This window comes from Mesonia algae (assembly GCF_003253545.1).
GTDB classification, from domain to species: Bacteria; Bacteroidota; Bacteroidia; order Flavobacteriales; family Flavobacteriaceae; genus Mesonia; species Mesonia algae.
This window is the reverse complement of sequence record NZ_QKYV01000006.1, coordinates 1-57671: the sequence shown is the minus strand read 5'-3', so window position 1 is coordinate 57671 and position 57671 is coordinate 1. Positions and strand designations below refer to the sequence as shown.

Sequence of the window (57671 nt, the reverse complement as noted above, 5' to 3'; positions counted from 1 at the left end):
ATCCCGAAAAAGATTGAATTCTCCCAAAGAGGTGTTTGGAGGTATGGTTTGTATATCTGGATGTTGCTTCAAAGTAGTACCTACAAAATTGGTCCCACTTCTTACTCGCAATCCTAATAGAATAATTACTTTCATCACTACTTATTATTTTTATAGTATTATGCAAAAAATAGGATCTAACTTTTATAAAACGCAACAAATTGTTGTTGCTGTTTTTTAATATTAAACTTTTCTATTACCCGGTTTTTCGCAAAACTGGTAATATTCTTTTTTTGTTCAGCTGGCATTTCTATAATCTCTATAATTTTTTGGGCTAATTTTTCACTGTTAAAATTTTCAACTAACCATCCTGTTTTTTGATCTATAATATTTTCGGGCAATCCTCCTGTATTAAAAGCTACACATAATTTGCCTAAAGCTTGTGCTTCTAATACCGCATTACAAAAGCCTTCATTTAAACTTGTTTGTATATACATATCGGCATCATAAAGAATTTCCAAGGTTTCTTGATGGCTTCTTTTTCCTAATAACTTTACGTTATTCGTTAGTCCTTTTTCATAAATATGGTATAGATAACGTTCCTCTTCTTCTGTGCTGCCCCCTCCAATCACTAACCATTCAAAATCAACTTGGGAAGCCTGCAAAAAACTGGCTGTTTCGATTAAGTTATCTATTCCCTTCATCCAATGTAGGCGTGCTATAGTAACAATTTTAAGAGGTTTAGAGTCCTTTTCTCTTTTTTTATGTTTGGGTAAATGATTTAATTTTACGGCAGGAGTGATGATGGAATACGGAGTAGTTTCTTGCAGACCTAAGCATCTTGCTTCTTCTAATAAATAATTTGAAATCGAGTGGACTTTACTCACATGCTTCCAGACTAGATGATAACAATCTGGATTTTTTTTTGGATACACATTAATATCAAAGCCTCTAAAACTTACCGCCATTTTTGCCCCTATCGCTTTGGCGATACATTCTCGCTCTAAAGCTAAGGTTCCAAATCCAAAATGTAACCAATCCAAATCTGCTTTTAAAATTGGCGCATTGATATAAGCTTTTTTAAGGAAACTCCATTTACTGACTCCATGTTTGTTTTCTAAAGAGTACCAATTCATCACTTTTTTAAAATACGGTAGTAACTCCATATATACCCTAAAAAACCAGAACAATTGAAGAATAGGATTAGAAGTGGTTTTAGAAAATCGCTCCACTTTGCAAGTGTTAAATCCAACATTATTATTCTGACAGAATAGAGTCACCTCAAATCCATTTTTCTGTAATCCTTCTATTTTTGAATTAAAAAAGATTTCTGAATAACCTGGTGGCTGGGATAAAACAATTCCTATCTTCATAAGTTTAACCTCTTCGTTCGTACAGTTCTACTTCAAAAGTATCTAAAATAGCATTGACTTTTTGCAATTCCTCTTTTTCTAGCTTTTTTATGCTTTGATTGGCGTCCCTTACCTCACTTTTGGGGTGAGCTTTACTTGAAGGTCTTTTATATTCACTTTCTATATGATGCACCGGTTCTAAATCAAAATTTTTACAAAGCTCTAAAAATACATTGATATCACTTCTTAAATCTTCGTGCTTTACGAGTTGTGATTTATATTGTCGGGGTCCTTGTATATTTAAAGGAATCATATTCTCTAAACACCACCGTATGGTCAATTGTTCCACCTCATCATATTTTCTATTTTCAACTAAGTTAAAACCAAATTTTTCTTGAACTAAGCCAACTAAGGCATGTTGAGATTTAAAATGATTTAAATCGTACAACCAGGGAAATTTGACGCGTTGTTGCGATTTTATGACATCATAAGGATTTCTGATAATATGAATAAGTGGTATTTCAAAGTGTTCATTGATATATTTAGCAGATAAATTGCAACGGACAAATTTAATGATATATTTTTTAGGAATAAATGGCCATAGGTGACGTTTATATTTACGATTACTGCTTTGGGCTATCCAATCACAATCTACTCTGTTAGCAAAAACCTGTTTTAAATAATGATTGGCTTCCTTATTATTATTTTCTTCCGTAAAGTATTGATCACAGAGTAATTTTCCTTTTTTAGTACGGGTTTCTTGTTCTGGTTCAAACAATAAACGGTAACGGTGCTGTTGGGCTATAGTTTCTGCCAACCAAGAAGTACCACTCCTGGCAGATCCCATCACAATTACATGTTTTTTATACACCATACTTATTTTGTTAACTGTAAATAAAGCTTTTCATAAGACTTTATTTCTTTATCTAAAGTAAAATTTTCTTCTATTAAAACCCTACCGCTTTCACCTAATTCTTTTCTCAGGTTAGAATCACTTAATAAAGGTCTTATTAATTGTAAGAAACCATCCATATCTAAAATATCAAAAACTTTAATACCTTCCCCTTTACTAGCAATGTAAGAAGTTCCTCCTCCCGAATCTGATGCCAATACTGGTACCTGACATGAGAGTGCTTCTAGTATAGATACCGGCAAACCCTCTTTCTTCGAAGGCAAAATAAAAACATCTATACCATTTAAAACCTTTGGCAAATTTTGATTAGAAACAAAACCTTTAAAATGAATGCGTTCTTCTAATTGATGACTACTTATAAAGTTTTTAAGCTGTTTAAAGTAATCTTGCTCTGTCTTTCCATATAAAAATAAATGAATATTTTTGGGTAAAAAGTTCATAGCTTCAAGCAAGAATAATTGATTTTTGTTTGAATTAATATTTCCAATACATCCTAATTTAATAATAGAACTGGCTTGGATTCTTTTCTTAGCATAAAATATATTTTCATTCACTCCGTGAGGTATAAAGCTAAGTTTATTATTGAATAAAAAATGATTAAAAAATTTAACCTTCATTTTGGGATGATCATAAGCTATGTGATTAGAGAGCAAAGTTTTTAAAAACCAGCGTTTAGACCAAGCATCATTTTTTTTAGTGTATAAATATGGGATAAAACTTAACCTCGCAGCCAAAGCTTCTAATGAAGTAGATTTATAATCCCACGAATGAATTATGTCAATTTTTAATTTTCTCAAGGTAGAAGACATAGAGAACACTTCTTGCCAAAAACCTTTTCCTTTTGGAAAAAATAAGAATCTGTCATCAGGAATAGCTGCTGGTTTTACATCAGGAAACTTTTCCACTGCGATATAAGGATCAAATATAGAGTAGTCAATTTCTTTATACAAGGAAAGTAAAACATATTGACTTCCTGCTGTTTTAAAGTTGGGTATCGTAAAAAGAACTTTTATTTTTTTAGCCTTCATGATTAAACTTTTTATTCCATACCGAAAGTGTTAACAACATACTTACAGGGTGAGAATAGTTGACCGAATCTTTTTCTTGAAATTTTTTATAGAAATTTTTTGTTACTTTTTCTGGAATGAAATTTTTTAAATCATTTTCAAATAAATAGGTCTGAAGCTGCTTTTCATTATCTTTTCCTAGAAATTGAAGTTCCCAATTCCGTTGTATATATTTTTTCTGCTGAATCTTATTTACCCCAGCTTTCAGCTTCCTACTTACTTTAAAAGGTAAATTATAAGGTATTTTATTATATTGGTAATTATTTAAATTGAAGGGTCGCTGATCTTCCCATGTAATTTTAGCTACTGCTGGATTCCTTTTTTGAATATAGGCAATCTGAAGTCTACGGTCCGCTAAATATTTTTCGGGTACTTTACAGATAAACTCACACATACGGTTATCATAATAAGGAACGCTAATTGGGTGCGCCTTTTCAAAAATAGAAAGATTTACCGAAGTCCAACGAGGTGCCCAAAATTGAGATTTAAAAGCGCGCATTTTTGCTCCTATGTGGTCAATATCTATTTGATTTAATAATTCTTGAATTCTACTTTCTAAATAATCTTGAAAATCACCCTCTAACCCCCAGCTGTTCCACAGCGCATTAGCAAACTCTAATCCTCCTTTCTTCACTACTTTTTTAACCACCAGTGGCACCAAATCTTCTTCAGTATAATTTTCTGAAGCCCCTTTATCAAAGAGTACATCTCCCCAATGTCCCAACGAAAACACACCTTTCATTTTATTAAATTCTGGCAAAACTGCCATTTGACGCGGATGAGTAAACTCAGAATAACAGCCGTTGATTTCAGCTAAGTCTTCAATGACATCCCATAAATAACCTTTAGGAATAAAAAACTCCTGAAACTTAAAATTACAGGCTTTGGCTATTCTCTTAGCTATACCACTTTCTGAATAGCCACCTGAAAAAGAATAACTATAAGAAGTGACTTCTTTTCCTAAATGTTTTAAAGCTACTGCTTGCGACCTGCTATCTAATCCTCCTGAAATTGGTAAAATTGCCTGTTGATTCCCAATCTGCTCTGCTATAATAGTTTCAAAGAGATGAGTAAATTTCTCTAAAACATCATTAAATTTCCGGTTGTGGTCTGGCTGGTAATGCCAATTAAAATAAGGTTCAGATGAAGTTAGCTTTCCCGTATCGTTTAGTTGATGGAAACTGGCAGGAGCTAATACATTTTGATTTTTCCAGTAATCATCTTTTTCCCAAAAAAAACCCGTAGCTGCAAATAAGCAAATTGCTTTATAGTCAATCCCTTTGGCGTTATCATTTTTCACCAAATAAGCTTGTACTGGAATAATGGGAGTAGTTATTTTTTTCACGTAGGCTAACGATATGGGTTGGGGGCTAAAACTATAAAAATTTACAGAATAACTAAAGTAATCAAACTTATATATGTAGGCTTTTGATAACTTCAGCAGGATTCCCTGCGATTACACAATTATCGGGTACATCTTTTACCACCACAGCCCCTGCTCCAATCACTACATTATTCCCTTTAGTAATTTCACATATGATGATCACATTGGCCCCTACTGTCACTTGGTCTCCAATCACCGGTACCAGCGTATTATCATTGTTTTTATTGCCTATCGTGAGTCCATTTCTAAACTGAAAATTCTCCCCTATACTTTTAGCGTTGATAACGCTAGCAAAAGGGTGATAACAATTAAGTCCTCCTCCAATTTTTGTATTTCCGAATATTTTACATAAGTAATCTTGTTTTATAAACCATGGTGCAAATGGGTGGTTTTTTTTCTTGATTCTCCAAAAAAATATAAAGGCAAATTCTGGATAATAAAGCATCAAATGCTCAAATTTTTTCTTTATCGTTTTCTTTTTTGCCTTACAACCCCTTGTTAAAAAGGTTTGTCCTATATCTTTTTGTATCATTTCATTATTTAAAACGTATTTTCTAGAGAAACTTGATAGAATTATCTTTTTTAAGCTAATTATTATTCGTGTGTAAAACCTTTTAAAACTTCTTTTGATTTTGTAATTTCAATGAAAGCTTTCTCTTTTCTACTTAAGATATTAAAAAATCTTGTTTTTTTTAAATCTTTTAATTTTTTTGAATCAAAAAATAAGTTTTCTTTATAATATTTTTTTAATTCTCGTTGGTTAAAATTAGGATCATTCACCAATTGAATGAACAATTGTTTGAAATTTTCAATAGCATTCCCGCTTAAAAAAACTGGAGGATGATCCTTAAAGTTTTTAAACTTCTTAATAAAATCTTCAAAATCATACATATGGTAATGCAACACATTTCCAGCATTTATTTTGACTACTTTTTTATTTTTTACTCCATGTTCATATCGATGAACATTTTTAGGTATCAAACCAGAATTTACACGAATAGCCGCCTTGCCCATCGTTTGTCCTAGCCAATAAGAAGTAGTTAGGTGGGTTTTAGTATAAGGGTTATAAATTTGATGATAAATTTGATCGAATTTAGATTTAAAAGATTTTTTCACCTTAAAAAGTGTTTCTTCTGCCATGACATTATCATACTTTTCTTGTCTAGCTATAATCTCTAAAGGTTCTAAATGTATTTGCTCAACTCCGTTTTCATTATAAGTTGTAAAAAACTCTTCTACAGATTGATAGCCCTTTTCATTAGTGATAAATAATTCATCTGCATCTAAGGAAATTAGCCAATCTATTCCAGCTGCTTTTGATTGTTCTAAAGCATCATAGGTATTTAAACACTGTCGTGCCGTATGGTGCTCTTGAGCATTAGAAGTGAATCTATCTAAATAATCTCTATCTTTATACTTTTCAGCTTGAACAGAGTCCTGTACTATCACTTTTGATATTTCTTTTACCTTTTCTTTCCCATGATCAGTAGTTCCGTCAAAATAAATAAAGATACAGTCTATTCCAATACCTAAATGATACTGTATGTTCTGTAGAAGTAAACGTTCCTCATTTTTTACAGTCATTACTACGGCTACCTTCATGTTGTATTTTTTGTTGTGTGATAAAGATTTATCATATTGGTAATCATTTTTGTTTCGCTATGCTGTTGTTCTACTTTTTTACGTGCCGCAATACATACATTTTTTATTTGAAATTCTTTTAAACTTATAAAAGTTTTTATTTGTGCAGCTAAAGCTTGAGGATCTCGTATAGGAACAACCCAACCTTCAATGTCATGAGCAATCAACTCTTCCATGCCTCCACAGTTGGTACTAATCACAGGTACACCTAAGGCCATGGCTTCCACCGCTACATTAGCAATTCCTTCTTCCAAACTGGGTAATAAAAATAAAGAAGCATTTTTCATTCTATTAAAAACTTCTTCCTGTTCTAATTTTGAAGTAAGCTTTACTTTATCTTGTAAGTTAAATTCCTGAATTAAATAAGTGAGTTCTTCATCTCCAAAAGCGCCTACAATGATATATTCAAAATCTAGTTGTTGTTCTGCTAAAATTCTCATCGTCTCAAGCGCATAAGTATATCCTTTTATCCAATGCGGCCTTCCTACAGAGATGATTCTAAGTTTATCTGTTTGCTTAGATGATTTTATCGCAGGAAATTTAGAAAAATCTAATCCCGTATACACTACTTCATCGATATGAGATCTAGGTATCCCTATCTTTTTACCTTTTTTAGAAATTGCTTTGGATACTGAATGGATTCCACTAAGTTTTGGATACCATTCTTGAAGGTAATTTTTATTATCAGAGTTTATAAACGGACGTACATTGGTATGAAAACCACGCTGACTTAGAATTATAGGGTAAGTTTTATGAGTTAAATAAGGTTCTAACCAAGGTAAAACAGAATTCCATTGAGCGTGAATGACATCTGGGTTTATTTTTTTTAACTGAAGTTGCAAATTTTGTTCTTGAAGCTTTTTTCTTTTCCCTGATAAAATCCGTGTCAACGTATTTAAAATAATAGGAATACTAAATGTTTGTAAAGCCAATTGGATGCTTGTATAGCTAAGCTTTAACTTAGAATTGTTATCACCTAAAGAAACATACTTGACACGAGATATGGGCTCTTTTAAATTTTCATTAAACCCCAATACATAGACCTGATGTTCTTTTTGCAACCCCAAAATCAGCCTTCTGATAAACGCAGTAGTTTGGAAGGTTCCATCAAAAATAACAATATGGAGTTTGCTTTTGCCCATTATAATTTATAATAGGTGGTATACCAAGCCACAAATTCTTTAATTCCTTTTTCTACAGAAGTGGTAGGTTGATAATTAAAGTCTTTTTGTAATTTAGTTGTATCTGCCCAAGTGGTCAATACATCACCGGGTTGCATGGGATACATTTCTTTGATCGCTTTCTTTTTTGTAGTTTTTTCTATAGCTGAAATAAAGTCTTTTAAAGCCACAGGGTTTGAGTTTCCTATATTATAAATCTCATATAAGCTAGCATGAGGTAGATCATGTTCGATCGTCTTGGTAACTCCTTCGATAATATCATCAATATAAGTAAAATCACGAGACAGGTTTCCTTTATTGAACACCTTGATAGGTCGGTTATTTATAATCGCATCGGTAAATAAAAAGATAGCCATATCAGGTCTTCCCCAAGGTCCATACACCGTAAAAAAACGTAAACCAATGCACTGAATACGATATAAATGACTATAAGTGTACGCTAATAACTCATTTGCTTTTTTACTGGCCGCATATACACTAATAGGCTCGTCTACGCTATCGGTTTCCATAAATGGAACCTTATTACTATTACCATAAACGCTAGAGCTACTAGCAAAAACCATTTTTTTTACTTGATGGTGACGCATACATTCTAACACATTTAAAAAGCCGCTAATGTTGGAGTCTGCATAAACCTCTGGATTTTCAATACTATAACGAACACCTGCCTGTGCAGCTAAATTACAGACCTGATCAAATTGATATTTTTGAAACAGCTTAGGTAAATGGACACGATCTTCTAATTTTAACTGAATAAACTCAAAGTCAGCATATTTTGTAGAAGAACAAGTTTGATTATAATACGAGGCTTCTTGTCGCTCAATGCCTAATTCTTGTAATCGATCAAACTTTAGGCTCACATCATAATAATTATTTAAGTTATCTAAACCGATTACTGCATAGCCTAAACTTAAAAGTTTTTTACAAAGGTGAAATCCGATAAAACCGGCAGCGCCTGTAACGAGAATTTTTTTCATAAAACACTAACTATTAACTTTTATTTTTTTTTAATAATTTATTTTTTTATAAAATGAATTAATATTTGTAGCTATATTTTTCCAATCATACTTTAACGCTTGTAATCTAGCCTCTTCAGACAATAGGTCACATCTGTCAGAGTCTTCCAGTAAGTTCAAAGCTAATTGTATGAATTCATCTTTATCTGACAACAAAAAACCACCTCTATTATTAAGGTAAGCTTGATTTCCTCCTACATTTGATGTTAAAACAGGTAAACCACAAGCCAAAGCCTCTAAAATAGAATTACACGCAGTACTATCTAACAAAGGCAAATATAAAAAAGTAGCCTTTTGGTAAAATGTTCTAAGTTGATTATCTACAATTCCAGAATGAATGCGAATTCGGTTTGAGTTAGGAAGTTTAATTTTTTCTTTATATTCCTTTTTTAAAATAATATCAATGGAAGCATCCTTATCTTCTGCTAATATGATCGGTAATGTAGTATTCAACATTTCAAAATCTCTCAAATGCTGTCCTACAAACAGCATATTTTTAGAATGTTTTTCCTTATTCAAAGGATGAAAGAATCTTGTATCAATCCCATGAGGTATATAGTTTACATGTTCTATGCCTAACCAATCTTTAAGAAAATCTACTTGATTTTCCCCTACACATATAGCTCCATCTAGTTTCTTGAGATAACTTGTTTCTTTTATAATCTTTCTTAAAACTTCTGGAGGCTTATGAAAAGTAGCACAAAATTTTAGTTGTTTATTTTCTTTTTTATATTTTAATAAGTACCTAATATCTCGTTCTCCATTTAGGTAGTGAACAATTGTTTTTTCTTTCCTAGAAGATTTTTTTAAATGAAAAAATAGCTCCATTTCTTTTTGAACACTTTGTGAATCATAGAGACCAGCTTTAGTAGTACTCATTTCTCCTAGCCATTTTGCAAAACGATACGGAAGTTTAGTTTCTCCCTGAACAACATCAGGATCGTCTAAAAAATCAATAAGACGAGCATAACCCGAATAATGGGCATGATGCGATGAACGGTGGTGTACTATTATTTTTTTCAAGCTTTAGAGTTTACAAATTAGAATTCATAAGTGTTAAAATACGTTTTACATTTTTTTCTGGACTAATATGAGTTTCAAAATAAGCTCGAGCATTTTCTGATAGCTTTTCACCTAATATCGAGTTAGATAATACGGACTTAATATTTGTAATGAGTTCTTCGTCTGAATGAAAATACAGAAGATGTTTTCCATGTTCTAATAACACAGGAAGTTCTGTGGTTAAAGGCTCTGCTATAATTATTTTTCCTTGAGACAAATATTCAGGCATTTTCCAAGCTGGAGAATTAGCTAGACCTCTAGTATATATAACAATTTTAGCAGATTTAAGTACATTTAAATAACTTTCTGGATCACTAGGCACATTAGAAATAGCATCTTTAAATTTATCTAAAAAAAACTCTGACTTTATAAAACCTCCTTTAAATTTATCCGGAAATTCTTTCCTAAGTAATTTAATAATATGGTAACGCTGTTGATGAATATCTATAACGTCCTGCTGGTTCTCTTTAAAACAACGAGTTTGAAATAAAATAATATCTTTATTAGCTGGTTCAAATGACTTGAATCTCGATAAATTTCGTGTTGTTTTAATAAAATTCCAATGTTTTTTTTGACTTCGATAGGTTTTCAGCCAACGCTGAAACAAAAAACGATTTAACTTAGTTTGTATTCTTAAGTTACTTCCTAAAATCCCCAACAAAAAGGGAAGCCAAGTATTTTGGTACTTAGATCGCACACCAAAACACAATCCTAATGGAAAAATCTTAGATTGTAGAGTCTTTGGTAATTTATCTACAAACTTACTATCATAACTACGTTTAAACACATAATCGCAGGTCTCTAATGCATGTTTAGAAAATTGATCTGCAAAATCATATAAATCTGTAGCAAAAAGAAGCTCTTTCTTTGATTTTAAATCCATAAACTTATAAAAAGAAGTTTTAGGGTGTGATTTACTATTAATTTGAAGAATGCCTTGCTCTACAAAATATCTCCCTAATCTTTTGTCCGTATTTAGTTCAACATGTACCTCTATAAAACCTTCTGCTTCAAGTTCATACAAACCTGTTTGAATATAGGAAGAATGGTTCAGTTCTTGAGGTGTATAAATAATAATTTTATAGTCAGCCATTTATCCTATCTACTTTATAGCGTCTTGTACAGATGATTTTAAAACTTCATAAGTTTTATCCATACTATAATTCTCAATTATTTTTTTTCTTGCAGCTTTAGAAAAGTCTTCCGCTTTAGAAATATCTTGAAAATAATTAGAAACTGTATTCGCATAATTTTTTAACGTACATAACATACCATTCTTGGCGTGATCTATAATTTCTTCTGGGCCCCCTGACCCCTCCATTGCGACTACAGGTGTACCACACGCCATCGCTTCTACCATGACCATACCAAATGACTCATGAGTACTTGGTAATAATAACAAATGAGCGCTTTGAAAATAATTAGGTAGTTCATCGTGTTCCTTATGGCCTAAAAAACTAATGTTTTTCTCTAACGAATACTTTTTCACTAACCCTTTTAATTCTTGTAAATATTCTTTTGAACTCACGGGTCCTATAATATTTAAAAAAACATTGGTTAATCCAGAAGACTTGAGTTTTTTTACTGCTTCTATAGCTAAATGTACTTGCTTTAGAGGTGTTATTCTACCTACATATAACAATTTTGGTGATGTGTAATTCTTATTTTTTTCTTTTAGTGAAAATTTTTCCGTGTTCACGCCTAGAGGGAACACACGTATATCTTTCCCTTTAAACATGTTCATCGTTTGCATTTGTTGCCTCTGTAAGTGAGTATGGACTAAAATATGATGAGCTTTTTGGTAATATTCTAAATTTGCAGGAGTATTACTATAATGCTGCCCGCCTAACATTGGGACATAAGGTTTTTGTTGCTTGCACAACTCTTTTGCTAACTTATGGCAAAATGAACTTGCGTGAGCAGACATATTAATAATAGTTACATCTGGAGCCGAACCTTTATAACTTTTAAAACATTTTTTGGAGCTTTGCTTTTTCCATTTTTTATGATTACCATTCCATTGAAAGCTTACAGGATAAAATTTATAATTTACATTTTCAAAAGTATACTTATACAGGCTAAATTTTGGAGTAAAGTATTCTAGATTCATTTCATATTTAAACTCCTTCGCTAATTGCTCCATAGCTTTTAGATGTGGTTGACTATGGTAGGTAGCCACACTTTTTTCTACTACTCCAGCAGCTTTAGGAGTAAACGGATGTAAAAGTGAGATCTTCAAATTATGTATTATTTAATTTTCGTTTAACTCTTTTCAATAAACTTTTAAATTTTAATTTTTGTTTTCTCCTTTTCTCTTTCATATAATACCCATAAAAAACATTTGCAAAATTACGCCACATCTTTTGTGCACTTGTATGTAATTGATAATGCATTCCATTAAACGAAATATAAAAGCGTTGTGGATCATCTTTATAACAAACTTCTGAATACCTCATTGTCCGTTTCCAATTAATAAAATGGAGATACATTACTTCTTCTTGAGTAATATTATTTATAAGTTTTCCTTCTTGCCATCTCCATTTATCTAAATAATATTCTTGATGAGAGTCAATTCCATGTTCTTGATTACATAAAATAGAATTCCAACAAATTTTTAAGGATAATAATTTAAATTCAGAGTTTTCTTTTAAACTTTTTGTAAAAACTTTTTCGTCAGTCCTCTGTAATTTAGGGTGTTCAAACAAGGCCTGATAATTAGGTATTTTACGATAAAGCGTATTGAGTTTATTTGAGTTTTTAAATAAACTAAAATGTCCTGATATAGCTTCCTTACGAGATGATATAATATCATATTTGCTTAATATATCTGTATTCATAAAATTACGAATATCCCCCCATATGATATCCATATCACAAAAACCCCAAAAATCATAACCTTCTACTTCTTTTGAAAAGATATGAGCATATGCAGGTTTTAATTCACAAAACTTTCTTGGTATTAATGGTACGTCACAGTCAACTACTCTATTGACCTTTTTGTTTAAGGTTTTCAAATCAATTTTTAAAAACTTTATATTTTCAGGATGATTTTTCGGAACAGCACAGTCGGTAGGACATAACCAATCAATAGATGGATTGTTCTTAATTGACACCATGTGAGCATCAAACCAAGGAGGCCATTCACCAAAATAAGGGATAATTAATAAAATTTTTTTCATTATTTTTTTGGTTTCATTCTATCAAACCCTCTTTTTGAGATAAGATTATAACACATCCATAAAAGCATAGACAATGTTTTCTTTTTGTAACAGAATTTAAAAAAATTAAAATTCTGTAATAGAAAAATCAATTTATTTTTTTTTACTGCTGATTTATAACTCTTCCTTCCTATATATCTTGCTCTTTCAGTTATATCCTTATCTGACAAATAATTTTCTAGAAATTTTTTTGCAATAGATAAAATTGAATTTTGAAATTTTTTTATTCCAGAAGATGTTTGTTTAGAAATAGAATCATCTGTTTCTCTATAGTATAAAAGAAAAGATGTTAGATAACAATATTTTATGGACTGTACCATTACACGAGAAAAAAATTCATACTCTTGCATTTTAAATATACTTTCATCAAAACGATGATTACCAATTATATCTCTTCGTAATAACACATCACCAGTTATAAGCATTTTATCTCCTAAAATATAATTTTTATAGAAATTTTTAGATTCAAAAATTTCTAATTCTAAAATATCTCCTGTCCAATCTTCTATATCTTTTGTGTGCTTGGAAGCAATAAATTGAACATCATGTTCTTGGGACAAATTAATTTTCTTCTCTATTGATTCGGGGTGTATTAAATCATCTGAATCAAACCACTTTACATATTCTCCCTTACTTAATTTATATCCATAATTACGTGCACCATTTCCTCCAGATAAATGTTCTTCTGGTCGGAGATGATATTGTATCCTAGCATCTTTTTCTAAATAATTCTGCATTACTACATCAGTACCATCTTTACTTCCATCATCTACCACAATACACTCCCAATTTTCATAGGTTTGTGCTATAATAGAATCTAAGGTTTCTCCTATTAAATGAGCACGGTTATAAGTAGGAATAATGATAGAAACTAAAGGTTCTTTCTGATTCATCTGCCGAAATTAACTAGATTACAATAATACGGATTTTGAAAGCAATAAAAGATTAAAGTTTACGTGTAGAAATAAAATAAAAGTTGTTTTTTGAAAATAAAGCAACACTACAAGTAATCCAATCATTGTTCTTAAAAATACTATATTATTAGTAAAGGTAAATCTGAAATTTTATTGAACCGCTCCAAAGTATAATTAAGAGCTAATGTTTATATATCCAATATAGCCAATTACTTTTCAATAAAATTTTCAATCGATATCGCGAACGAAGCACGGGGTTGTACCTCATATATAACAAATTAAATTTAATATAATATTTAAAACTACATTTACAAGATATGCTTTTCATGCAGTCACGGCTAGTTTTAATTTGTTTTTGATAAAAATGAGTATATAAATTTGCATCTTGCTTATAGTAATCCATTAAATATTTATTGAATGTCATTCTAGCATATATACGCTTACTTTGATCTATTTTACTCCAAATACCGCCTTTATGAACCCTATACGCAGCGGATTCTATTTCTTCTAAATATTTTCCTTTTCCGTGACTTCCCAATAAACTTATTAAAAAAGTATCTCCATTTAATACTTTGGGAAAGGAAGCAGGAAACTCTTTTACTACATTACGAAAAACCATACTAAGAGTTAATATAAATGCTCCTTTTTTCAATTCTACCCTCGAGTAATCCCGATCCTTTTGTAATTTGGGAAGCTTTTTCTGTTGAATTGCATTCCCTTTCTCATCAATTATTTTAGAATTATGACAACAAATTGCATATTCTGGATTTTCTTCTAAAAAATCCACCTGCTTTTGTAATTTCAATGGATCCGTCCAATAATCATCTCCTTCACAGATCGCTATATATTCACCTCTAGAATGATATAAATTATACAAAAAACTAAACCGCCCTGTGGGACGATCATCTATTTTAATATTATTCGCGCGATGATGTAAAAACAATCTTATTTGGTTAGGATATTTTTCAGCATATTCTTTACATATCTCTCGTGTGCCATCATTAGAATTATCTTCTCCCAATAAAATTTCAAATAAAAAGTTGGTTTGCTGATGTAATATTCCATCTAAACATGCTCTAATGTAATTAGCATGTTGATAGGTTTGCACGCAAATAGATACCTTTGGAGTTGATGTAACTGCATGAGGGTATGCTTGCACCTTTACCTTTTCATATTTTGATTTAAAGACTTTTAAATCCATTGAAAAATTTGATTTAAACGTTGAAAATCTTCATCTGCTTCAATTTCTTCGATAATAAAACTAGGCAGCGCCTTTTTCCATTGATCATCATTTTTCTTTTGCTTAAAAACGGAATAAGCATCTTTACCTTCTTTCTGAGAAGATATATTTAAAAAATTTAGAGTTTGTTGAGTTAATTCTAGGTTGGAAAAATTAAAAAGCTTTTCAACGGTTGCAACCTTATTTAGTAACAAATCATTGTAGTCAAGAAGATAAAAACGTTCAGGATACTTTTTTTTTAACTTAAGGTATAAAAAAGCGGCTTCTTTCCATTTATTATAACCATTAAATTCTTCAGGTTGAGCTAAATTTTTCTTAGGAGCATCTCTCCATTCTTCATCTACTTTCCAATTCAGCTCTTTTTTGAATTCTTTAGGAGCATTCAACCAAGAGTTAATCACGGCAAAAGGGTTTCGTATCAATCCAATTACCTTGATATTTTTATCTTTATATAAAAGATTTTCTAATATATGATGATATCGTACTTCTTTATAAACAATATGGGATGTTCTAGACTTTTGAAATTGTAGAATTGAGTTATTTTTTTTAGCTACTGCTTGTAACACAAATTGATCATCGGTGCATTGAATGTCTTTAAAGAAATTGTCTATTTCTTCAATATTTGAATTCTCTGTTAGTTGGTCCTTATGAGTATATGAGAACAAGGGCTGAAAACGATATACTACGTGTAAAGATGAATCAAAAATACTTCCAAGCCAACTTGAACCCGAACGCGGTACGCTATGTATAGCTATCCTTCTCATATTAAAGAAAAATTAGTAAGCATTTTAATTATATCCTCTTTACTATTAAACATTAATATATCTATCATAGATAATCCTTTCACGAACTCACTTCCAAATTGTTCATAAGCATTAAGATTAGGTTTTAAAAAATGTAATTTTATGCCTTCTCTTCTAAACTCTTCTTTGCTATACAATTCTTTACCACCCAAAGCATTAATATAAGTAGTTGCTTTTAAGTGGTGATTGATAGAAATTAACTTTTGTGTTCGTTCTTGTTCTTTTGTTTCTGAAAATGTTTCAGAAGAAATCATAAACTTTTTATTTAATTCTAAATAATTCGAAACTTCAATAATACTATGTATGGCTAAATTTGATATGTTAGATAGAGGAGCTGAAAATACATTTGAAATGAGAGGAAACACCTCTTTAAAATAAGGTGCCTTAGTATAACTCTGTTCAATTTTCCTTAAAAACTTTTTTTTCCATTGAGGATATAAAGTAACATTTATTTCTACTTGATTAATCTGTTTAAAAGAACTTGCTTTTTTTAATGGAACGGTGAATAAATTAGCTTCATGATTAACCAATATTTGATTTCGATTGATCCAACCTTGCTTAATAAAATTGACATCATCATAAAAAACAAATACATCTACAGCTTTTATCAGTTGAAAATAACCTATATAAGGAAATAGGTAAGGTTGCATAACCGCCAAAGTCATATTACAAGTGTTTGTTGATTATAGAAATTATTTTTCTTTGATCTTCTTTTTTTAAACTATCATATAGAGGTAAGCATAAAATTGTTTTGGATATTTGATCAGAAATTGGCATAGCATCACTTTTTACGTAATCCAATCGATGTAAACTCGGGTAAAAATATCTGCGAGGAAAAATCTTGTTTTCGTTTAAAGCTTTCTCTGTTTGTAATAAATCTTTTTCTGTATTAAAGATAATAGGATAATAACTATAATTCCACTCTGTATGATCTCTTAATTTTAATTTACTTATCGTTCCTAAATTTAAATGTTGATCATAGAAATCACAAATTACTTTACGTTTGGCAATTATTTTTTCTATATAAGGTAAAACACTTAAGCCCATGGCCGCTTGTAACTCATTCATTTTAGCATTAATTCCTAAGCCATGGTATTCCAAGGGACCATTATGTCCAAAATTATGACGATAAAAAAGTTGTTGAAACGTTTCTTGATTCTGTACAAAAGCAGCTCCTCCTTCTCCTGTATGAAATAATTTAGTAGCATGAAAACTACAAGTACTAACATCCCCATAGTTGAACACCGATTGCCCTTTGTATTCAACACCAAAACAATGAGCCGCATCATAAATAACCTTAAGGTGGTATCTTTTAGCTATTTTTTCAATTTCTTCTATCGCACACGGATTTCCAAAAACATGGGTAGCTAAAATCGCCGTTGTTTGAGTTGTTATTGCAGCTTCTATTTTGGTTTCATCAATACTTAAAAATTCTGGATGAATATCTACAAAGACAGGACTACATTTCTCCCATACAATACTTGATGTAGTAGCGACATAACTAAAAGGTGTAGTTATTATTTCTCCCTGTTTCCCTAATGCATTTAAGGCAATTTGGAGAGGCAAGGTTCCATTAGTCATGGGGAGAATATGTCTTACCTTAAGGTAGTCGGTAAGTCGACTAGATAATTCTTTATACAGTTCTCCATTATTAGTCAACCATTTATTTTCCCAAATACGTTCTAGGTAGCTTTTGTACTCTTTTAAAGGTGGAAAAAAAGTTTTAGTTACGTATATCATGGTTTTATTTTCTATAATCTAAATCAGCTGTTTTATTGGTCCAAGGAAAATTACTCTGAATAACTTCCTTCCCTAAAAACTTACACAATTCTTGATAAGCATTGGGTTGAGCTACATTTAAAACCAACAAATCATTTTTTCGATGTTTAAAATATTCTTTTACTTGTTGATTATAACAAAGATAATTTTTAATTAATGCTTCTTTGTTATAAGGATCATTTTCTGGACTATTATAATTGTAACGATTTACTTCCCAAGCCCAACCTTTATAGATATAGGTGGCTTCTTTTAAATCTTCCTTCGTGGGTACTCTACCATTTTTACCCCAAAGTTTAGCATGAAATTTTATTAACGAATTGTACCATTCTTCGGGCGAACTACGCACTGTTAAAATAAATTTACTATTAGGATAAGCTTGATCTAAAGCAATAAAAGTGAAAGGTTTGCTAAATGGAAAATCTTGAAAAAATTCTGCAGTTTTGCAATACTCAACAATAGGTTGGAAATCTCTTTTAGCCCAAGTATGATGCATTATTTCTGCTTGTCTTTGATTTCCTACTTTATAATTAAGAGCCTGCATTGCACTTTTTAGTGAAGTAGTTCCTGTTTTATTGTTACCTATTCCAAAAATTTTTGGTTTATTAGCTTTTTGTATCTGCCAAATACCCTCTTTTATTTTTTTTATAAAACCGACCTTATTTAGTACCATTTAAAATGTGGTTTTAAAGCTCCTGGGGTTTTCCCCATCCATCTACCTAAAGCAGTTTGTTCCTGAATAATATTAAATGAAATGGCGTCTTTTTTCCTAAAAAGTAATTTTTTGCCATTGGTTACCTGTATATCAACAAAAAATACTCCTTGGTTAAAAAAAGATTTTGGAACACACATATGTATTAATTGTGCTTCTTCCTTTAATTGAAAATCTTTTTCGGAAGTGGTAACGAATATAAAGTTACCTTGCTCATCTTTAAATCTTAAACTAAGAATCAGGTTTTTTTGTTTAGGATTTATAAAATTTATTTCAAAATATAAGTCATCGGTTCTCAACAAAGGTGCACCATAATCTTTAGTTCTAGCTCTTACTCCAAAGTTAATTAATTGAAATTTTAGTTGATTAAATTCTTTTTTATTAAAATATCGTAAATAATCTGCTCCTTTATCATTACCTAAACTTAAATAATAGCTAACACTTTCGTCTGTTGTACCTTCAAAGACCGAAGAACCGTTTTCTAAGACAATAGCCCGTGTACATAAACTCTTTACAGAAGCCATATTATGACTGACAAATAATACCGTTCTCCCTTGACCTTGAGAAATATCTTGCATTTTACCGATGGCCTTTTTTTGGAATTCAGCATCTCCTACGGCTAAGACCTCATCGATGACTAAAATTTCGGGTTCTAAATGGGCGGCGACGGCAAATGCTAAACGTACCCGCATTCCACTACTGTAGCGTTTTACAGGAGTATCAATATACATTTCACATCCTGAAAAACTAATAATTTCTTCTAGCTTTTCATTCACTTCGGCTTTGGTCATTCCTAAAATGGCGCCATTTAAGAACACATTTTCTCTACCAGTGAGTTCGGGGTGAAAGCCTGTTCCTACTTCTAGGAGAGAGGCGATACGTCCTCGGGTTTTTATAGAACCTGTCGTTGGGCCGGTGACTCTTGAGAGTATTTTTAGTAAAGTTGATTTTCCAGCTCCATTTTTCCCGATAATCCCCAAAACTTCTCCGCGTTTTACTTCAAAGCTAATGTCTTTAATCGCCCATACATAATCTTCAGTAGCTTTTTGACTACGATCGTTGACTGCTCCGACTTTCGTATAAGGATCTTCTTTTCCGCGAAGCTGATGCCACCAACGGTTAAGGTCATGGCTTAAGGTCCCCGTCCCTACCGTTCCCAGTCGGTATTGCTTACTAATATTTTCTGCTTTAAGAATTACATCACTCATAGTAATTTATCAACTAATCTTTTTTAATTCTGTTTTTTCTTAAATCTTACGTCCTAAGTCCACTGCTAACTTCTAACCTTTAACTGTTTACTGTTTACTACCAACTGCTAACCGCTAACTCCTCACTTCTTAAGTCTTTCGTCCTAAGCCCCACTGCTAACTTCTAACTGTTAACTGTTAACTGCTAACCGCTAAGAGCTAATCGCTAACTGCTAATTACTACCCTAAACCGTATCAATAAAATTCTTTTCTGTTTTATTAAATACAATTAATCCCACCAAAAATAATAAAATAGAAAAAACTAATGCGTATATAAATCCGCCCCAGGTAAACATCCCATAATCAAGCGTCATAAAACGAAAGCCTTCAATCAATTGCGTAATGGGATTGTATTGAAATGCCCAACTCAATTCGGGTACTTTCTTAATGGCTTCCGCTAAGGAAAAAGGAACTGCCGATACATACATGAGTAATGAAGTCGCAAAACCTACCAACACGGTTAAATCTCGGTATTTGGTCGTAAAAGCTGAAATACACATCCCTAAGCCTAAGCCCATTAACGCCATCATCAATACATATACAGGAAATAGCAGCAAATAGAAATTCGGACTTATATCCTTCCCGATCAACACATAATACAAATAAAAGCCTATAAAAATAGACAATTGAATTCCAAATTTCAATAAATTGGAGATGGTGACCGAAAGTGGCATAATGGCTCTTGGGAAATATACTTTTCCAAAAATAGCCGCATTCCCGCGAAAGGTATTTGAAGTCCCAGTAAGGCATTCTTTAAAGTAGTTCCAAGCGGTAATTCCCGCCAGGTTAAATAAAAAAGAAGGAATCACACCCGATTTAAGCCCTGCGATGTTACTAAACACTAAGGTAAAGATCACCGAAGTAAACAAAGGCTGAATAAAAAACCAAAGCGGACCCAAAATGGTTTGCTTATATACAGTGACAATATCTCTTTTTACAAAAAGAATAAGCAAATCCCTATACCGCCAAATTTCTTTTAGATTGAGATCAATCAGTTTGCGTTTGGGTGTAATTTCATATAACCACTCTTCCTGCTTCACACTCTATGGATTTAAAAATTAGACCAAGTCACTTGTAATCCGTTATGAACGCTATATTGAGGCTCGTAACCTAATTTGTCTTTTCCTTTTTGGATATTAGCCAAACTATCACGCACATCGCCTTGTCGTGAGGGTCCGTATTCTGCTTTTAAATCTGATCCTGCGGCTTCTTGTAAAGATTTCCACAGTTGGTTCAAACTAATGCGTTCTCCATAAGCTACATTATAGACTTCGTTGACAGCTTCTTGAGGAGCGAACAAAGCCTTAACATTGGCTTGAACCGCATTTTCTACAAAGGTAAAATCTCGGGTTTGTTCTCCGTCTCCATTAATGGTAGGGGCTTCCCCATCTTTTAAAGCTTGCATAAATAAAGGAATTACTGCTGCATAGGCTCCATTGGGACTTTGCTTAGGACCGAATACATTAAAGTAACGCAGACCTATAATTTCTATTCCGTAAGTTTTAGCAAACACATCGGCATATAATTCATTTACATATTTGGTAACGGCATACGGAGATAAAGGTTTTCCGATCTGTTCTTCTACTTTAGGTAAGGTTTTACTATCTCCATAGGTAGAACTAGAGGCTGCATAAACCAATCGCTTTACGGAATCACTTTCTTTTTGTGCAACTAACATATTTAAAAATCCGCTCACATTCACATCATTAGAGGTGATAGGATCGTTAATCGAACGAGGAACTGACCCCAAAGCAGCTTGATGACTTACGTAATCTATTCCGTTAAGGGCTTTTTTGCAAGTCTCTAAATCTCTAATGTCACCTTCCATAAATTCGAAAGCTGAGTGGTTTTCAAATTCTTCAATGTTGGCATAATAGCCATTGGATAGGTTATCTAGAACACGGACTTTTTTAGCCCCGTGTTCTAATAAATATTGTACCAAGTTAGAGCCAATAAAACCAGCTCCTCCCGTAATAAGAAATGAATAATCTTTTAAATCTTGAGTGTGGTATGCTGTAGTATACTCCATTATAATCTTCCGTCTATGATTTCTTTAGGTAAAAAGGACTTTACATCAAATACGACCGTTTCGGGTTTGCGTAGGGCTTGAAAGTCTAAGGCTAAAAATTCTTGATGAGAAACACACAATACAATGGTATCATAAGTGCTTTGTAATTCTTTACAATCGGTGATTAATTCCAAATCAAATATAGATTTCACCTCTTCTGGGTTGGCCCAAGGGTCACAAACATCGACCTCTAAATTATATTCTTTAAGTGAATCGATGACATCAATAGCCTTGGTGTTTCTAACATCGGGACAGTTTTCTTTAAATGTAATTCCTAATACTAAGGCTTTTCCACGTTTAATTGTCGCTTCTTTCTTAACCATTAATTTAATAACTTCTTGAGCGACATAGGCACCCATCCCATCATTCATACGTCTTCCTGCCAAAATAATCTCGGGGTTATAACCTGCTTCTTGGGCTCGTTGTGCTAAATAATAAGGATCTACTCCTATACAATGACCACCTACTAATCCCGGAGTAAACTTAATAAAGTTCCATTTGGTCGCCGCCGCATCTAGTACTGCGTCGGTATCAATATTTAATAGCCTAAAGATCTTACTCAACTCATTCACAAAGGCAATGTTGATATCCCGCTGTGAATTTTCAATAACTTTGGCTGCTTCTGCTACTTTGATACTCGGTGCTAAATGGGTTCCAGCAGTAATAATAGAAGCATACAACTTATCAATTTGCTGAGCCATAGCTGGAGTTGAACCAGAGGTGACTTTTAAAATTTGAGTCACCGTATGTTTCTTATCACCCGGGTTGATGCGTTCTGGGGAATAGCCCGCATAAAAGTCTTCGTTAAATTTTAATCCCGATACCGCTTCTAGAATAGGTACACATACTTCTTCGGTCACTCCAGGATAAACTGTAGATTCGTAAATAACTACGTCTCCTTTTTTAAGGTATTTACCAATGGTTTCACTTGCTTTTTCTAAGGGAGTAAGTACCGGACGGTGATTTTTATCGGTTGGTGTGGGTACCGTAACAATATAGACTTCCGCATCAGCTAAAGAATCTGGAGTGTAAGATAGCGCTAAGCCTTTGTTTTTTTCTTCCTTTAAAACTGATTGTAAATGTTCATCAGATACTTCTAAGGTATGATCGGTTCCCTGCTGAAGCTGAGAAACGCGATTTTGGTTGATATCAAAACCGATAACAGAATATTTTTCAGCGAAAGCTACAGCTAAAGGAAGTCCTACATAGCCCAAACCTATAATCGCAATATGTGGTTGATTTTTCATTTATTTTTTCCGTTTAAAGACCTTATTAAATAGAGATTGTTTTTTTTCGTCATCATGATATCCATTTCCATAATTCCCGTAATTTCCATAGCCATAACCGTAGCCATAGCCGTAACCATAGCCATAACCGTATTTGGCTTTTTGTTGGAAATAATTAAGAACAAAACTAATATTTTCTACCTCTCCTTTTTTATATTTCTCATTAATTACCCCCAGCATGGCATGTTTAGTATAGCCCTGACGGACCATATACAGGGAAGCATCGGCATATTTCACTAAATTTAAAGCATCAGAAACTAAACCTACAGGTGGTGAATCGAGAATAATGTAATCATAGGTAGCTTGCAGCTCTTTTATGATTTCATCCATTTTATCGTTCATCAATAACTCTGAAGGATTAGGAGGTACGGGACCCGCCGTTATAACATCTAGATGATCGTATTTGGTTTTTTGTATAACTTCTTCGCTGCTTTTTTGACCGATTAAATAATTGACTATTCCTACCTGATTGGTAATTTCAAAGTCATCAAAGATTTTAGGCTTTCTTAAGTCCAGTCCCAATAGAATGGTCTTCTTTCCGCTAATCGCAAATACGGAAGCCAAATTCATAGAACAAAACGTCTTTCCTTCCCCAGATACCGAAGAAGTGATCAATACGGTTTTACATCCCGTAATTTCTTGCTGCTTATAGATAAATTGCAGACTAGCGCGTAAACCTCGAAAGCTTTCAGCAATAGCCGATTTAGGTTTATTATACACCACCAAATTACTCGATTGTCTACTCTTCCCTAACATTCCCAAAATAGGTACTGGAGATAAACGTTCAACATCTTTAGCACTGTTGATTTTATTGTCTAAAAATACGATGACAAAAACAAATACCAATGGAATGACACTTCCCAGCAAAACAGCCATTACATAATTCAACTGCGTATTCGGACCTATTTTCCCGCCTCCCACATCTTTGGCTTCATCGATCACTTGTACATCACTTACATTGGCAGCTTTGACCAAACCTGCTTCATTTCGTTTCGCTAAAAATAGATTATACGTCTGTTCGCTGATATTATAGCGGCGCTCAATTTTAAGTAAATCTTGTTGTTCTTGAGGTAAGTTGGCAACTTCTCCTTCTAAGGAAGCAATTTCTTTACGGATAGTATTTAACTCAGACTTTAATAATCCTTTAGAGGAAGTGATGTTTTCTAATAAAACCGATTTGGTAGCATTAATTTTCCGATCGATATCATCAAAGGTAGGATTGTCTTCTTTTAAACTATATTGATATTTTTCTCGCTCTTCCGATAAGGTAATGATCCGAGAAACCCCACTTGTAAGGCTAGGCTCCTCTATTCCTGCTACCGAAGGCGCGGGAACACTACTATAATCACTCCGAGATTCTAAATAATCTTCGAGTGTCACCAAATAATTAAGTCTGCGTTTGAGATCTCGTTCTTGAACATCAAAATCGGTTAATTTTACACGTAAATTTTGTGCTTCCGCAGTAATATCGATAATGGCATTGCTTTTTTTAAAGCTATTCATTTCATCTTCAACTACTTTCAACTCTTTAGACCGCTCTTGCAGACTGCTATCTATAAATTGAATGGTCTTGGTAGCAAACAAATTTTTACGCCTCAGCATATTATCGCTTAGCACCTCTGCCGTTGCATTGAGGTAATCTACCAGTTTCTCTTTGTTATTACCCGTTAAAGATAAAGACAAGACCGAGCCTCCTTTTTGCTCTGCATCTACTCGAATATTTTGATAACTCTTGACAACATTATCAAAATTTAGAAATTGTATGTAATAAGTTTTTCCAGTGACTAATGGATTTTTAGACCGAGTTAGAGTAAAATTAGCAAAAGGCAAGCGAACCGATTCCCCTAATTTAAAAGTTCTTTTAAAGGTCCCGTTTTCTAAAAACAAGGAACTCTGTTCTTTATCATGATAACGCATCAAGGAAACGTGCCCTGGTTCTTCCCGAGTTAAACTCAGTTCATACTGAGAAGAATCGATAAATCGAATCCCTATAAGCGTATGCAAAGCTTGAAAACGAGAAGTATCCACCTCAATAAGGAAAGGCGTTTGTCCGTAAGCATCTACTTTTTGATATTCTCCTTGTCTTAAATATTCTAAATAATATTGTAAACGTTCTACCACCTGTTCGTTATGGGATCGAGTATTGAGTGTAGTTACTGCTGTGCTCACCTTATCGGAAGTCCCTCCCCAATTAAAAGTAAGGCTGGTATTAGACGTAAAAAAAGGATTTTGATCGTCTTTAATACTAATAAGAGAGCTTAAACGATACACCGGAAGCTTTCTGACATTGATATAATAAGCAATTCCAAGCCCTATTAGAATACTAATGATAAAAATGTACCAGTAACTAAACACTTTAAGGATAAATCCTTTTATGTCAAAATTCCCAGTCGTACTGTCATTAATTTCAAATTCTTCTTCCATCACAATCGGTTTGAAAGTAAAATAAGGGACGTGATTAAAGCGACTACAGAGGCCACGGCAGAAAAGGTTTCTAGTCCGTTTACCCCAAATCCTAAACTTTTTTGAGGTAAGGGTTTTACCATGATCAAATCATTAGGCTGTATATAATAATAAGGAGAATTAATAGCATCTAAAGCAGTTAAATCGATATGGTGTACTTTTTGACCGCCTGGATATTGTCTTAAAACCACAACATCTGTACGGTCTCCTGTAAGCTCGATATCTCCGGCATTGGCAATGGCTTCCATAATCGTGACTTGATCTTTATAAATCACCTGACTACCAGAACCTATTTCTCCAATCGTGGTATAGCGAATTCCTGCTAATTTTACGGTTACAAAGATATTGGCTTCTTCTTTAAAATAATTGGTAAGAAGTTCCTCTTCAATCTTTAATCGAATTTCTTCTAAAGTAAATCCTAAAACATTGATTTCTCCTAGGGTGGGAACCCTTATATTGCCATGATTATCTACGAGAAATCCGTCATAATACAAACGTTCTTCTCCAGTAGCACTTACATTATTATCATCGATAGGATTAAACATACCTACCAGTTCTTGGTCTAATGCTTTTACCCGAATACTTAAGAGATCATTCGTTTGAACGCGGTAAGGCTTTTGAATTTGTCTAATAGCCATGAGACTATCTACTTGCTGCTCACTTTCTTGTAAGTAGGTGAGTTTCTTTGTCCCTATACAAGAAGTAAAACTTCCGATAAGGATAAAAAGCAACATAAGCTTTATCAACTTCATTAAAAAGACATTTCTATAAGAAGCAAATATAACTTTTAAGACCTAATAATAAAACCTAAACCTAAAATACTCAGTATTTTCTTGTTAATTTGCAACAAAAATCAAAAGCCTTGAATTACGCATCTATCGAGAACATCGCCAAAGCATTTGGCGAACGCATTTTATTTAAAGATCTATCCTTCGGAATCAATCAAGGACAGAAAATTGCCCTTATCGCCAAAAATGGAACTGGAAAAACTTCCCTCCTAAATATTTTATCTCAAGCCGAACTTCCTGATGAAGGAAAAGTAGTCTATCGTAAAGATATTAAGGTAGCGTTTTTGCCGCAGGAACCCAATCTTGATCCGAAACTCACCGTAGAGCAAGTGGTATTTACATCCGACAATGAAGTGCTTCGTATTATTGAGCAATATGAAAAAGCGCTCAACAATCCTGAAGATACGGATGCTTATCAAAAAGCTTTCGATTTGATGGAAGCCAAACAAGCTTGGGATTTTGAAACAGAATATAAACAAATTTTATCTAAACTAAAATTAGAAGACCTTCACCAATCGGTGTCTAAACTTTCGGGAGGGCAAAAAAAGCGATTGGCATTAGCCACCGTTCTCCTAGACAAACCTGACTTGCTAATTCTTGATGAGCCTACCAACCACTTAGATTTAGAAATGATTGAGTGGCTCGAAGATTTCTTTAAAAAACAAAACTTCACCCTCTTTATGGTTACTCACGACCGTTATTTCTTAGAACGGGTGTGTAATGAAATTATCGAACTTGAAGACGGGCAACTCTACACTTATAAAGGAAATTACAGTTATTACCTCGATAAAAAAGAGGCCCGTGTAGAAGTTGAAAAAACCAATACTGATAAAGCTAAACAGCTCTATAAAAAAGAACTCGACTGGATGCGTCGCCAACCCAAAGCGCGAACTACCAAATCTAAATCGAGAATTGACGATTTTGCCGATATTAAAGCCAATGCCCATAAACGTCGTAATGAACACGAAGTACAGCTCGAGCTCAATATGGAACGTATGGGAAATAAGATCGTGGAGCTTCATAAGATTTCTAAAAGTTTCGACGGAAAAGTATTATTAGATCAATTCAACTATAATTTTCAACCTGGAGAACGACTGGGAATTATCGGTAAAAACGGAACGGGTAAATCAACTTTTCTTAATATCCTTACCGGAAATCTAAAAGCGGATAGCGGAAAAATCACCATTGGAGAAACTGTGAAATTTGGGTATTACACCCAAAAAGGGATTCGTATTAAAGAAGGTCAAAAAGTAATTGAGGTCATTCGTGAATTCGGAGAATATATTCCTCTAAAAAAAGGAAAGCAAATTTCTGCTGCTCAGCTACTAGAACGCTTTTTATTTGACAGAAAGAAGCAATATGATTACGTAGAAAAACTAAGCGGTGGAGAGCGCAAACGTTTATATTTATGTACCATTCTTATTCAGAATCCTAACTTTTTAATTCTCGATGAGCCAACCAACGATTTGGATATTGTAACCCTCAATGTCTTAGAAAGTTTTCTTTTAGATTATCCAGGCTGCTTGTTGGTGGTTTCTCACGACCGTTACTTTATGGATAAGATTGTAGATCACTTATTTGTTTTTAGAGGCCAAGGAGAAGTAGAAGATTTTCCTGGAAATTATAGCGACTTTAGAGCTTATGATAGCAGTACTAGTCCAGTTACTGAAAAGACAAAAGCAAATTCTAAAAGCGATTGGAAAGCTACCACAGCCGATACCCAACTCAGTTACAATGAGCAGAAAGAATTTAAGCGTATTGAAAAAGACTTACCTCAGCTAGAGCGTAAAAAAGAGAATTTGCAACAGGAGTTTTTGAAAGAATTAACCGAAGAGCAGATCAAAGAAAAATCTATAGCCTTACAAAAAATCATCGATGAGATCGATCAAAAAACCGAACGCTGGTTTGAACTTTCAGCGATTATGGAAGGAGAGGATTAACTTCTACTGTCATTTCAAAGGAAGAACAACTGAGAAATCTGTTCAATAAAAAAAATGTAACCTGTCATTTCGAAAGAGGAACGACTGAGAAATCTATTCAATAAAAATTGTAACCTGTCATTTCGAAGGAGGTACAACTGAGAAATCTGTTCAATAAAAATTGTAACCTGTCATTTCGAAGGAGGTACAACTGAGAAATCTATTTAAACAGAAGTTAGAACTTTTAAAAGATATTTCGACTCCACTACGCTGCGCTCAATATGACAGTAATTTCTAATTAATATTTTTACTTTTTCCCATTGCCGGAAAAAGTAACAAAAAAGTCTAGGCTTACGAAAATTACTCAAAATTGTATGTTTGTAAGCTAAACTTTAGGAACTTACCCGATTGCCATCGGTCTCAAACAGCCTAAAATTTTGCGCTCACTGCACTGCCAATTTCACGAGTAATTTTCGATAGGCCGAATGCTTTCTATAGATAATCTATATTTATTGATAAAGAGAAGAGTCTTAAGTCCTAAATCTTATCCTTGTATTCTTTCATCTTCCGTAAAAATTGACCTATCTAAAAATATATTGAAAATCAGGGAAGCAGAGAGGGCTAGAAAATAAAAAGCTGTTTGAAACCGACTGATAAGGAGGGTGAGTTCTTTTCATTTGTGGCTGTGGTTTCCGTAGTATTTTTTTATAGATTTTTAATCAGTCTTGATCTTTTGCTTCGTTTTATATCAAGATAAATCGATTTTAGAGATTCACGAATACTTAAGCAATAGTAAAGTGAATGAGTAAAATGAAGAAATCATTATTATAATTTCTATTTAACAAGTGAAAGTTCAACATTTATTGGTATTTATTCTTTTGTCCATTGCCGGAAAAAGAACCAAACCCGCCCAGGAAAATCTAGGCTTTCAAAGGATATTTTTTGATGTTATTAAAATAATGCAAATTTTTCTTAGAAAGCGAAGTGACCTACTTTTCATGAGCGTAGTAAAATCAAGAAAAAGCTTAGCGGAGCGGTTTGCTATCCACAGGATAAAGTTTTTTAGCTGATTTTTAAGTTTAGGAAAATCAGTCTAGACTCCTGCCCGTACCGGTGGGGCGGGTTTGTTTAGCTCACACTTAGCTATTTTATTGGAATTCGTGCATCTTCTACCGAAGAGGTCTTTTTGGGCAATGCAAAAAGTAAAATAGGTTTGATATAATCTAGAATTTAGTGAGGGAGTATGCAGTTTAAGTTCTTGTATCTAGATTGGGAAAAATCTCAAATTTGTCATTTCGAAGAAGGAACGACTGAGAAATCTGTTCAATAAAAAATTATAACTGTCATTTCGATGGAAAAAGAACTAAGAAATCTATTCAATAAAAAATTATAACCTGTCATTTCGAGGGAGAAACGACTGAGAAATCTATTTAAACAGGAGTTAGAATTTTTATAAGATATTTCGACTCCACTGCGTTGCACTCAATATGACAAGTAAGCGATTGTCATTTCGAAAGAGGAACGACTGAGAAATCTGCTTAAAATGGAGTTAGAATTTTTAAGAAAACCACCACTACTTCCTATCTATCTCAAACTATATAAAAATTACAGCTTACAAATTTTTAAAAGATAAGCTATAATCTTTATTTTTACTCCCTCATGAGATTTAAAAGCCTTGAAGCACTTACTTAAATCATATCCAAATTTTTGGTGGAAAAGCTCCAACCAGCATGGGGTACACTCTCCTTTTGTGTATCAACTCGTTACGTTATGCTTTTATGACAAGAAGGAGTACAACTCCTATCCTATTTTAAAAAAATTCCGTCAAGAGATTTTGAATGATAAGCAGTCTATCCAAGTAAAAGATTTGGGTGCAGGGTCTCAGGTATTTCTTGAGGATAAAAGAGAAGTCGCTGCCATTGCTAAAAATGCGGGTACTACCTTAAAACGGAGTAAATTTCTAAATCGGTTAACGCATTATTTTCAGATTAAAACTGCTGTAGAACTAGGAACTTCTGTAGGAATTGGCGCCGCTAGTATCGCATGTAATAATCCTGTCAAACTTTATACCATAGAAGGCTGTCCGCAGACCGCTGCAGTAGCCAAAGCATACTTTCAAAAACACCAACTTAACAATATTCAAGTAGCTATAGGTGACTTTACGGAACAAATTCCTAACATTCCTTTTCAAAAAATAGATTTAGCCTTTATAGACGGACATCATAGTAAAGAGGCGACCCTTGAATATTTTGAAGCTTTATTGCCCTTAATTCATAATGAAACCGTATTTATCTTTGACGACATCTACTGGTCTAGCGGAATGCAAGAAGTCTGGGAAGAAATAAAAAAACACCCAAAAGTTAAAGTAAGTATCGATACCTTTTATTGGGGATTGATATTTTTTAGAAAAGAACAGGAAAAAGAACATTTTAAAATCAGGTTATAAACCTAAGTTTCTTCTGTTTTTAGTTCTTGTAGGAAGGTTTTTTTGTTGGTTTACTATATCTACCTCTCCCTTTTCTACATTTAATATATCAGCTTCTCGATACACTTTTAATTTCATTATATAGCATTAAAAGCCATTGAAGTGATAATCGAACTAGTTTGTCTCTTTGAATTTCACAGAAAACCTACGATATACGACCTTAATTACACGTCATGCTGAACTTGATTCAGCATCCCATTCTATATTAATCTCCTACATTTTTATGAGTTCAAGGGAGTCTCGACTGATAAACCTTTTTAATAAAAAAATACCCTGTCATTTCGAAAGAGGAACGACTGAGAAATCTTTTCAATAAAAAATACCCTGTCATTTCGAAGGAGGGACGACTGAGAAATCTTTTTAATAGGAGTTGTAGCTTTTATTTAAAGATGTTTCATCAGAAAGGGTGTTTAGAGTTACTAAGCTAAAGATACTTCGACTCTGCTTTGTTACGCTCAGTATGATAGTAGTTTTCCGATTTATATTTTTACATTTTCTCATTGCCAGAAAAAGTAAGAAACCGGTACGGGCAGGAAAGTCTAGGCTTACGAAACTTACTCTAAATTGTAGGTTTGCAAGCTAAATTTTAGGAACTCACCCGATTCCCATCGGTCTCAGACAGTCTAAAATTTTAAGTCAACCTATTTAACAACCTGCCAGACACACCGGCTGGTTTTACGAGAAATTTTGGAAAAGCCGAATGCTTTATATTTATTGATAGAGAGGAATCTTATGTCATACGTCCAATGTCGCAGTTTCATCATTAAAACTAAGTCTTATGTCTCACCTCTATTCTCTCATATCTCACACTACATTTATTGATAAGAAGGAATTTTAATGTATTAAGTCCTATACCCTACCTCCATCATTTTTATATCCATTATTTCTTATTTCTACATTTTAATATCTTCCTTCAAAAGTCTAAAAAAACTGAGCGATTTTTTTTTACCTTGTAACAAAATTAAGCAGCTAACGTCTTACCTATAGAAATCAGATTCAGTATGAGCGACGTCATTCAAATTAAAAACATTAAAAGAGATTTTCAATTAGGTCAAGAAACGGTGAAGGTTTTAAAGGGCATTGATCTCAACATTCGAAAAGGAGACTATGTGGCCTTAATGGGACCTTCGGGATCAGGGAAGTCTACGTTGATGAATTTATTAGGTTGTTTAGACACCCCCACTTCTGGTTCTTATATCCTTAGCGGAAAGGATGTCTCCCAGTTAAGTGATGACGAACTGGCTGAAATTCGAAATAAAGAAATCGGTTTTGTTTTCCAGACCTTTAACCTTTTACCTAGAACTACGGCTTTAGACAATGTCGCTTTACCTATGATTTATGCCGGAAAATCTAAAAAGGACAGAGATGCCAGAGCTACAGAAGTTTTAAAAAATGTGGGCTTAGGAGACCGTATGGATCATAAACCCAATCAGCTTTCTGGAGGTCAGCGTCAAAGGGTAGCCGTAGGAAGAGCCTTAGTCAATAAACCTTCCATCATTTTAGCCGATGAACCTACAGGAAATTTAGATTCAAAAACTTCGGTGGAGATTATGAATCTATTTAATGAAATTCATGCCGCTGGAAACACCGTCATATTGGTGACTCACGAAGAAGAAATTGCCGAACATGCCCATAGAGTCATTAGACTTCGGGATGGAATGATTGAAAGTGACCAAAGAAACCGATAATTTATGAATTTTGACAATTTTTCTCCCCTTACTCAAATTCTCCTTGTTTTTGGAGGTCTCGCTTTACTTTTTCTTCTCGTATTAGCGAATAACAAGCGTAATAAAGAAAAAAGATCTGGTCGTAATTCTAAAAACTTTAGGCAACGAATAAAAAATCGAAAAGAAGAACAACATAAGAAGTAGTTATTCTATTTTAAAATATTCTTTTATAAAAATGCGAGTAAATTCTTCTGCTCCTTTTCCATTTAAATGATTAGGGTCAGAAAAATACAAGCGATCATCAAAAATTTCTGAAAAATCTTTATAGGGAGCAACATGCTTTGCTATTACAGCAGTATTGATAGTTCTATTATAATAAGGTGCTGTAAAAAAGTCAACCTTAACTCCTAATTCATCACACCATCTTTGTATCTCAAGTATATGAGGATTAGGTTCATCAATTAAATTATAATCCTTCGTTTTGCCTTTTCCGGCTATTCCTGACATCGCTTTAAATCCTTCAAGTTCTGAAAAATTATTCTCTTTCATATAACTTAACGCTACATTGCGAATACCTAATTTTGATTCGTATTGGGTGTAACGATAAAATGGAATGTTTTTTAAATAAAAAGATAAAGAGTCATTTTTTTTTATTTCCTCATATAGGTAAGGTTTACGGATAAAAGGAATCCAAGGAGTAATTGAAATAGGATCTCTATGCACCCTATTAAAACGATCATCTAACTGCACAAATATTCGGTCAGGTTGGTTAATTTCTAAAAACTCATGGACCATCAACTTTATTTCAAATGGATTGGAGCCTGAATATCCCAAATTAATTCCCTTAATGCCGGTTTCTCTTTCAATTTGAACAGGATTGATATGATAAATGCACCTAGAAGAACCGAAAAGAGCGTAGTCATACTCCTTGATCTTTTTTTCATTTATAGAATACATCCAAGAAACTTTATCTCGTGCATAAACAGGGTTTTTATAGCTATATGTATAAAGCCAGTCTAGGCAAAATGCAATTACTACGACGATGAGTAAAGTATACAAGGAAAGTTTTATAGCTTTTATCATCTACTTATTGTGATTTAAAATTGAAAATAAATAAATTCTTGCATTTCTGAAAAGCTTCCAAAAATTAAAATCATCAAAACTAAAAATACAGCCTTTATGTAGGCTATATTAGAATTCTTTAAAGGATGTTCTCTATTTCTAGAAAACCACTCCATACAAATAAGTAAACCTATTAATGGAAGTATCTCAAAAGGAAAACGTTCAATTACCAAACGATCTACTTTAAATTTAAAAGTAAACAGTTCTTCTATATAGAGAAAATCATGAGTAACAGAATTTGCTCTAAAAAAAATCCAAGCAAAAGCAGTCATCATAAAAGTGACGGTGATATTATAAAACTCCTTGATTGAGGGAAAAACTTTATTTTCTCCTATAATATCTATGTGATTTCTATTTTTCCCTCTTAACATTAGGGGTAAAAAATAAATAGCATTTAATGCTCCCCAAACTATAAATGTCCAATTAGCCCCATGCCAAAAACCGCTTACCAAAAATATAATAAAAGTGTTGCGTACTTTCATCCACGTCCCCCCTCTACTTCCACCTAAAGGAATATATAGATAATCACGAAACCAAGTAGAGAGCGAGATATGCCACCTACGCCAAAATTCGGCTATATCACGAGAAAAATAAGGATAAGCAAAGTTTCGCATCAAATCAAACCCAAAAAGCCTGGAGGTTCCAATAGCTATATCAGAATAACCTGAAAAATCACCATAAATTTGAAAAGCGAAATAAACAGCTCCTAAAATTAAAGTTGGTGAAGAATAATCATCATAATTCTCAAAAATATCATTAGCATATTGGGCACAGTTATCAGCTATCACTATTTTTTTAAAAAGCCCCCAAATGATGAGATATAATCCATCTCTTGCTTGACGATATTTAAACTTTCTTTTAGAATAAAATTGCGGTAATAAATGTGTAGCCCGCTCGATAGGTCCTGCCACCAATTGAGGAAAAAAACTTACAAACGCACTAAAAGCTATAAAATCTCTAGTAGGTGTAAGCTTTTTCCGGTATACATCTATGGTATAACTTAAGGTCTGAAAAGTATAAAAGCTAATTCCTACAGGAAGTACAATTTCTAATCCTCTAAATCTTACATCTTGCCCAAAGAAAGTAAATGCATCTACAAAGCTTTCTAAGAAAAAATTGGAATATTTAAAATAACCTAAAAAACCAAGGTTAATCAAAATACTAATCCATAAAAAAAACTTTCGATTTTGCTTTGATTTACTTTTGTCTATATACAGTCCCATAGTATAATCTACAACTGTGCTAAAAAGAATCAGAAAAAGAAAACGCCAATCCCACATACCATAAACACATAACTAGCTACAGCAATAAAGAAATTTTGAGCCTTTAAATGTTTTTTTAACCCCCAATAAATCGCAAAAACAATGGGTAAGAAAATAGCAAAATCTATGGAATTAAAAAGCATGTAATAGTTTAAAAGAACCACTCAAAACTAATATATTTTTTCTAAAAATATATGCTTACCAGCTTATAGTTATAAAAGAGTACCTATTCAGTAAAAATAACTATGTTTGTTCTATTCACTGATAACGGAGTAATTTGAAGTACGGCATAGTTTTATGGTGCGTCTTTTGTGTGTCTTTTTCTTTATTTGCTCAAAAGAAAGACAGTCTATCTACTATAGGTAGTAGAGATTCTATTCAGCAACAAAAGAGCGCAGTCTTTTATAAAAAACTAGAAACGACCTCCAAACGCAGTATGTTTTCGAAACTACTGTATCAATTGATGTTAGAGCCGGTAAATCCTGCTGATGAAAAAAAAGCTAACCAGCAAATTGAGCAACAACTCAAGCGTAATTTCCTCAAACATCAAGGAAAGATCATTAGAAAAATAAACATCACCACCTATGACCCCTTTGGTTATAGCGAAAAAGACACCACCGTAAAGCCCATTAAAAGGTTGGACCGCCTTGGAAATTCTCTCCACGCAAAAACTAAAAATTTTACGGTACGCGGTTTAACTCTATTAAAAGAAAATACCCCGCTAGATTCGCTTGTGGTTTTAGAATCAGAACGCTTATTGAGAAGAAGAAATTTTATAAGACGAGCGCTTATACAACCCCAGGAAATTACACCTTCCTCCGACTCCATAGATCTTTATATTTATGTGCTAGATAGTTGGAGTTTGGGAGTGGACGGAGATATTTCTGCAAATGATGGAGAAATTAGGCTTCGAGAATATAATTTTTTTGGTACGGGTCATCAATATTCCACTGCTTATAAAAAAGATTTTGAAAACAGCGAAAATATAGGGTTTACCTTAGGCTATAAAGTACGAAACATTTACAATTCTTATATCAATGCAGAAATCTCTAGAGATGTAGAAACCGATCAATCTTACCTCAACATCATTCGGTTAAACCGAAGTTTCTATTCGCCCTATACGCGATGGGCTGGAGAAGTTAGTTTACAGAAAAAGCATAGTTATGAAGATTTTTATCAAGAAAGTGGTGATAGCATAAATAGAACCCCCATTAAAACCCAAGGTCATAATATTTGGGGAGGCTATGCTATTCCTTTAGCCAACCGGACAGAAAAAGGAGATCTTCCCACAAATTTTATCCTAGCGGCAAGATATGCCCAAACCGAATTTTTAGAAAAGCCTAGTAAAAATATAGATTCTGTTGCTTTTTTTTCCAACCAAAATATAAAATTAGGCTCTGCCGGAATTCGTCAAGTTAACTACCTAAGAGATCGGTATATTTTTAGAAATGGAGATATTGAGGATATTGGTGTAGGTCACAGCTATTTTCTTCACGCGGGAGTGCAATCTCAAAACGGTGAAAACAACTTATATATAGGTACCGATTTAACCCTTACCAATTATTTTAGCGACTTTGGCTACCTTGCTGCTAACCTACAATATGGAAGTTACTTTAAAGGAGGCCAGGCTAGTCAGTCTTTATTTAAAGTACAAAGCACTTATTTTACCCCTGTCTTTACTTTAGGACACTGGTATTTACGTCAGTTTGTAAAAACTAATATGACGGTGGGAATTAACCGCAAAGAAATTATTAAAGACCGGTTAGATTTGAGTGGCTATGATGGTATTTATGGTTTTGATACTCAGCGCATACGCGGAACTCGAAAATTTGTTTTTAATTTTCAAACCCAGTCTTATGTTCCTTTTAGTTGGCTAGGTTTTCGTATGAGTCCGTTTATAGCTTTTGATGTAGGATTTATTGGAGAAGAACCCGATCCCTTCTTTAAGAATGATTCCTATACCCGGGTGGGATTTGGCTTCTTGATAAGCAATGATTATTTTGTATTTGAAAATATAAAATTATCCTTTTCGTTTTTCCCCAATATTCCTGGCGAAGGACAAAATATAATGCGTTTTAATGGGAATTACGATAATCTTTTTAGGTTAGATGAATACGATTACCGAGAACCCCACATTTTAGAATTCCGCTAAAAAGCGATAAAAAGCAACTTTATATAATTTCAGTTAGCTTTTTAAAATCAGTAATAGAACTGCTAAAAAAAGAATCCCCTCGGTGGAGGGGATAAATTTTATTATTTCTTAGCTTCTGCAATAGAAACTTTACGGAATTCTTTTAACAATTTTTCAAGTGCTAAAGATGATTTTCTAGCTCTAGTACCAGCTGCTTTATTTCCGCTTTCTAATTGTTGATTAGCATCGTTTTCAAACGCTTCGTAAGTACTTTGGATGTTTTCGATAAGTTCTTTCATAAAATCTATGTTATAAATTTAAATTAAAAGGCTAAAATAAAATTATTTCTATAAATAACTACCTTAATCTTGGTATACCTGCATGATATCCCTTCCAAGTGGGTATTTTAAGTGTGTGTTGAAGTTATTACTTAACCTATAAAATATACAGTGAAAAGGGAAACCCAGGAAAACTTCACCTGCCTTATATTTATTTTTAGAAAGCCTCTTCTACAAGCTTACACTATAATCACATAAAAAACAGCAACTTACCCCCTTCTTTTAAAAACATTATAAAGTATTTTTTTAGTATCTTACTACCAGATTATCAAAGTTAAAGCCTTTTTTGCTTGAGAATTGAACGGATTTAAAGTTAGGTTTCAGATAAATAGAATACACACCCAAACCACATCGAGTCCACACTCAATACACACTTTTATACAAAAAGTGTGCTTACATAATGTAAACAATAAGGTATTACTCTTTGATATACACATTTGATTGTTAAATTTAATAAGATATAAGCGATGGCTCAATTAGATAAACATAACCGAATCGTTGGCGGATTGGGAAATTTGGTATTTAGACAAGTAAACGGAAAAACCATTCTACAAGCGAAACCAGGAAAAAACGGAGTAAAGCAAACCAAGCAGACAAAATTATCGGCTTCAGATTTTGGTACTGCTTCTCGGACTACCAAAGCTCTAAGTGTAAGTTTACGCAGGCTATTCCTTACCTATTATGACCATCAAATGTTTAATCGCTTTCGAAAAACTATTTATCAAGCTATGCTAAGCAATACCGAAATTTCTAAAGGAAAAAAAGATTTATGCAAAGGAGATTTCTCTTTATTGAACGGATTTGAATTTAACCTATCGAGTTTATTTACGGAGTATTGCAGACTTATGGTTAATTGTACGCTTACTCCTTCTCAAGAAATTTTGATTGAAACTGGAAACTTGAATCCCAAAACTCAAATTCACTGGCTTTCTCCCGATCATCGTGCTGAGATATGTTATTTGGTGAGTACTTATGAACAAAACACCTATAAGCCTTTACACGAAGAAGTATTTAAAATTAACGTCACTTTCTTTGATGATCCATTAGCATCACAAACCTTTACTACTCTTCCGCTTACATCGCCTTGCTTAGTTATCGTTTCCTCTTGTATTCATTACTATAAAGAAGATGTTCTCATGGGTAGTATTTCTCTCAATGACAAAGAATTACATCCAGCTAAAATTGAAAAAGTATTTCGATTAAAGGACTAATTTAAAAATTTATTATTAGGTTAAAAAAACTGAGGTACTATTTAATTTGGTCAGGTTCGGCGTGAATTTAAAAAGGATGAGATGTTAAAATAAATTTAGCATGACGATATGAGTTAAAGCTTAGAAATAGCTAAGTGAGTTAATAATATTTAGAGGAAGATTCGTAAGCCTAGACTCCTGCCCATAACGGTCGGACGGGTTTATATAGCTCACGCTTTGCTATTTTATTGGAGTTCGTGCATCTTCTAGCGAAGAGGTGTTTTTTAGGTAATACAAATTGATGAAGAAAGTTCACAGGTAGCTATTGAAAATCTTCTTTTTGATGAAACATTTCTTCTTTTTCATTGCTAAAAAGAAGCAAAAATCTAGACTGATTTTCCTGAACTTGAAAATCTGTTAAAAAGCTTTGACCTGCGGATAACAAACCGCTTCGCTAGGCTATCCTCTCCTTCCAACGCTAAGCTTTTTCTTGATTTTACGACGTTCATGAAAAGTAGGTCAGTGCTCTTTCTAAGGAAAATTCGAATTACTTTAATAGCAGCAAAAACTATCCTTTGAAAGCTTGCGGCATCTTGCTCGAGGAATTTAGATATACTTCTCTATACTATTTTTAACACTATCGGAATAATACCAACGACTGTCATGCAGAGTGGAGAGAAACAAAATGAAATACCTTCATTAAAAACTCTAACTCCTATTTAAACAGATTTCTCAGTCCTTCGTCCATCGAAATGACAGACAGAAAAGAACCTGTCATCTAGAGCAAAACGTAGTGAAGTGAAAGATCTTTTCTTTGATTAATTAATAAGATACATAGAAATAAGTTTTTAATTATTAAATAGAAATTACATAAATGATTTATTCATTTTACTCTTTCACTTTACTTCAGCTTAAATATTTCCAAAAGGAGGAAACTCACCGGAATAAATTATTTAACTCCAGCAGTTTCTAGATGAGGTCTTGGAATAAAGAAATTAAAAGAATTTTATTCTTTACGTAAAATCTTTTCCATCTTTCGGCCTCGAGCCAATTCGTCTACTAATTTATCTAAAAAACGTACTTGCTGTGTTAAGGGCTCTTCAATTTCTTCTATGCGATAACCGCAAATCACGCTTTTGATAAGAGGAGCGTTTTCATTCAACTGAGTCAGCTTTCTATTTCTATATTGTAATTATCGTAGATTAAAAAAATTTCAGCTAGATTAAAAATATAGTCAAATCAGTATCTCTTGGTGGAATCACGCAAAAAAAACCTGAGTAAAGATTACCGAGGTTTTTTTTGCAGAGATGTGCTTTTTTAATTTTTTACTTTTCGAATACCCAAGCAAGCAGCTGCCGCTACCCCAATGTAAACAAATATATCAATGGGTGCTGCGGGTACATCTTCTACATTGGTGTCAGGGAAACCAAAAGCATCATCTATTCCTTGAGCACTTATATATGGCGCACTTAGTATAATAAGACTTAAAATGATTAACTGTCTATATATTTTTTTCATTGTTATGAATTTATTCTTTTATTAATTTAGTTTGATGAGTTACTCCTGCTGGGTTGCTTATTTTTAAAACGTAAATACCACTTGCTAAATGTTCTACATCTAGAGTGAAAAGATTCTGTGTACCGATCGTAGTGTTGACTACTACTTTTCCCAATACATTCCAAACTTCTAATGTTGAGTTGGTATAAGAATCATTGGGTAACTGGACCATCACTTGAGATTGTACAGGATTAGGATAAATCATAGGTGAGTTATTATCTAATCGAGCAGAATCCAAATTAGCTGAAGATATTTTCAAAGAAAAACGATAGTCTGAAGATGAGTTGGTATCATTAGAATTAATTTGAAAAACATAATCCTGATTTAATAAAGTCTCGGTATTTAAATAATGATCCACTATAAATATATCTTGATCTGTCAAGCCTTCAGTTGTTAAAGAGAAACTATAGGTAGAGGCTCTCCAATTATTGGTGAAAATCGGAATCAATTCCGTCTGTTCAGGCAGGGTTCTTTCCTCTATACTTAGTAATTGATTGTTAGAAAGTAATGCCAAGTTCTCATCTAAATTACCCATTTTAGCAGCATCATATAGATCTATATTGTTATTGGCCCCCTCAGAAAACCGAATCCCAATCCCGTCAATCACTTCACTTTGATTATTTAATAATTGCAATTTCAAATGATTAGCTATAGAGCTGTTAGATGAATTTCTTGGAACTGTAGTGATGGTTTTTACATTTTCTAGGATAGAAATACTAGGTGTAGCAGATAAAGCTTCTAAGAAAAATGCCTGTCCTGGTTCTATAATTTGATTCATAGATGAGCTTTGAACATTGCTTCCGTCACTTAAATCTATGGTAACAAATCCCCCTCTAGAATTAATCATAGGATCCCATGCATAGTAGAAATTAGTACTATAATTTGTACTATTAGCCTGAGTTAGTGCTGAAATATCTATCTTCGACTGGAAAGGATTTCCAATAAAGCTAAAATGCTTCCCTCCCGTTGTTGCCGTAATTGGATTATAAGTAGTCGCACCATAAAACAAGTTTCCTTCTGTGATCAGGGTAGTACTACTCGAAGATGTATTATTGGTTAAATCTACATTTCTATCCCCACGAATCATTAAGCGGTATGGTTCTCCAGCCGTAAGGGTGTTCATATTGGTGTTGCTGATAGCTTGCCAGCCATTATTAAAATAAAACATAGAAGCATTTCCAGTAAGGGTTGCATCAAAACCATTAGCTCCACTAGTAGACCCTGTAATGTGGGTACCTATTCCTGAAGTATTTAAACCTTCATTTTGCCAATTATCATAAATAGTAGAGGTGGTGTTTAAGGAACTTGTCACCATCCTAAAGGCTCTTTTGTTCGGGTAATATTTTTCCGATACCACACTTCCTATTCCTGTAATATTTCCTGAAAATTCACCAAAATAGCTATCTCCTAACTGATTACTTTTAAAGGTGATTATTCCGTTATTAACGAGATCTTGAGTAAGGCTTAAAGAAGCTTGTGCATCTACCTCCAGTCTTGAAGTCGAAGTTTCTAGAGTTAAATTGGTAATGATGATATCCTCAGATATAATAGGCTTTAAACTGTTAGAAGCACCTAAAGATGGAATAATAACATTCGAGGAAGTAGGTGTCGTATTTTCGCTCCAGTTTGCTGGATTTTCAAAATCGTTATTCAAATTTTCAGCTAACCAGATATAAGAAGGTGTTTCGTTTTCAAACCTTAAGAAAGGAAAACCATCATTCACGTTTGTATTTATCGCCCAAGCTGCATCTGCAAGCAAAAAATCCCAGTCAGTTTCTAAATACGTAGTCGCTAATTTTAGCTCTTCTGATGTTTTGCCAGAACCACCCTGAGAAGTTGTAGTATTTGCAGTATCAGTATTCCAAAAACTATTGATAACGTTTGTATAGCTATTATTTCCATTCTCTCCTATGAATGCATTTCCGTTGGTAACATTAGCGGTAGTATAAGAGTTAGTAATTTGATTACTTGAAAGAATATCTCCTGCAAAACCTCCTAATTGCGTGGAACCTGTCTGACTTACATTTCCTTTTGCATACGCATTTTCAATAGTAGCTTGGCCTCTCATTCTTCCCACAAATGCTCCTACCCCTGCATTCCAAGCATTTTCAGCTGCAGATACATTACCCAAGGCCACACAATTTTTGAGTGTTGCTGTACCTTCTACTTGACCTACGAAACCTCCTACTCTTCCTTGGTAGCTATTGGTTGCATCTATATTTACATTGGCATAACAGTTGGTATATGAACCAGCCTCATTGATATGGCCTATAAAACCTCCTATACTTCTATTTTCTCCTGTAACGGTTCCATAGGTATGGCAATTAGAAACTATAACATTTACAACGCTTCCCGTAGACCCTGCTAAACCTCCTGCGTTCGACCACTTACTACCACCGTCTTCTGCTCTTGGAAGTTTTGAAGTTACATTTACAGTCGTATTACAATTTGTAACGTGGGTACTTCCCCTTAATTGTCCTACCAACCCTCCTACTTGTCGGTAGCCTTCAACATCACCAGAAGTAGTACAATTGTTTATAGTGGTATTCATATCGGTAATACCCGCTAAAATTCCTACATAGTCTCCTTCTTCACCATTCGTTGTATGGCTCATTTTAAAATCAGCATTTATAAGGTGGACATCTGTCACCAACGCATTTCCTGTTAAGACCCCAAAGAAACCTGTAAAATCTACATCCTGACGATCAAAGGATAAATTAGAGATATTAAACGACCCTCCATCATAACTTCCTGAAAAGCCTGTTGCTGAATTACCAATAGGTGTCCATCCGCGCCCAGCATCCCAACTACTACTAGAAGAAGCGTTAATATTTGCTGTTTGTTGAAATTGCTTATCCCAGCTAGAAGAATTCTGAGATATCCAATAAAGTTCTGAAAGTTTAGAAATTAAATAAGGTGAGCTAGTGCTTCCATTTCCTGTAGGCTGAATAGCTGTTTGTGCTACCGCAAAATAGGGAATACTCATACACAACCAACATAAAATAGTTAAATAGGTAAAATGTGCTTTCATAAGATTAATTAGTTTTTAGCAAACCTATTTAACCTCGTCATGTTTAGCAAAAATCGAGCATAGACAAACTATAGACATCTACAGGTAACCCTTAAAAATGAACAAGTTAGAAGCCTATTACTTTTATATTATATGATGATAAAATAGAGTGATACGATACAGTATAGAAAAGAAGTCTTTATTAGATTCTAAAAAAAAGAAAAAAATCAATAGATTAAAAAAGCGTTATTATATCATTTTTTTTAACCGCTATAATGGTAAATAATAGTCTTACCCCCAAGTATCGAAAAAAATTTTACTTGTTGATAAATTGAGTTAAAATGAAGTAAAATGAAAAATTTTATAAGTAATAAACAAGTTGTACTTATCAAAAAAAACGCAAGATTGAAAAACAAGAAGTGATTTATAGCCACTATAAATCCTCTATAAAACGAGTAAAGTCCGTTTCTTTTTCTAAGTTAAATTTCTTTTTAAGTCGATATTTTCTAGAAATCACACTTTCATGGGTTACACCTAACACTTTTGCTATTTCTTTATTTGACAAGCGCATTTTAATCAAAGCACAAAAATCGATTTGAGTACTTGTAATACGAGGTACACGACTTTTAAGTTGATTTATAAAATGGGGGTTAATACTTAAAAACTTTTCTTTAATCACATCCCAATATTCATCTCCTCGGGTGATTTCTTTAAGTTCTTGTAGTATTTTTTGTTGGGTTGTACCGTCTAATTTATCTAATATTGTACTATACTTTTGTTGAATTTTAGATTGTTCAGCAGTTAAGGCTAACATTTCTGCCTTCTGCTTTTCAATTTTTTTTATTTTCAACTGATTTATTTCTTTTTCTTGCTGGAGCTTTTCTGCGAGCAAGTGTTGCTCCTGCTTAAAAGTTTTAATTTTTTCTACTTTTAGTTGATGGTTTCTCCTGCTTCTTTTATAGCCTAAAAAACTCAGTACAATTAACGAACTTAAACCTCCAAAAGTCAACCAAAATTTTACATTGGTACTCATGAGTTGTTGCTCTAATTGCATATTTTTATTTTTGTGAGCTTTATTCTCATATTCTAATTCTAGTTGTTTTTCCACTAAACCATCATTCATACGTTGCAAGGAATCTTGCAGTTCGATGGTTCTTAGCAATAACTCATCATAGGATTTTTTATCATTTTCTTTTAAATACTCCTTCGCTTTTTTATAAAATTCAAGCTGTGCAAGAATCCCAAACTGAGAATCTTCTTTTGTATTTTCATAGGCCAACATTTTCAACACCAATTGTTCTGCTTTTTCATGTTGCCCTAAATTTTCTAGAAGGCCAAGATAATTATAGGCAATGGTATACAAGCGCTCATTATTAATTTTTAAAGCTTTTTCGAAAACTCTTTGATAGATAATAACAGCCTCTTCAAAATTTTCATTTTTTTCTAACACCAAGGCTTTCAGCTCTTTGGAATAACTAATGATATTAGGGTCTCCGTATTCTTGGATTTTAGGTCTCGTTACTCCAATTAAACTATCTGCTCGACTTAATTGTTGAGCACCTATATAAGAGTTGCTTAAATTAAGGGCGGTTAAATAATAGGTATCCATTAAACCAACCGTTTTAATTTTCGGCAATAAGTCTTCATACATTTCAATAGCTATTTTGTAATTCTCTACGTTCATGTACAAATTTGCTAGGTTATGGTATTCTATATAAATGGCATCATTGGTCAAATTATTTTTTTCAATAATTTCTATAGCCATCTTTTGATATTCTATGGCTAAAGGATAATTTTGAAGCCGTGCATAACATGTCGATTTTAAACCATAGAGTAACTGAAGTGCCTTCTGATTATTTTGACGCCTAGCTATTCCAATTCCCGTGTCGATCCAATAAAATGCTCTTTTATAATCTCCCTTCTTCTTTAAAACTACCCCTAGATTATTAATCATTCGGGGATAAATGAGCTTAGTAGTATCTAATAAACTTATGTTTTTTTCAAAATAATATACGGCCGAGTCTTGTTTTCCAACGGTAGTAAAGTAGCTTCCTTTAATATTATAATTATTAGCCTTTAAGCTATCTGGCCAAGAAAGGTTAGTGTTTTTGATGAGACTATCTACCGTTATTTTAGCTTGACGAGGATGAGCAAATACTTTTTTAAAAGTGTTTAATTGAATATTAAATACATGGTCTGCTTCACTTTTGCTAAGATGTTGACAAAAAAGTAACTGTTGAGCTAAAAAAAAAAGTACTGGGAGTAAAGATTTCATAACTTTGAAAAAAAAATGCAAAAATACATTTTTATTCCATTTTAAGAAAAATTAAAAACAAAAGCCCTTCCTTCTTTCCTATCAAAAAAATAAAAGAACTCATAGGTCTCCGCTATGTTAGGATTATTTAAAGTATGGCAAATATTCGCGAAGCTTCCTCTCCTTTTACTCATTCACTTTGCTATTGCTTAAGTATTCGTGAATCTCTATAATCGATTTGCCTTGATACAAAACAAAACAAACCCGCCCGACCGGTACGGGCAGGAATCAAGACTGACTAAAAATGTATAAAAAAATACTACGGAAACCACAGCCACAAATCAACAGAACTCAACCACCTTACCAGGCGGTCTATTAAAATGACAGACATAAAATAATCTGTCATATTGAGCGTAGCGCAGTGAAGTCGAAATATCTTTTCATTAAAAACTCTAACTCCTATTTAAACAGATTTCTCAGTCCTTCGTCCATCGAAATGACAAAAAGAAACTGTCATCTAGAACAAAACGCAGTGAAGTGAAAGATCTTTTCTTCAATTAATGAATAAGATACATGGAAATAAGTTTTTACTTATTCACTCTACTATTGCTTAAGTATTTGTGAGTTTCCAAAAGTCGATTTGTTTTAATTACATAAAAGACAAAAATCGAGAAGGCTTTATTAGTTTCTTTAAATGCATATTTACACTCTTGAATACTCTTTCCATATTATAAAAGCGCTTATGACCGTTTAATTCAATTGCAATTTTTTAAATAGAATGATTGCTGGTATCCACGCTCTTTTCAAAAGGAATAAATACCCACTATTGGGGATGGTTTAAGAAGGTAAAAAGTGCTTACTTTATTATAGATAATCTACTAATAATCAAAACACTGGAGTTATGAAAAAATTTGCTTTAGTTCTCAGCGTTTTAAGTTTAAGCTTTTTTAAGATACAAGCACAGCGTCAGCTTATCCTTGAAGAACCCGAACAGCTGGTTAGTGCTGCGGCTTATAACAAAATGATCTCTCAAAATTTTAGTTATTTGCTATTGAGTGAAAACAGTCCGCAACAAGGAATTAGTGCTACCCTTAACGACAAAGGCAGCAATCTCAAAATTAACGGACTCTTATACAATGGAGCTTCAGGAGTATTGACTATGGAAGCAGATCTGACAAGTACAAATGGGGTCTATTTTTTTGATGAGGAAGAAGGCGGGCAACAAGCGAAAATATCTTTCAATTACTACCGTTCTTTGTTGTTCTTATCTGGTTATACTAAACCTGATTATTTAAAGAACACCACCAATCGACTGGCAATCCTTGAAGCTATTCTTGAAGCTAAAAACAAACATGACAAGTATTACGAATTACTTACAGACCCTAAAATAACAAGTACCAATTTTAGTGGACTGGAAAAAGACATTGACACCTCATACATTCAAATATATGAGAAACTAAAAGCAATAACAGCCCTCTACATTAACGATCAGGAAGCTAAAGGCTTTGATTCATTACCCTCACGTGAAGTTGATACTAAAGAGCTAAAACTTACAAAAACTGAAACTTTCTCCTTGGAAGAAGAATCAAAAACCCACACAATAACCACAGCTCAATATAACATCAGTAAGTTACTGTCAGCCTATAAAGCAAATGAAACCTACATCCTAAATAAACTTGAAGAAGAACTTATAGATTTGGAGTTAAAAGCAGCTGAATCTCAGTGGAATTCCAAACACAATACATTTTTTGGGGTAACCCCTTTCTATAAAAGAGAAAGCTTTAGGAGCTTTAGCCTTGATCCCAGTCAATCTTTCTCTAACATGTTCTCTGATACCAAAGGAGACTTATACGGGATCACCTTCTCCCTCAATTACAATTACGAACGTAAAAAGAAATATGGATTTAAATTCTTTCCGCATCGCTTTTTTATAAAAGCATCTACTTCAGCAGGCAGGGCTTCAAACATCTCTAGTTTTTCAAACAGTACTTTAAATTTCGCCCAATCCTTGGGAACCGACGTTAACGGAAACCCTATTGTTTTTACAAAAGATGACGTTGCCTTTATAGGAGACGCTAGTTATGAGTATGGGACGTCTAATAGCGTTAAATTAGAAACCTATTTCTATCCGTTCAATATTCCGGTAGGTCTATTTGGCATCATAAGTTATGAGTACATCAATTTCAGTAGACTAAAAGATGTAGAAGATAAAGTATGCGTCTAGGGATTTTGTTTAACTTAAAAAATAAAGAAAAAGATAAACCTTTGGTTACCATTCAGACATTTTTAGATCGCGCTGATTTAAGCCTTAGTCCTAATGGTAAAGATAATGATCTCCGCTTTGGTTTAGGAATAGGATTGCCTATCAATCTTAAATAAATCTGATAAACAGGATTCAAGTCTTCTTTGCCTGTTTCTTAGAAATGCATCAGGCATTTATCACAACGGCAGCTTATTATTCTAGAGGTTGAGTCTTATGAGTTGTTATGTTTTTAAAAAATGAATCCTCAAAACTAAACTCCCTACACACTAGCAGTTATCAACCACCTTCTTCCCTATTTTTCAAGTTTTAATAGTGCTTAATAAGGATTTCCTGTTAATCCTATTAGTTGATCAAATGCGGGTTCGGTTTTTATGCCGTTATGCTTAAGTTCCATGATTTTATTTCGAAACTCGATACCTCTTTCGTTTAAAATCTCTTTTTCAATCAGCATATGACGATCAGCATTTTGCTTTTCGGTTGAAATATTTTGCCTGAAGATCTCCACTACAAAATGCTCTGTTTTGAATTCGTAACAAACTGTCTATAACCCATACTAGTTTTTTTTGAGTCCTTTTTTTGGTATTCAGATATAGGGTATTAATACCTTTATAAACAAGGTTGTTTAGCCAAATTTAACAAAGTTTGCAAGGAAATTTATGAACGAAAACAGCACTTGTCTCCGACGATTGAGGCACGAAAGAGAGGAAGACACCAGTAAGAAACTGGCCTTGATAGCGGTAGCTAACAAGCTTTTAAACAAGCCTTCGCCATAGCTAAATCTGAGACGATGAAAACTATGTATTAGTTCTAGCAAAAGGGTAGATCAAGAAGGAGGTATAGGTGTACAGTTAAAATCTGTTTGCAAAGATTTTGACACAGGTAATGTAGGTCTCAAATTTAATGTAGAGGCAGCGTTGGTTTTTACCTCAGTTCTTTGTTATACAACGTGTTATTTCGCTATATTTTTTTTCATTCGTTCATTAAATGTCCTGTACATACGCTTTGCATTATAGTCAATTTCATCAATAATACAAGTTCCACTACCCATAAGTAAAATCCGTACTTTTTTGTTGTTATATATTTCTTCTTCATCACTGAAAGTTGGACGATAACCAACAGAATGTTCTAAAAATATTAATTTATTATTTTCATAAAACTTATCAGCCATTTCAACCATTCGCATTAACAGCCTTGTTTGTTCTTCAATTTCAAAGTCGAGTGTTTCCGCATACTTATAATTCAATATTATTAATGCAAGAGTATTCAATTCAGAGTTAGTTTTTTTCTTTAACTCATTCAAAGTTTCATTCTCCGTTAAGTTTGAAATTGGATAATTAAGTAGTTCATTAATTTTAATATTCGCAAGTTCACTTACATATTCATCATATTCGGCATATTCGGCATCACGATTTTGCGCCAAAAGTGAATTTGAAATAAGAAGCGTTAATATTAAGAATACTGTTTTTTTCATATGTTGCACAACGGTATTGTATAACAATCAGTTGCGGATTGGTTAAAAACTAAGATAGCTAAAATTACCGACTTTTATGCTTGCGCGGTTGTGTCCGCAGGACACTAAACCGCAATTGTTGTTATACGTTGTTGGCAATAGTTATTTGTCCTTATTCGCTTCTCGTTCCTTTTCCCTTATTATCGTTGTAATAGGATCAATTACTCTTTCCTTCGCTTTTGCAGTGATTAAATAATGTTCCTTTTTGACTACTAAAGACTTCTCTTCATCAATTTCAATGAAGCCTAATTCCATCAATTTAGGTATTCTTTTAGCAATAAATTGATAAGAGTAATCAGTTAGCTCTCCTAATTTTTTCGTAGGCATAGAAACTGGCGAGAATTGTTTTAAAGCAAGTAAAATTCTAAATTCGTCGTAATCAACTTGTAAAAGAGAGGTTCTTTCAATATTTTTAATTCTTTCAATTAATTCAATATTGGAAACTGTTATTTCACACTTATTTATAGAACCATCTTTCATACAGGTCGGACAGTTCATATCGTACATCTCGAATTGTTTTTTAAGTTCAAAATTAAATTCGTGACCTGATGAACATTTCAAAACTTGAGTAGAATTAAAATGCTCCCTTATTACGTGATTTAAACTGAATCTTGAGTCACTATAGTATTTTCGATGCTCTGAATCCTTAGGTCTCCCATAGTTTAAATTATGTTTTCTGCAAAGACCATAATCAAGCGCAAATAATGTCGAAGAAATATTGCTTTTGTCTTTTATTTTATTGTATGTACTTAAGTATCCATTTAACTCTAAATTATTTAGCAAATTTGAAAACTCATCATTGACAACGAAATGGCTTGTCGGCTGATCAGGAACGTTAAAAATTTTTGCTCTTGACTTAGCAATAGTCTGCTTATTGAACTTTTGCTTATTCACAATTTTGTCAAGTAAATTGGTTTGATTAGCTATATTAATTTTATCTGAAAATGGTCTTGTTATATATGGATTAGATTCAAAATAGCTTTCAGTTATTTCTTCATAATATCTTTGAGCAGCATTTCCTAAAGCAGCCTTGGTAATCTTGTTATCGTGAATTAAATTTGATTCGTAACAGTATGATAAAATATAGCCTAATTTTCTAGGAATATTCATAGAAACTTCGAAAAGTAATTCGTGTAATTCATTCTTTTTAATATCGAAATAATCATAAAAATCTGAATCTTTGAAAAATAACTTAGCTCTATTTTTTATAAGCCTTTCGTTATAGTCCAAAGCTAATTCTTCCATTTTCGATACTGATTTATATATATTATATGCTTCAAAAAAGTCTAAATGGATAAAATCAATTTTCGAAACATCAATCTTCCCAAGGAAAAGTCTTCCTCTATATGAAGCAATTTTAAATTTTATAAAATTTTCCGATAAATTATTTAAAGGAGCTATAAACCACTCTACAAAAATCTTTTGCGCTTCTAGGTCGATTTCTGAAAAGTCATCGAGATAAAGGTAAAGGTGTTGTAATCCAATAATATCTTTTATTCTTAGGAAGTTATCTATTAATAAACTTTTAATGTCTAGAAAGTTCAAAAAAACTGTATTGAATTCATTTTTTACTTTCTGCTCTTTTCCTGATTTTACTCCTCCATTTAACTTAGGTAGTTTACTAACTTCGATTCCAACATTCTTTTCTTTAGTGTTTGTAAACTCTAATTCTTCACCAATATTCGTAAATAAACCGACATCAATTTTTTTAAATACTTTATCTAGTTCGCTTTCAATATTATTAAGTTCTATTTGTATCGATTGAATTTTTTCAAAATCTAAACCGAATGCTTTTTCAATTAAATTGAATTTTAAATGTTTTTCGATTCTTTTTTTGATTTCTATAATTACTTCTTTTATGAAGTTTTTGTAAAGAAGATATTTCGTCAATTCATCCTTTGAAATATAGATTTCATCTTCATATTGTAAAACTGGAGTAGCTCTATCATAAATTGTTTTAACGTCTAGGTACAAAGGCAGTACTGTAGACTTATCAATTTGCTCAAGCATTGATTTTTGGAATATTGTCGATTTCCCAGTTCCTTTTCGTCCTATTAAAATTGTAGTATTGCTAAGATTTACCTTGTCTTTTACGGCATTACTAGGGAATAAGTCTGTATAAATGTCGTTAATCAGATTTTCCCCTTTTTCATTTATTAATTCAGCTTTTTGATTCAGTTTTAAGGATTCAGCAAATTTTGAAAATTCTTTTATATTAGTCATTCTTATATTTTAATTCGAACTTCTATTCTTCGTTAATAATTATTGCCAACGGCTTCGGCATCGAGTAGGCAAAGGGAATTTCACCCTAAGCCTCTCACAGAACCGTGCTTGAAAGTCTCCCCTCACACGGCTCTTGTTGTACAAATCTAAGCAATACTATTTATTTGAGAGAAGTTCCAATGGTAAAACAAAGTTGGAAATTGCTCCCTTACCGTTGCTAGCCATTTGTACCCTTTCCTAATACTGGTTTTATATCGCTTATACCTTTTTCTTGCCCACCAAACCAATCGCTTACTAAGTAACCGAAAGACTTTTGTAAGTTCATACATCTTAAATTTACCATAGTAATGCACCCATCCCCTAATCATTGGATTGAGATATTGAGCGACACCTACAATGTTTTTAAAAGTAAGTTTATCTACGTTGAGTTCTTCGAGTTTGTCTGCGATTTGTTTTCTTGAATCAATACTTATAGCGCAGTCATATCCCAAAAACAGGTTACCCTTTTTCTTAGAGTAGGCAGTTCTAGGCTGAAAAGAGTATCCCAAAAAGTCAAATTTAACTGTTGGGTGTTTTTCTTTTCTTTTGTAGTCTCGGCAATAGACAATTTTTGTCTTTTGTGGATGTAATTCTAATCCTACCGAATCCATTCTTTGATGCACTAATTTTAATAGTTGCTCTGCGTGGGTTTTTGTGTTACAGTGTAATATTACATCATCGGCATATCTTGAAAAAGCTACACTTTTATCTGTTCGCTCCAACCATTTATCAAAAGCATAATGTAGAAAAAGGTTTGCCAATAATGGGCTGATTACTCCGCCTTGCGGCGTTCCTTTCCCTTGCTTTTCGATTAGTTCTCCAGACTTTGTAACAACGGATGCTTCCAACCATCTTTTGATATAGAACTTGACCCAGTTTTCGGGTACGTGTTTCTCTACCGCAAGCATCAGTTTATTGTGGTCAATGTTATCAAAGAAACCTTTGATGTCCAGGTCAATGACCCAGTTGTGTTTCCAACAGTTTTCCCTAACTTTTGATAATGCCTGATGGGCATTTCTCTTTGGGCGATAACCGTAAGAATTTGGACTGAAAATCGCCTCTAATCTAGGTTCTACAAACATTTTAACCACCATTTGCCCAACTCTGTCGCTAATAGTAGGTATTCCAAGTTTACGGATTGAACCGCCTTTCTTTGGTATCTCAACTTCTTTGACTGGAGGAGGAAAATAACTTCCTGATGCCATCCGATTCCAAAGTTTGTACAGGTGTTTGCTTCGGTTTGCATCAAATTCCTGCATACTAATAGCATCTATTCCCGCACTTCCTTGGTTGGAACGCACTCTTTGATAAGCCTCCCAAACCATTTGACGACTTATCGGTATTGATTTTGTTTCATTCCATAAATTCATCCTCACTTTTGTAAGTTGATCAATAAAATGCAACAGTACAACTTAACCCCTTTGCTCCATTTCCATTACAGAAATTTCATCACTACTACGGGTTAATCTGCCACTACATACAGCATCGGTATTTTGCCTCTAGGTTGTGCCTATTGCGCATTTTCCTTAACATTTGTATGCAGCTTCCCAAGTTCCGTAAATAAGCCTAAATAAAGTTCTTGCCATCTGAATGACGCCAGCCTTACAGAAAATAAATAGGCACTCTCTGTAATTAATGTTATCGCTAACATTACTTTTCACTCCGTACCATACTTCGCAGCTTTTGACTGGAGGTAGCAACTTCTCGACACCTCTTCAATGGTTCACTTGCGTTCAACTCCTTTATTCTTACCTGCTAACCTCAAGGGTTAGATTCTCCTAAACGCTCAGCACCAAGACTATTAATCAAAGCACCTTTAGGTGGTTTAGAGCCATCGCCTATACAACGACTCTGATGGACCTACCATCATCTTATTTACAGCATTCAACCCTTTTTATTGCCATGGTTGATTCTTGGCACACTAAGAATAGTTGCGGGTTTGTATGCGAGGATTTTCCGAAGGAAAATCAGACGTTACAAACACGCAACGACCTTTGATTAAGCATTAAACCGCAATTATTTTTATACGGTGTTGTAACACGTTTTTTATTCGGCGACTGCTCCATTTTTCCATTCCTCAAAAGTTACGTGGTTATTCCAATAAAAATCAAATTTATTAAAACTTAAATTCCAATTTGCCCACGCTAATTTTCCGTCATAATTAATAATCGAGCCAATTCGTAAATGATTGTCATTTTCGCTATCGTTCTCGCCAATAATGTCAAGTCTTGATTGGAAATCATCTGGAAATCCAATTGTTTTGGTTTCTTCGTCAGTTGTAATTTCAAATGTTGTTTCAATTATTCCGCACAATTCCAATCTACATTTCCCTAAAATTATTCCGTCAAGATTTTTTTCTTTATAATTTTCCAATTTTGCCCAATCAAAGGTCAGAATGATTTTGTCAGAATTAATTTCCAGAAAGTCAATAGATGAATCGTGTAACTCAATTCTTTTAATATTTTCCGAAATTTTAAATTCCATCGCGATTTTTTTTCAAATGTGTTACAACGGTCGAGTATATGAAAAGTAGCGCTGAAAAAGTGCGCTATCCATTCGGTTAAACTCGAGCCGAATTTTTAAATTTTTCTATTTAATTTTCTTTTCTCAAATAGCCAAATTTAAAAATTTGGCGACCTCGAAAAAGTGCCCAAACCTCTGTATTTGAAACTACTCGCGCTATTTTTTATATACATTGTTAGCAAATGTTATTTTTCCGTTGTTACTTTTTTATCAAAGCATTCATTTAGTAATTCAACTTCTTTTTTTAAGTATTCAGATTCTAATTTTGTTTTAATATCACTAATCTTTTTGGATGGACTACATTGACTATAATTTAATATGTTTTTTCCATCGCTTCTAATATAATTTCCATAAATTAAATATTTTCCTTTTACATAAGGCATATCAGAGCAAGATGTCACGTAATAACCAGTTACAATTTCGCCTTTTTTCACATTGCCATTAAATACATCCGTAATTTCAAATTCATAGCAATCGTCTGCAATTGTTTTTAATTCGCCTATGAAAATCAGGTCAGAATAATTAATTACTTCTAAAGTTTGTTGTTTATTCCATTCATTCCAAAATTTTGTGCAGATACAGGCAAATGATTTCGAGCTAAAAGCTATTAAAAAAAATATGAGTACAGTTTTTTTCATAATATTTGCTAACGAGTTTGTATAACCGTCAGTTGCGTGGTTTAGAGCTAAGATAAGTAAAATACTGAAATATCGAGCACGCAAGGATTTGTCCGCAGGATAAATCCGTAGCAATTGCTGTTATACGTTGTTAACTACTGTAATTATTAAAGAATATTAATATGTATTACAATTTGACAATCATTTCTAATCAAACTTTTGAAATGAAATTTTTCAATTATCAGATCCTGATGTTTTTTTTAAAATTATCTGAATCTCAATTTTGGAATTTAAAATTCACATTTTACACGAATTTAACTTAGAATCCAACCCGCAAGATTTTAATTTATTTAACCGACCAGATTGGTTAATCTTAGAATTGTTTTTAATCTCGTTTATCTTGAAACTTATTAATTTTAAACCGTACAGATTGTTTATTCATAGAACTCATAATTAAACTCGTTTATCTCAATTTTATTAATTAAAGTAACCTACTAACTTTTTTTTAAAAAAATGAAGCAGGAGCAATCTCGTTTTGTTTAAATCTCTTTTGTTTTACTTTTTAAATAATAGAGTAGAGGAAGAAAATTGAAAACCAGGTTAATCTCGTAAAGTTAGAATTTTTGTTTTGAAGTTTTATAGTAGTTAACGTGTTTGTGTATGATTTCGTTGCGTGTTTAAGCAGTAAAGTTAGCAAATAAATCACAGATAGAAAGTCCGCGAGGACTTTCGTAAGTAGGCTATAACTAGCAATGAATTATACACGGTGTTGGCAACAGTATTTTATTCCTCTTCATCACCTTCAATGTTATCCATAAATTCAAAATATGGATTGAATAATCTTAGAATAAAATTCCTTAGATAATATTGATGTGTCGATATGTCAACTAAATAATTTGGAATATCTCCGTGCCAATACTGCATATGGTCTTCTTCTCCATTTTTTCTAATGAAGTCATAATCCATTTTAGAGTACTCAAAAAATAATTCCCGAATTAAACCTGTTACTCTCATTTCAAAATTATGGCAATATGAGTCCTCCATAGTATTTCTTTGATATCGCTCCCAATCAAATCCACCATAGCTTGTTTCAATCCACTCCTTGTCAAGACTTTTTGTGAGTGTTTTCACAATGTCAAAACAAATTCCTGAAATCTCATTGTTCCAAGTCATTGATAAGTCACTTAAATGATTCGGTTTGTAATCACCTTCAGCTTTATCTTCACGTTTCAATTCAGGAATAATCTCGTATATATCAAAGTAATCAATTAAGACCTCGTCAGCTTCGTTTTGTTTAAGGTCATATTTAGTTGTTAAAACTCTATTCTTGGTTGCTTTGTATGGATTAATACCTCCAATAACAATAGCATTAATTAAATGACCCATACCTTTTGTTTCTGACCAATTTTGCATTGTGTAAACAAAGCCGTGAATTCCTTTAGCTTCCATTATTTGAGCTGCATAGGCAGAAACAGAGTTCATTTTATCAATCATATCTTGGTCTGGGTCTTCACCATCTTCTGCTGGACTCCAATCTCCTTCTAGTGCATCCCAAGTAACTTTAAAAACATCAAAATTGCTCCCTGAGAAGCACGATGTTGTTAAACTGTCAATTTCTTTAAATGTTGGAATCCAAGGTTCTAAGACAAGAGTATTAATATCATCGTTTTCCCATTTTGGAATCATTGCGATAACATTTGTTTTGTCGTATAAAATCGAGTTTATAGTAGCTTCTCTAACAATTCTTTCTTCCATTGGTGAAATTAGAACATAAGCAATGTCCATTTTACTCATAGGTGAGAATAATGTTTTTAGATGGCTTCCATAAGCAAGTAATTCAGTATATGCTTGTCTCTCGGTTTGTTTGCTTTTTTTTAGTTCTACTACAGTCAAACCATTTCTTCCACCAAGTACTCCAAGGAAATCTGCCCTAATAGTGGAATCTGAATCCTTTTTAAGGGGCACTTCACAACCAATTAATTCCAATTCATATAATGAATTATAATGCTTCTCATATTGAGTAACTATCATATTGAAAATAGCTTGAGAAGGTGTGAGATGAGAAGGGTTTTCAATCTCAATTTTTTTTGGGAATTCAATTTTAGAAAGAAGCTTAGTCCAATCTTCCCTATTTTCCCATATATGATTTTGAATTTCTTTCTCGGTCATTTCAATATTGTTGCCAACGGTCTTGTATATGGCTCGTAGCGTGTAAATTAGCGATTATTTTCGGATTAAGCACAAGCCAGATTTTTAAATTTTACTATTTATCTTTTTAATTGGAAAATCGTCAAATTTAAAAATTTGGCGACTTCCAAATATGCACTAACTTCGATTAAGCAACTGATTAGCTATGAGCTATATACGTTGTTGCCACACGTTTTTATTCCGTATCTTTTTCCGCAACGAATTTTAATGGAAGTCCAAATACCATTTTAACTTTTTTATTTTCACTTAATTCGGCAGGTTTCCAATCGGGCAGTTTAGAAATAACTTTTATACAAGATTGGTCGATTTCTTTCATCAGTCCATCAATTACTTTTACTTCTGCAACTTTACCCAAAGTATCTACGCTAAATGTTGTTCTAACTGTTCCTTTTATTGTAATATTTTTAGTGGTTTCTGGAAATTTAAAATTCCGTTGAATAAATGTTGCGAGAGAGTCAAATCCACCTGGATATTCCGCCATTTTGTGTAATCGGTTAAATTCTAATATTTCATCATTTTCGTCAAGAATTTGGTATTCTAATTCGAGAGAGTTATTTGTTTCTATTTTTTTAAATTCCGATTGAGTGATTGAGCTTTTCGATTCCGATTTCAGTTCCAGTTTGGGTTCACTTTTATCTTTACTTTGACAAGAAATTAAAAGCAAAATGGTCAATAATGTTCCTATTATAATTCTCAAATCGAGTTTTTTTTAAATGTGTGGCAACGTATTTGTATATGAAAAGTAGCGTAAAACAAGCACAATTTTTTCAGTTTAGAACAAGTCAAAACTTTTGCATTTTGTTTTTAACTTTACTTTTGAAAAGCCAAATCAAAAGATTTGGTGACTTACCAAATATACCAAAATTTACGATTTAGAAAAGACGTAGCTATTTTTTATATACGGCTTAAGTTAGCATTTCAATAAAAACATTAAATTAAGATCTATAAAAAAGAAAGAACAAAGAGAGGATTAAGGTTATTATATACGCAGAAGCTTAAGACTTCGTCAACATTGAAAATCCCCTCTCTTTTCTACACAGATTTCGTACAGTTCTATGAGGCTTTTAGACCTCGATTTTAAGTCGTTGAAACTCGCGTAGGTTGTCCTTTCAAAAAACATTTTCTTATGAATAAAGATATTAAATATTTTGGAATAGACATTAGCCATTTAGTTTTTGATGTTACGGATTCTGAAGGGAATTATTACCAATTTAAAAACAGCATTTCTGGCTTTAGAAAGTTT

The 57671-nt window shown here is 33.1% G+C and carries 46 protein-coding genes and 4 pseudogenes (1 of these 50 running past the window's edge); 9 read left to right on the top strand and 41 right to left on the bottom strand.

The features are described 5' to 3' along the window. The 25 genes from LX95_RS10935 to LX95_RS10815 form a co-directional block, all read right to left on the bottom strand. Window positions 1-135, bottom strand: partial view of a sulfotransferase gene (locus tag LX95_RS10935; RefSeq protein WP_111541501.1) — the 5' end (the start) only. 726 nt of this gene lie to the left of the window's left edge; 135 of the gene's 861 nt are visible here — the first part of the coding sequence; its start codon is at window positions 133-135; its stop codon lies beyond the left edge, outside the window. 41 nt (window positions 136-176) lie between these two features. After that, window positions 177-1352, bottom strand: coding sequence for a glycosyltransferase family 4 protein (locus LX95_RS10930; RefSeq protein ID WP_111541500.1), 1176 nt, complete (start codon window positions 1350-1352; stop codon window positions 177-179). A gap of 4 nt (window positions 1353-1356) precedes the next feature. Further along, on the bottom strand, window positions 1357-2205 hold the full coding sequence (locus LX95_RS10925) for a sulfotransferase family protein (RefSeq protein WP_111541499.1): 849 nt from the start codon (window positions 2203-2205) through the stop codon (window positions 1357-1359). A 2-nt stretch (window positions 2206-2207) separates the two neighbouring features. Further along, window positions 2208-3272 carry a glycosyltransferase family 4 protein gene (locus LX95_RS10920; protein WP_111541498.1) on the bottom strand — a complete coding sequence of 355 codons (1065 nt, stop codon included), beginning with the start codon at window positions 3270-3272 and terminating at the stop codon, window positions 2208-2210. After that, window positions 3262-4656: an asparagine synthase-related protein gene (locus tag LX95_RS10915; RefSeq protein WP_111541497.1), complete on the bottom strand. Its 1395-nt coding sequence runs from the start codon at window positions 4654-4656 to the stop codon at window positions 3262-3264. The genes LX95_RS10920 and LX95_RS10915 overlap by 11 nt, the downstream gene beginning before the upstream one ends. Before the next feature lie 67 nt (window positions 4657-4723). Beyond that, entirely contained in the window at window positions 4724-5227 is a 504-nt protein-coding gene (locus LX95_RS14835) for a serine acetyltransferase (RefSeq protein WP_146240781.1), read from the bottom strand. Window positions 5228-5289: 62 nt separating this feature from the next. After that, window positions 5290-6297: a glycosyltransferase family 2 protein gene (locus LX95_RS10905; RefSeq protein WP_111541495.1), complete on the bottom strand. Its 1008-nt coding sequence runs from the start codon at window positions 6295-6297 to the stop codon at window positions 5290-5292. Further along, on the bottom strand, window positions 6294-7478 hold the full coding sequence (locus tag LX95_RS10900) for a glycosyltransferase family 4 protein (protein ID WP_111541494.1): 1185 nt from the start codon (window positions 7476-7478) through the stop codon (window positions 6294-6296). The genes LX95_RS10905 and LX95_RS10900 overlap by 4 nt, the downstream gene beginning before the upstream one ends. After that, window positions 7478-8494 (bottom strand): GDP-mannose 4,6-dehydratase, encoded by a 1017-nt coding sequence (locus LX95_RS10895; RefSeq protein ID WP_111541493.1) that lies wholly within the window; start codon window positions 8492-8494, stop codon window positions 7478-7480. The genes LX95_RS10900 and LX95_RS10895 overlap by 1 nt, the downstream gene beginning before the upstream one ends. A gap of 30 nt (window positions 8495-8524) precedes the next feature. Then, entirely contained in the window at window positions 8525-9556 is a 1032-nt protein-coding gene (locus LX95_RS10890) for a glycosyltransferase family 4 protein (RefSeq protein ID WP_111541492.1), read from the bottom strand. 10 nt (window positions 9557-9566) lie between these two features. Further along, window positions 9567-10688, bottom strand: a complete 1122-nt coding sequence (locus LX95_RS10885; protein ID WP_111541491.1) for a glycosyltransferase — start codon at window positions 10686-10688, stop codon at window positions 9567-9569. Window positions 10689-10697: 9 nt separating this feature from the next. After that, window positions 10698-11834 (bottom strand): glycosyltransferase family 4 protein, encoded by a 1137-nt coding sequence (locus LX95_RS10880; protein ID WP_111541490.1) that lies wholly within the window; start codon window positions 11832-11834, stop codon window positions 10698-10700. Between the two features lies 1 nt (window position 11835). Then, complete coding sequence (locus LX95_RS10875; protein ID WP_111541489.1) at window positions 11836-12774, bottom strand: DUF6625 family protein; 939 nt, start codon at window positions 12772-12774, stop codon at window positions 11836-11838. Then, window positions 12774-13706 (bottom strand): glycosyltransferase family 2 protein, encoded by a 933-nt coding sequence (locus LX95_RS10870; RefSeq protein WP_111541488.1) that lies wholly within the window; start codon window positions 13704-13706, stop codon window positions 12774-12776. The genes LX95_RS10875 and LX95_RS10870 overlap by 1 nt, the downstream gene beginning before the upstream one ends. A 202-nt stretch (window positions 13707-13908) precedes the next feature. Next, window positions 13909-14928 (bottom strand): glycosyltransferase family 2 protein, encoded by a 1020-nt coding sequence (locus LX95_RS10865; RefSeq protein WP_111541487.1) that lies wholly within the window; start codon window positions 14926-14928, stop codon window positions 13909-13911. Then, window positions 14919-15731: a sulfotransferase domain-containing protein gene (locus tag LX95_RS10860; protein ID WP_111541486.1), complete on the bottom strand. Its 813-nt coding sequence runs from the start codon at window positions 15729-15731 to the stop codon at window positions 14919-14921. The genes LX95_RS10865 and LX95_RS10860 overlap by 10 nt, the downstream gene beginning before the upstream one ends. Continuing rightward, window positions 15728-16435 carry a WbqC family protein gene (locus LX95_RS10855; RefSeq protein ID WP_111541485.1) on the bottom strand — a complete coding sequence of 236 codons (708 nt, stop codon included), beginning with the start codon at window positions 16433-16435 and terminating at the stop codon, window positions 15728-15730. The genes LX95_RS10860 and LX95_RS10855 overlap by 4 nt, the downstream gene beginning before the upstream one ends. Before the next feature lies 1 nt (window position 16436). After that, window positions 16437-17510 (bottom strand): DegT/DnrJ/EryC1/StrS family aminotransferase, encoded by a 1074-nt coding sequence (locus tag LX95_RS10850; RefSeq protein ID WP_111541484.1) that lies wholly within the window; start codon window positions 17508-17510, stop codon window positions 16437-16439. A 4-nt stretch (window positions 17511-17514) separates the two neighbouring features. Next, window positions 17515-18219, bottom strand: a complete 705-nt coding sequence (locus LX95_RS10845) for a sulfotransferase (RefSeq protein WP_170116610.1) — start codon at window positions 18217-18219, stop codon at window positions 17515-17517. Then, complete coding sequence (locus LX95_RS10840; protein ID WP_111541483.1) at window positions 18210-19466, bottom strand: ABC transporter ATP-binding protein; 1257 nt, start codon at window positions 19464-19466, stop codon at window positions 18210-18212. Before LX95_RS10840 ends, LX95_RS10845 begins: the two co-directional genes overlap by 10 nt. A gap of 224 nt (window positions 19467-19690) precedes the next feature. Beyond that, the gene (locus LX95_RS10835) at window positions 19691-20545 is read right to left on the bottom strand and encodes an ABC transporter permease (RefSeq protein ID WP_111541482.1); all 855 of its coding nucleotides are present in this window, start codon (window positions 20543-20545) and stop codon (window positions 19691-19693) included. 11 nt (window positions 20546-20556) lie between these two features. Beyond that, entirely contained in the window at window positions 20557-21534 is a 978-nt protein-coding gene (locus tag LX95_RS10830; RefSeq protein WP_111541481.1) for an SDR family oxidoreductase, read from the bottom strand. Beyond that, window positions 21534-22820 (bottom strand): nucleotide sugar dehydrogenase, encoded by a 1287-nt coding sequence (locus LX95_RS10825; protein WP_111541480.1) that lies wholly within the window; start codon window positions 22818-22820, stop codon window positions 21534-21536. The genes LX95_RS10830 and LX95_RS10825 overlap by 1 nt, the downstream gene beginning before the upstream one ends. Further along, entirely contained in the window at window positions 22821-25283 is a 2463-nt protein-coding gene (locus LX95_RS10820) for a GumC family protein (protein WP_111541479.1), read from the bottom strand. Further along, window positions 25283-26074 (bottom strand): polysaccharide biosynthesis/export family protein, encoded by a 792-nt coding sequence (locus tag LX95_RS10815; RefSeq protein ID WP_111541478.1) that lies wholly within the window; start codon window positions 26072-26074, stop codon window positions 25283-25285. Before LX95_RS10815 ends, LX95_RS10820 begins: the two co-directional genes overlap by 1 nt. Before the next feature lie 110 nt (window positions 26075-26184). On the opposite strand from LX95_RS10815, the gene LX95_RS10810 reads away from it, so the two are divergent. Both LX95_RS10810 and LX95_RS10800 read left to right on the top strand, forming a co-directional pair. After that, window positions 26185-28050: an ABC-F family ATP-binding cassette domain-containing protein gene (locus LX95_RS10810; protein ID WP_111541674.1), complete on the top strand. Its 1866-nt coding sequence runs from the start codon at window positions 26185-26187 to the stop codon at window positions 28048-28050. 1654 nt (window positions 28051-29704) lie between these two features. After that, a complete protein-coding gene (locus LX95_RS10800; protein ID WP_111541476.1) occupies window positions 29705-30475 on the top strand; it encodes an O-methyltransferase in 771 nt (256 codons plus the stop codon). Here the strand turns inward: LX95_RS10800 and LX95_RS14810 are convergent. Next, window positions 30470-30592: a hypothetical protein gene (locus LX95_RS14810; protein ID WP_262509666.1), complete on the bottom strand. Its 123-nt coding sequence runs from the start codon at window positions 30590-30592 to the stop codon at window positions 30470-30472. The two genes, LX95_RS10800 and LX95_RS14810, sit on opposite strands and share 6 nt — an antisense overlap. A 923-nt stretch (window positions 30593-31515) precedes the next feature. Here LX95_RS14810 and LX95_RS10795 point away from each other — a divergent pair. Together LX95_RS10795 and LX95_RS10790 are read left to right on the top strand one after the other, a co-directional pair. Further along, window positions 31516-32202: an ABC transporter ATP-binding protein gene (locus tag LX95_RS10795; protein ID WP_111541475.1), complete on the top strand. Its 687-nt coding sequence runs from the start codon at window positions 31516-31518 to the stop codon at window positions 32200-32202. A gap of 3 nt (window positions 32203-32205) precedes the next feature. Beyond that, window positions 32206-32385 carry a hypothetical protein gene (locus LX95_RS10790; RefSeq protein WP_111541474.1) on the top strand — a complete coding sequence of 60 codons (180 nt, stop codon included), beginning with the start codon at window positions 32206-32208 and terminating at the stop codon, window positions 32383-32385. Here LX95_RS10790 and LX95_RS10785 read toward each other — a convergent pair whose 3' ends face one another. Both LX95_RS10785 and LX95_RS10780 read right to left on the bottom strand, forming a co-directional pair. Beyond that, window positions 32386-33264 (bottom strand): hypothetical protein, encoded by an 879-nt coding sequence (locus tag LX95_RS10785; protein WP_146240780.1) that lies wholly within the window; start codon window positions 33262-33264, stop codon window positions 32386-32388. A 14-nt stretch (window positions 33265-33278) separates the two neighbouring features. Continuing rightward, window positions 33279-34708, bottom strand: a pseudogene (locus tag LX95_RS10780) (MBOAT family O-acyltransferase). A 134-nt stretch (window positions 34709-34842) separates the two neighbouring features. Here LX95_RS10780 and LX95_RS10775 point away from each other — a divergent pair. Further along, the gene (locus LX95_RS10775) at window positions 34843-36717 is read left to right on the top strand and encodes a BamA/TamA family outer membrane protein (protein WP_146240779.1); all 1875 of its coding nucleotides are present in this window, start codon (window positions 34843-34845) and stop codon (window positions 36715-36717) included. Window positions 36718-36818: 101 nt separating this feature from the next. Here LX95_RS10775 and LX95_RS10770 read toward each other — a convergent pair whose 3' ends face one another. Then, window positions 36819-36995: a histone H1 gene (locus LX95_RS10770; protein ID WP_111541471.1), complete on the bottom strand. Its 177-nt coding sequence runs from the start codon at window positions 36993-36995 to the stop codon at window positions 36819-36821. 506 nt (window positions 36996-37501) lie between these two features. Here LX95_RS10770 and LX95_RS10765 point away from each other — a divergent pair. Then, window positions 37502-38245: a hypothetical protein gene (locus LX95_RS10765; protein WP_111541470.1), complete on the top strand. Its 744-nt coding sequence runs from the start codon at window positions 37502-37504 to the stop codon at window positions 38243-38245. A 985-nt stretch (window positions 38246-39230) separates the two neighbouring features. Here the strand turns inward: LX95_RS10765 and LX95_RS10760 are convergent. The 4 genes and pseudogenes from LX95_RS10760 to LX95_RS10745 form a co-directional block, all read right to left on the bottom strand. Then, window positions 39231-39386: pseudogene (locus LX95_RS10760) on the bottom strand (DUF2200 family protein); the annotation flags it as partial. A gap of 155 nt (window positions 39387-39541) precedes the next feature. Beyond that, window positions 39542-39742, bottom strand: coding sequence for a hypothetical protein (locus LX95_RS10755; protein WP_111541468.1), 201 nt, complete (start codon window positions 39740-39742; stop codon window positions 39542-39544). Window positions 39743-39752: 10 nt separating this feature from the next. After that, window positions 39753-42812: a T9SS type A sorting domain-containing protein gene (locus tag LX95_RS10750; RefSeq protein ID WP_111541467.1), complete on the bottom strand. Its 3060-nt coding sequence runs from the start codon at window positions 42810-42812 to the stop codon at window positions 39753-39755. A 412-nt stretch (window positions 42813-43224) separates the two neighbouring features. Further along, on the bottom strand, window positions 43225-45066 hold the full coding sequence (locus LX95_RS10745; RefSeq protein ID WP_111541466.1) for a tetratricopeptide repeat protein: 1842 nt from the start codon (window positions 45064-45066) through the stop codon (window positions 43225-43227). An 880-nt stretch (window positions 45067-45946) separates the two neighbouring features. On the opposite strand from LX95_RS10745, the gene LX95_RS10740 reads away from it, so the two are divergent. Together LX95_RS10740 and LX95_RS14645 are read left to right on the top strand one after the other, a co-directional pair. Beyond that, a complete protein-coding gene (locus LX95_RS10740; protein WP_111541465.1) occupies window positions 45947-47269 on the top strand; it encodes a hypothetical protein in 1323 nt (440 codons plus the stop codon). Then, window positions 47260-47424 (top strand): hypothetical protein, encoded by a 165-nt coding sequence (locus tag LX95_RS14645; RefSeq protein WP_170116609.1) that lies wholly within the window; start codon window positions 47260-47262, stop codon window positions 47422-47424. The genes LX95_RS10740 and LX95_RS14645 overlap by 10 nt, the downstream gene beginning before the upstream one ends. Before the next feature lie 200 nt (window positions 47425-47624). Here LX95_RS14645 and LX95_RS10735 read toward each other — a convergent pair. The 8 genes and pseudogenes from LX95_RS10735 to LX95_RS10700 all read right to left on the bottom strand — a co-directional run. Beyond that, a pseudogene (locus tag LX95_RS10735) lies at window positions 47625-47834 on the bottom strand (DUF4269 domain-containing protein); the annotation flags it as partial. 423 nt (window positions 47835-48257) lie between these two features. Continuing rightward, a complete protein-coding gene (locus LX95_RS10730; RefSeq protein WP_111541463.1) occupies window positions 48258-48779 on the bottom strand; it encodes a hypothetical protein in 522 nt (173 codons plus the stop codon). Between the two features lie 141 nt (window positions 48780-48920). Beyond that, complete coding sequence (locus LX95_RS10725) at window positions 48921-51041, bottom strand: hypothetical protein (protein WP_111541462.1); 2121 nt, start codon at window positions 51039-51041, stop codon at window positions 48921-48923. Between the two features lie 146 nt (window positions 51042-51187). Further along, a complete protein-coding gene (gene ltrA, locus LX95_RS10720) occupies window positions 51188-52450 on the bottom strand; it encodes a group II intron reverse transcriptase/maturase (protein WP_111541461.1) in 1263 nt (420 codons plus the stop codon). A 676-nt stretch (window positions 52451-53126) separates the two neighbouring features. Continuing rightward, window positions 53127-53564 carry a hypothetical protein gene (locus LX95_RS10715; protein WP_111541460.1) on the bottom strand — a complete coding sequence of 146 codons (438 nt, stop codon included), beginning with the start codon at window positions 53562-53564 and terminating at the stop codon, window positions 53127-53129. Window positions 53565-53788: 224 nt separating this feature from the next. After that, a complete protein-coding gene (locus LX95_RS10710) occupies window positions 53789-54241 on the bottom strand; it encodes a hypothetical protein (RefSeq protein ID WP_111541459.1) in 453 nt (150 codons plus the stop codon). Between the two features lie 762 nt (window positions 54242-55003). Further along, complete coding sequence (locus LX95_RS10705; protein WP_111541458.1) at window positions 55004-56389, bottom strand: hypothetical protein; 1386 nt, start codon at window positions 56387-56389, stop codon at window positions 55004-55006. 214 nt (window positions 56390-56603) lie between these two features. Beyond that, window positions 56604-57125, bottom strand: coding sequence for an energy transducer TonB (locus tag LX95_RS10700; RefSeq protein WP_146240778.1), 522 nt, complete (start codon window positions 57123-57125; stop codon window positions 56604-56606). A 429-nt stretch (window positions 57126-57554) separates the two neighbouring features. On the opposite strand from LX95_RS10700, the pseudogene LX95_RS14890 reads away from it, so the two are divergent. Further along, window positions 57555-57671 (top strand): annotated as a pseudogene (locus tag LX95_RS14890) (IS110 family transposase); the annotation flags it as partial.

Excerpts from the sequence above, each read along its gene's own strand:
- LX95_RS10930 (WP_111541500.1), bottom strand. The coding sequence starts at position 1,352 with ATGAAGATAGGAATTGTTTTATCCCAGCCACCAGGTTATTCAGAAATC.
- LX95_RS10925 (WP_111541499.1), bottom strand. The coding sequence starts at position 2,205 with ATGGTGTATAAAAAACATGTAATTGTGATGGGATCTGCCAGGAGTGGT.
- LX95_RS10920 (WP_111541498.1), bottom strand. The coding sequence starts at position 3,272 with ATGAAGGCTAAAAAAATAAAAGTTCTTTTTACGATACCCAACTTTAAA.
- LX95_RS14835 (WP_146240781.1), bottom strand. The coding sequence starts at position 5,227 with ATGATACAAAAAGATATAGGACAAACCTTTTTAACAAGGGGTTGTAAG.
- LX95_RS10905 (WP_111541495.1), bottom strand. The coding sequence starts at position 6,297 with ATGAAGGTAGCCGTAGTAATGACTGTAAAAAATGAGGAACGTTTACTT.
- LX95_RS10900 (WP_111541494.1), bottom strand. The coding sequence starts at position 7,478 with ATGGGCAAAAGCAAACTCCATATTGTTATTTTTGATGGAACCTTCCAA.
- LX95_RS10895 (WP_111541493.1), bottom strand. The coding sequence starts at position 8,494 with ATGAAAAAAATTCTCGTTACAGGCGCTGCCGGTTTTATCGGATTTCAC.
- LX95_RS10885 (WP_111541491.1), bottom strand. The coding sequence starts at position 10,688 with ATGGCTGACTATAAAATTATTATTTATACACCTCAAGAACTGAACCAT.
- LX95_RS10875 (WP_111541489.1), bottom strand. The coding sequence starts at position 12,774 with ATGAAAAAAATTTTATTAATTATCCCTTATTTTGGTGAATGGCCTCCT.
- LX95_RS10870 (WP_111541488.1), bottom strand. The coding sequence starts at position 13,706 with ATGAATCAGAAAGAACCTTTAGTTTCTATCATTATTCCTACTTATAAC.
- LX95_RS10865 (WP_111541487.1), bottom strand. The coding sequence starts at position 14,928 with ATGGATTTAAAAGTCTTTAAATCAAAATATGAAAAGGTAAAGGTGCAA.
- LX95_RS10860 (WP_111541486.1), bottom strand. The coding sequence starts at position 15,731 with ATGAGAAGGATAGCTATACATAGCGTACCGCGTTCGGGTTCAAGTTGG.
- LX95_RS10855 (WP_111541485.1), bottom strand. The coding sequence starts at position 16,435 with ATGACTTTGGCGGTTATGCAACCTTACCTATTTCCTTATATAGGTTAT.
- LX95_RS10850 (WP_111541484.1), bottom strand. The coding sequence starts at position 17,510 with ATGATATACGTAACTAAAACTTTTTTTCCACCTTTAAAAGAGTACAAA.
- LX95_RS10845 (WP_170116610.1), bottom strand. The coding sequence starts at position 18,219 with ATGGTACTAAATAAGGTCGGTTTTATAAAAAAAATAAAAGAGGGTATT.
- LX95_RS10840 (WP_111541483.1), bottom strand. The coding sequence starts at position 19,466 with ATGAGTGATGTAATTCTTAAAGCAGAAAATATTAGTAAGCAATACCGA.
- LX95_RS10830 (WP_111541481.1), bottom strand. The coding sequence starts at position 21,534 with ATGGAGTATACTACAGCATACCACACTCAAGATTTAAAAGATTATTCA.
- LX95_RS10825 (WP_111541480.1), bottom strand. The coding sequence starts at position 22,820 with ATGAAAAATCAACCACATATTGCGATTATAGGTTTGGGCTATGTAGGA.
- LX95_RS10820 (WP_111541479.1), bottom strand. The coding sequence starts at position 25,283 with ATGGAAGAAGAATTTGAAATTAATGACAGTACGACTGGGAATTTTGAC.
- LX95_RS10815 (WP_111541478.1), bottom strand. The coding sequence starts at position 26,074 with ATGAAGTTGATAAAGCTTATGTTGCTTTTTATCCTTATCGGAAGTTTT.
- LX95_RS14810 (WP_262509666.1), bottom strand. The coding sequence starts at position 30,592 with ATGAAATTAAAAGTGTATCGAGAAGCTGATATATTAAATGTAGAAAAG.
- LX95_RS10795 (WP_111541475.1), top strand. The coding sequence starts at position 31,516 with ATGAGCGACGTCATTCAAATTAAAAACATTAAAAGAGATTTTCAATTA.
- LX95_RS10790 (WP_111541474.1), top strand. The coding sequence starts at position 32,206 with ATGAATTTTGACAATTTTTCTCCCCTTACTCAAATTCTCCTTGTTTTT.
- LX95_RS10785 (WP_146240780.1), bottom strand. The coding sequence starts at position 33,264 with ATGATAAAAGCTATAAAACTTTCCTTGTATACTTTACTCATCGTCGTA.
- LX95_RS10770 (WP_111541471.1), bottom strand. The coding sequence starts at position 36,995 with ATGAAAGAACTTATCGAAAACATCCAAAGTACTTACGAAGCGTTTGAA.
- LX95_RS10765 (WP_111541470.1), top strand. The coding sequence starts at position 37,502 with ATGGCTCAATTAGATAAACATAACCGAATCGTTGGCGGATTGGGAAAT.
- LX95_RS10755 (WP_111541468.1), bottom strand. The coding sequence starts at position 39,742 with ATGAAAAAAATATATAGACAGTTAATCATTTTAAGTCTTATTATACTA.
- LX95_RS10750 (WP_111541467.1), bottom strand. The coding sequence starts at position 42,812 with ATGAAAGCACATTTTACCTATTTAACTATTTTATGTTGGTTGTGTATG.
- LX95_RS10745 (WP_111541466.1), bottom strand. The coding sequence starts at position 45,066 with ATGAAATCTTTACTCCCAGTACTTTTTTTTTTAGCTCAACAGTTACTT.
- LX95_RS10740 (WP_111541465.1), top strand. The coding sequence starts at position 45,947 with ATGAAAAAATTTGCTTTAGTTCTCAGCGTTTTAAGTTTAAGCTTTTTT.
- LX95_RS14645 (WP_170116609.1), top strand. The coding sequence starts at position 47,260 with ATGCGTCTAGGGATTTTGTTTAACTTAAAAAATAAAGAAAAAGATAAA.
- LX95_RS10730 (WP_111541463.1), bottom strand. The coding sequence starts at position 48,779 with ATGAAAAAAACAGTATTCTTAATATTAACGCTTCTTATTTCAAATTCA.
- LX95_RS10725 (WP_111541462.1), bottom strand. The coding sequence starts at position 51,041 with ATGACTAATATAAAAGAATTTTCAAAATTTGCTGAATCCTTAAAACTG.
- ltrA (WP_111541461.1), bottom strand. The coding sequence starts at position 52,450 with ATGAATTTATGGAATGAAACAAAATCAATACCGATAAGTCGTCAAATG.
- LX95_RS10715 (WP_111541460.1), bottom strand. The coding sequence starts at position 53,564 with ATGGAATTTAAAATTTCGGAAAATATTAAAAGAATTGAGTTACACGAT.
- LX95_RS10710 (WP_111541459.1), bottom strand. The coding sequence starts at position 54,241 with ATGAAAAAAACTGTACTCATATTTTTTTTAATAGCTTTTAGCTCGAAA.
- LX95_RS10705 (WP_111541458.1), bottom strand. The coding sequence starts at position 56,389 with ATGACCGAGAAAGAAATTCAAAATCATATATGGGAAAATAGGGAAGAT.